At 70.5% G+C, this 56,189-nt stretch carries 56 protein-coding genes and 1 tRNA gene (1 of these 57 running past the window's edge); 27 read left to right on the top strand and 30 right to left on the bottom strand.

Going from position 1 to position 56,189, the window contains the following annotated elements; translation table 11 throughout:
* The 3 genes from ACWF62_RS06405 to ACWF62_RS06395 form a co-directional block, all read right to left on the bottom strand.
* Positions 1-580, bottom strand: partial view of an Ig-like domain-containing protein gene (locus ACWF62_RS06405; protein WP_452629657.1) — the 5' end (the start) only. It extends 830 nt beyond the left edge of the window; the window shows 580 of its 1,410 coding nt (coding positions 1-580); the start codon lies at positions 578-580; its stop codon lies off the left edge, out of view.
* A gap of 211 nt (positions 581-791) precedes the next feature.
* A complete protein-coding gene (locus ACWF62_RS06400) occupies positions 792-1,628 on the bottom strand; it encodes an SDR family oxidoreductase (RefSeq protein ID WP_378505632.1) in 837 nt (278 codons plus the stop codon).
* 105 nt (positions 1,629-1,733) lie between these two features.
* Entirely contained in the window at positions 1,734-1,889 is a 156-nt protein-coding gene (locus ACWF62_RS06395; protein WP_378505631.1) for a hypothetical protein, read from the bottom strand.
* A gap of 146 nt (positions 1,890-2,035) precedes the next feature.
* On the opposite strand from ACWF62_RS06395, the gene ACWF62_RS06390 reads away from it, so the two are divergent.
* Positions 2,036-3,802 carry an AMP-dependent synthetase/ligase gene (locus ACWF62_RS06390; RefSeq protein ID WP_378505630.1) on the top strand — a complete coding sequence of 589 codons (1,767 nt, stop codon included), beginning with the start codon at positions 2,036-2,038 and terminating at the stop codon, positions 3,800-3,802.
* An 88-nt stretch (positions 3,803-3,890) separates the two neighbouring features.
* Here the strand turns inward: ACWF62_RS06390 and ACWF62_RS06385 are convergent, their stop codons facing one another.
* From ACWF62_RS06385 to ACWF62_RS06360, 6 genes are all read right to left on the bottom strand, one after another.
* Positions 3,891-5,324, bottom strand: a complete 1,434-nt coding sequence (locus ACWF62_RS06385) for an Ig-like domain-containing protein (RefSeq protein ID WP_452629656.1) — start codon at positions 5,322-5,324, stop codon at positions 3,891-3,893.
* 236 nt (positions 5,325-5,560) lie between these two features.
* Positions 5,561-5,636 (bottom strand) — tRNA-Ala (locus ACWF62_RS06380).
* Positions 5,637-5,724: 88 nt separating this feature from the next.
* A complete protein-coding gene (gene sepX / locus ACWF62_RS06375; RefSeq protein WP_378505628.1) occupies positions 5,725-6,537 on the bottom strand; it encodes a divisome protein SepX/GlpR in 813 nt (270 codons plus the stop codon).
* A gap of 195 nt (positions 6,538-6,732) precedes the next feature.
* Positions 6,733-7,389 (bottom strand): GNAT family N-acetyltransferase, encoded by a 657-nt coding sequence (locus tag ACWF62_RS06370; protein ID WP_378505627.1) that lies wholly within the window; start codon positions 7,387-7,389, stop codon positions 6,733-6,735.
* Positions 7,390-7,393: 4 nt separating this feature from the next.
* Entirely contained in the window at positions 7,394-8,653 is a 1,260-nt protein-coding gene (gene glp / locus ACWF62_RS06365; RefSeq protein WP_452629654.1) for a molybdotransferase-like divisome protein Glp, read from the bottom strand.
* 23 nt (positions 8,654-8,676) lie between these two features.
* Positions 8,677-9,597: a UTP--glucose-1-phosphate uridylyltransferase gene (locus ACWF62_RS06360; protein WP_378505625.1), complete on the bottom strand. Its 921-nt coding sequence runs from the start codon at positions 9,595-9,597 to the stop codon at positions 8,677-8,679.
* A 52-nt stretch (positions 9,598-9,649) separates the two neighbouring features.
* Between ACWF62_RS06360 and ACWF62_RS06355 the strand changes: the two genes are divergently transcribed.
* The 5 genes from ACWF62_RS06355 to mscL (ACWF62_RS06335) all read left to right on the top strand — a co-directional run bounded on the left by ACWF62_RS06355 (position 9,650) and on the right by mscL (ACWF62_RS06335) (position 12,726).
* On the top strand, positions 9,650-10,279 hold the full coding sequence (locus ACWF62_RS06355; protein ID WP_378505624.1) for a 5-formyltetrahydrofolate cyclo-ligase: 630 nt from the start codon (positions 9,650-9,652) through the stop codon (positions 10,277-10,279).
* A 96-nt stretch (positions 10,280-10,375) separates the two neighbouring features.
* Entirely contained in the window at positions 10,376-10,651 is a 276-nt protein-coding gene (locus ACWF62_RS06350) for an FmdB family zinc ribbon protein (RefSeq protein WP_378505623.1), read from the top strand.
* A gap of 85 nt (positions 10,652-10,736) precedes the next feature.
* Complete coding sequence (locus tag ACWF62_RS06345) at positions 10,737-11,399, top strand: SAF domain-containing protein (protein WP_378505622.1); 663 nt, start codon at positions 10,737-10,739, stop codon at positions 11,397-11,399.
* 169 nt (positions 11,400-11,568) lie between these two features.
* Positions 11,569-11,958, top strand: coding sequence for a large conductance mechanosensitive channel protein MscL (gene mscL, locus ACWF62_RS06340; protein WP_378505621.1), 390 nt, complete (start codon positions 11,569-11,571; stop codon positions 11,956-11,958).
* A 372-nt stretch (positions 11,959-12,330) separates the two neighbouring features.
* Positions 12,331-12,726 carry a large conductance mechanosensitive channel protein MscL gene (gene mscL, locus ACWF62_RS06335; RefSeq protein WP_452629653.1) on the top strand — a complete coding sequence of 132 codons (396 nt, stop codon included), beginning with the start codon at positions 12,331-12,333 and terminating at the stop codon, positions 12,724-12,726.
* Positions 12,727-12,798: 72 nt separating this feature from the next.
* Here mscL (ACWF62_RS06335) and ACWF62_RS06330 read toward each other — a convergent pair whose 3' ends face one another.
* The 7 genes from ACWF62_RS06330 to cycA all read right to left on the bottom strand — a co-directional run bounded on the left by ACWF62_RS06330 (position 12,799) and on the right by cycA (position 19,442).
* A complete protein-coding gene (locus ACWF62_RS06330; RefSeq protein WP_452629652.1) occupies positions 12,799-12,996 on the bottom strand; it encodes a hypothetical protein in 198 nt (65 codons plus the stop codon).
* Positions 12,993-13,490: a MogA/MoaB family molybdenum cofactor biosynthesis protein gene (locus ACWF62_RS06325; RefSeq protein WP_378505618.1), complete on the bottom strand. Its 498-nt coding sequence runs from the start codon at positions 13,488-13,490 to the stop codon at positions 12,993-12,995. Before ACWF62_RS06325 ends, ACWF62_RS06330 begins: the two co-directional genes overlap by 4 nt.
* 71 nt (positions 13,491-13,561) lie before the next feature.
* Entirely contained in the window at positions 13,562-15,022 is a 1,461-nt protein-coding gene (locus ACWF62_RS06320) for a S1C family serine protease (RefSeq protein ID WP_452629651.1), read from the bottom strand.
* Between the two features lie 103 nt (positions 15,023-15,125).
* Positions 15,126-16,598, bottom strand: coding sequence for an ATP-binding protein (locus ACWF62_RS06315; protein WP_452629650.1), 1,473 nt, complete (start codon positions 16,596-16,598; stop codon positions 15,126-15,128).
* Positions 16,598-17,284 (bottom strand): response regulator transcription factor, encoded by a 687-nt coding sequence (locus tag ACWF62_RS06310; protein WP_378505615.1) that lies wholly within the window; start codon positions 17,282-17,284, stop codon positions 16,598-16,600. Before ACWF62_RS06310 ends, ACWF62_RS06315 begins: the two co-directional genes overlap by 1 nt.
* A gap of 73 nt (positions 17,285-17,357) precedes the next feature.
* Entirely contained in the window at positions 17,358-17,969 is a 612-nt protein-coding gene (locus tag ACWF62_RS06305; protein WP_378569643.1) for a trimeric intracellular cation channel family protein, read from the bottom strand.
* Between the two features lie 36 nt (positions 17,970-18,005).
* Positions 18,006-19,442: a D-serine/D-alanine/glycine transporter gene (gene cycA / locus ACWF62_RS06300; protein WP_378505613.1), complete on the bottom strand. Its 1,437-nt coding sequence runs from the start codon at positions 19,440-19,442 to the stop codon at positions 18,006-18,008.
* 455 nt (positions 19,443-19,897) lie between these two features.
* On the opposite strand from cycA, the gene rpsR reads away from it, so the two are divergent.
* Positions 19,898-20,155 (top strand): 30S ribosomal protein S18, encoded by a 258-nt coding sequence (gene rpsR, locus ACWF62_RS06295; protein WP_050062834.1) that lies wholly within the window; start codon positions 19,898-19,900, stop codon positions 20,153-20,155.
* 60 nt (positions 20,156-20,215) lie between these two features.
* Here rpsR and ACWF62_RS06290 read toward each other — a convergent pair whose 3' ends face one another.
* Positions 20,216-21,007 (bottom strand): RsiV family protein, encoded by a 792-nt coding sequence (locus tag ACWF62_RS06290; RefSeq protein WP_378569642.1) that lies wholly within the window; start codon positions 21,005-21,007, stop codon positions 20,216-20,218.
* Between the two features lie 104 nt (positions 21,008-21,111).
* Between ACWF62_RS06290 and ACWF62_RS06285 the strand changes: the two genes are divergently transcribed.
* Positions 21,112-22,038: an AEC family transporter gene (locus ACWF62_RS06285; protein WP_452629649.1), complete on the top strand. Its 927-nt coding sequence runs from the start codon at positions 21,112-21,114 to the stop codon at positions 22,036-22,038.
* A 71-nt stretch (positions 22,039-22,109) separates the two neighbouring features.
* On the opposite strand, the gene ACWF62_RS06280 is transcribed toward ACWF62_RS06285, so the two are convergent.
* Positions 22,110-24,059 carry a VWA domain-containing protein gene (locus tag ACWF62_RS06280; protein ID WP_378505610.1) on the bottom strand — a complete coding sequence of 650 codons (1,950 nt, stop codon included), beginning with the start codon at positions 24,057-24,059 and terminating at the stop codon, positions 22,110-22,112.
* The gene (locus ACWF62_RS06275; RefSeq protein ID WP_452629648.1) at positions 24,059-25,468 is read right to left on the bottom strand and encodes a sigma 54-interacting transcriptional regulator; all 1,410 of its coding nucleotides are present in this window, start codon (positions 25,466-25,468) and stop codon (positions 24,059-24,061) included. Before ACWF62_RS06275 ends, ACWF62_RS06280 begins: the two co-directional genes overlap by 1 nt.
* Positions 25,469-25,570: 102 nt before the next feature.
* On the opposite strand from ACWF62_RS06275, the gene ACWF62_RS06270 reads away from it, so the two are divergent.
* The 3 genes from ACWF62_RS06270 to ACWF62_RS06260 all read left to right on the top strand — a co-directional run bounded on the left by ACWF62_RS06270 (position 25,571) and on the right by ACWF62_RS06260 (position 27,920).
* Positions 25,571-26,143 (top strand): DUF4126 domain-containing protein, encoded by a 573-nt coding sequence (locus ACWF62_RS06270; protein ID WP_378505608.1) that lies wholly within the window; start codon positions 25,571-25,573, stop codon positions 26,141-26,143.
* 47 nt (positions 26,144-26,190) lie between these two features.
* Positions 26,191-27,162, top strand: coding sequence for an alpha/beta hydrolase family protein (locus ACWF62_RS06265; protein ID WP_378569638.1), 972 nt, complete (start codon positions 26,191-26,193; stop codon positions 27,160-27,162).
* Positions 27,163-27,728: 566 nt separating this feature from the next.
* The gene (locus ACWF62_RS06260; protein ID WP_378505606.1) at positions 27,729-27,920 is read left to right on the top strand and encodes a hypothetical protein; all 192 of its coding nucleotides are present in this window, start codon (positions 27,729-27,731) and stop codon (positions 27,918-27,920) included.
* An 82-nt stretch (positions 27,921-28,002) separates the two neighbouring features.
* On the opposite strand, the gene purH is transcribed toward ACWF62_RS06260, so the two are convergent.
* The 6 genes from purH to sucC all read right to left on the bottom strand — a co-directional run bounded on the left by purH (position 28,003) and on the right by sucC (position 35,054).
* On the bottom strand, positions 28,003-29,556 hold the full coding sequence (purH, locus tag ACWF62_RS06255) for a bifunctional phosphoribosylaminoimidazolecarboxamide formyltransferase/IMP cyclohydrolase (RefSeq protein ID WP_378505605.1): 1,554 nt from the start codon (positions 29,554-29,556) through the stop codon (positions 28,003-28,005).
* Positions 29,553-30,194 carry a phosphoribosylglycinamide formyltransferase gene (purN, locus tag ACWF62_RS06250; protein ID WP_378569682.1) on the bottom strand — a complete coding sequence of 214 codons (642 nt, stop codon included), beginning with the start codon at positions 30,192-30,194 and terminating at the stop codon, positions 29,553-29,555. The genes purH and purN overlap by 4 nt, the downstream gene beginning before the upstream one ends.
* A 72-nt stretch (positions 30,195-30,266) precedes the next feature.
* The gene (locus ACWF62_RS06245; protein WP_452629647.1) at positions 30,267-31,877 is read right to left on the bottom strand and encodes a cell division protein PerM; all 1,611 of its coding nucleotides are present in this window, start codon (positions 31,875-31,877) and stop codon (positions 30,267-30,269) included.
* A 12-nt stretch (positions 31,878-31,889) separates the two neighbouring features.
* Positions 31,890-32,762, bottom strand: a complete 873-nt coding sequence (locus ACWF62_RS06240) for a DUF5336 domain-containing protein (protein ID WP_378505603.1) — start codon at positions 32,760-32,762, stop codon at positions 31,890-31,892.
* A 194-nt stretch (positions 32,763-32,956) separates the two neighbouring features.
* Positions 32,957-33,871, bottom strand: a complete 915-nt coding sequence (gene sucD / locus ACWF62_RS06235) for a succinate--CoA ligase subunit alpha (protein ID WP_378505602.1) — start codon at positions 33,869-33,871, stop codon at positions 32,957-32,959.
* Between the two features lie 13 nt (positions 33,872-33,884).
* Positions 33,885-35,054 (bottom strand): ADP-forming succinate--CoA ligase subunit beta, encoded by a 1,170-nt coding sequence (gene sucC / locus ACWF62_RS06230; protein WP_378505601.1) that lies wholly within the window; start codon positions 35,052-35,054, stop codon positions 33,885-33,887.
* A gap of 739 nt (positions 35,055-35,793) precedes the next feature.
* Here sucC and ACWF62_RS06225 point away from each other — a divergent pair.
* Positions 35,794-36,702 carry a M23 family metallopeptidase gene (locus tag ACWF62_RS06225; protein ID WP_378506027.1) on the top strand — a complete coding sequence of 303 codons (909 nt, stop codon included), beginning with the start codon at positions 35,794-35,796 and terminating at the stop codon, positions 36,700-36,702.
* A gap of 49 nt (positions 36,703-36,751) precedes the next feature.
* On the opposite strand, the gene ACWF62_RS06220 is transcribed toward ACWF62_RS06225, so the two are convergent.
* Entirely contained in the window at positions 36,752-39,226 is a 2,475-nt protein-coding gene (locus tag ACWF62_RS06220; protein ID WP_452629646.1) for a UvrD-helicase domain-containing protein, read from the bottom strand.
* Positions 39,227-39,506: 280 nt separating this feature from the next.
* On the opposite strand from ACWF62_RS06220, the gene ACWF62_RS06215 reads away from it, so the two are divergent.
* Complete coding sequence (locus ACWF62_RS06215; protein ID WP_378505599.1) at positions 39,507-39,833, top strand: chorismate mutase; 327 nt, start codon at positions 39,507-39,509, stop codon at positions 39,831-39,833.
* A 46-nt stretch (positions 39,834-39,879) separates the two neighbouring features.
* Positions 39,880-41,529 (top strand): glucose-6-phosphate isomerase, encoded by a 1,650-nt coding sequence (gene pgi / locus ACWF62_RS06210; protein ID WP_452629645.1) that lies wholly within the window; start codon positions 39,880-39,882, stop codon positions 41,527-41,529.
* Between the two features lie 18 nt (positions 41,530-41,547).
* Here pgi and ACWF62_RS06205 read toward each other — a convergent pair whose 3' ends face one another.
* Entirely contained in the window at positions 41,548-42,369 is an 822-nt protein-coding gene (locus tag ACWF62_RS06205) for an FAD:protein FMN transferase (protein WP_378569633.1), read from the bottom strand.
* A gap of 123 nt (positions 42,370-42,492) precedes the next feature.
* On the opposite strand from ACWF62_RS06205, the gene ACWF62_RS06200 reads away from it, so the two are divergent.
* From ACWF62_RS06200 to ACWF62_RS06190, 3 genes are all read left to right on the top strand, one after another.
* Positions 42,493-43,944: a dihydrolipoyl dehydrogenase family protein gene (locus ACWF62_RS06200; protein WP_452629644.1), complete on the top strand. Its 1,452-nt coding sequence runs from the start codon at positions 42,493-42,495 to the stop codon at positions 43,942-43,944.
* Complete coding sequence (locus tag ACWF62_RS06195; protein ID WP_452629643.1) at positions 43,937-45,424, top strand: carboxylesterase/lipase family protein; 1,488 nt, start codon at positions 43,937-43,939, stop codon at positions 45,422-45,424. Before ACWF62_RS06200 ends, ACWF62_RS06195 begins: the two co-directional genes overlap by 8 nt.
* A gap of 191 nt (positions 45,425-45,615) precedes the next feature.
* Complete coding sequence (locus ACWF62_RS06190; protein ID WP_452629642.1) at positions 45,616-45,744, top strand: hypothetical protein; 129 nt, start codon at positions 45,616-45,618, stop codon at positions 45,742-45,744.
* A 118-nt stretch (positions 45,745-45,862) separates the two neighbouring features.
* Here the strand turns inward: ACWF62_RS06190 and ACWF62_RS06185 are convergent, their stop codons facing one another.
* The 3 genes from ACWF62_RS06185 to cobF form a co-directional block, all read right to left on the bottom strand.
* Positions 45,863-46,423 (bottom strand): hypothetical protein, encoded by a 561-nt coding sequence (locus ACWF62_RS06185; protein ID WP_452629641.1) that lies wholly within the window; start codon positions 46,421-46,423, stop codon positions 45,863-45,865.
* Between the two features lie 95 nt (positions 46,424-46,518).
* Complete coding sequence (locus ACWF62_RS06180) at positions 46,519-47,394, bottom strand: Fpg/Nei family DNA glycosylase (RefSeq protein WP_378569629.1); 876 nt, start codon at positions 47,392-47,394, stop codon at positions 46,519-46,521.
* 26 nt (positions 47,395-47,420) lie between these two features.
* On the bottom strand, positions 47,421-48,161 hold the full coding sequence (cobF, locus tag ACWF62_RS06175) for a precorrin-6A synthase (deacetylating) (RefSeq protein ID WP_378505580.1): 741 nt from the start codon (positions 48,159-48,161) through the stop codon (positions 47,421-47,423).
* A gap of 78 nt (positions 48,162-48,239) precedes the next feature.
* On the opposite strand from cobF, the gene ACWF62_RS06170 reads away from it, so the two are divergent.
* The 10 genes from ACWF62_RS06170 (at position 48,240) to ACWF62_RS06125 (ending at position 56,039) form a co-directional block, all read left to right on the top strand.
* Positions 48,240-49,043, top strand: a complete 804-nt coding sequence (locus ACWF62_RS06170) for a thymidylate synthase (protein WP_378505579.1) — start codon at positions 48,240-48,242, stop codon at positions 49,041-49,043.
* A complete protein-coding gene (locus ACWF62_RS06165) occupies positions 49,043-49,531 on the top strand; it encodes a dihydrofolate reductase (RefSeq protein ID WP_378505578.1) in 489 nt (162 codons plus the stop codon). Before ACWF62_RS06170 ends, ACWF62_RS06165 begins: the two co-directional genes overlap by 1 nt.
* Before the next feature lie 94 nt (positions 49,532-49,625).
* On the top strand, positions 49,626-49,952 hold the full coding sequence (locus ACWF62_RS06160; protein WP_378505577.1) for a cupin domain-containing protein: 327 nt from the start codon (positions 49,626-49,628) through the stop codon (positions 49,950-49,952).
* A gap of 28 nt (positions 49,953-49,980) precedes the next feature.
* Positions 49,981-50,619, top strand: a complete 639-nt coding sequence (locus ACWF62_RS06155; RefSeq protein ID WP_452629639.1) for an alpha/beta hydrolase family protein — start codon at positions 49,981-49,983, stop codon at positions 50,617-50,619.
* 46 nt (positions 50,620-50,665) lie between these two features.
* Complete coding sequence (locus ACWF62_RS06150; protein ID WP_378569628.1) at positions 50,666-51,376, top strand: response regulator; 711 nt, start codon at positions 50,666-50,668, stop codon at positions 51,374-51,376.
* Positions 51,363-52,751: an ATP-binding protein gene (locus tag ACWF62_RS06145; RefSeq protein WP_452629638.1), complete on the top strand. Its 1,389-nt coding sequence runs from the start codon at positions 51,363-51,365 to the stop codon at positions 52,749-52,751. Before ACWF62_RS06150 ends, ACWF62_RS06145 begins: the two co-directional genes overlap by 14 nt.
* 215 nt (positions 52,752-52,966) lie before the next feature.
* Positions 52,967-53,494 carry a diaminobutyrate acetyltransferase gene (gene ectA / locus ACWF62_RS06140; RefSeq protein WP_378505573.1) on the top strand — a complete coding sequence of 176 codons (528 nt, stop codon included), beginning with the start codon at positions 52,967-52,969 and terminating at the stop codon, positions 53,492-53,494.
* Complete coding sequence (ectB, locus tag ACWF62_RS06135; protein WP_452629637.1) at positions 53,491-54,759, top strand: diaminobutyrate--2-oxoglutarate transaminase; 1,269 nt, start codon at positions 53,491-53,493, stop codon at positions 54,757-54,759. Before ectA ends, ectB begins: the two co-directional genes overlap by 4 nt.
* Before the next feature lies 1 nt (position 54,760).
* Positions 54,761-55,183, top strand: a complete 423-nt coding sequence (locus tag ACWF62_RS06130) for an ectoine synthase (protein WP_452629636.1) — start codon at positions 54,761-54,763, stop codon at positions 55,181-55,183.
* A complete protein-coding gene (locus tag ACWF62_RS06125; protein WP_378571586.1) occupies positions 55,176-56,039 on the top strand; it encodes a phytanoyl-CoA dioxygenase family protein in 864 nt (287 codons plus the stop codon). Before ACWF62_RS06130 ends, ACWF62_RS06125 begins: the two co-directional genes overlap by 8 nt.
* Positions 56,040-56,189 lie beyond the last annotated feature (150 nt).

Raw genomic sequence — 56,189 nt, 5'->3', positions numbered from 1 at the left:
CGCCGGTGACCTTCGCGGTGAGCGTCGACTGGACACCGCCCTTGAGCGCACCGACCGGCTGCAGCGTGGTGGTGGTGGCGTTCTTGGTGACGGTGATCCCGGGACCCTGGGTGGTGTAGGCACCCGATGCCGCGCTTCCACCGTAGGAGACGCCGCTGTTCTGCGCGGCCTCGCGGGTGCAGTTGGCGGTGACGGTGTACTGGAACTCGAACTTCTGCTCGGTGGTCGCGTCCCAGGACCCCTGGACCTTGACGGTGCCCGCGCCGACGGCGGCGACGGGAACCGGGAGGCCGTTGACCTTGACCGAGTCCTGCTTGTAGTTCATGCAGGTCGGGCGGACATCCTCAAGCCAGTTGATCGTGTTGCCCGCCGCGGTGACGGTGGTGGTGGCCGTGACGACCTCACCCTCGGCGGGCGTCGGGTTGCTCAGCGTGCGGGTGAAGCTCGCACCGCCGTCCGTCCACGACACCGTTGCGGGGTCGGCGTTCGCGACCCCCGTTCCCAATGCGACCGCGAATCCGGCGGCCACGCCCAACGCGCTCGCCGCCGCGATCATGCGGCGTCCAGACATCCCCGACATGCCATTCCTTCCGAACCTGAGGGAGGACCGACCAGCCCCCCGAGAAGTGGTGGGTCCCGGCGCCCACCCCCTCGCTGTGGGGTGTCCAGCGCCGAAATCGGGGAGCAGTAGATCACGATTCGGTCACCCGCATCGCCGGTTTCACCGAACTGACTGGACGGGCGTCCTGATCTGCTCCGCGCTGCCCGGTCGGGGCCCTGCGCTGCCGGCGCTATCGCAGGAACTTGCCGAACTGGTTGTTGGCCTGCTGCATCACGAACTCGTAGGGCGGCGCGAACTTCCGTGCCCACCAGTACCCGAACCGGACGTCGGCGGAGGTGTAGACGAGGAACCGCCCGCGCTTGACGCCCCGCACGATGCACGCCCCGACGTGCTCGGGCGTGACCGCCCGCCGCTCGAAGCGGTGCACCGCCTTGCGGACCCGCGGATCGTCCCGGTCCACGCCCGCGATCTCGACCGTCCCCACCAGCGGCGTCCGAACCGCCCCCGGCACGACGAGCGAGACCCCGATCCCGTGCTGCTTCAGGTCGAACCGCAACACCTCCGAGACGCCTCGCAGCCCGAACTTGCTTGCGCTGTAGGCGGCGTGCCACGGCAGGGCCAGCAGCCCGGCCGCCGACGACACGTTCACCAGGTGACCGCCGCGCCCCGCGCGCACCATCGGCGGCACGAAGTTCTCGATGATGTGGATCGGGCCCATCAGGTTGACGTCGACCATCGACTTCCAATGCCGGTGCTCAAGGTTCTCCACGGTCCCCCATGCCGAGATCCCGGCCACGTTCATCACGATGTCGAGCGCGCCATGCTCGCCACCGACCTGCGTCGCCCACGCGGTGACGGCCTCGTAGTCCGCGACGTCGAGGGCCCGCGACTCCGTCACGACGCCGCCGGCGCCGGTGACGAGAGCGACGGTCTCGGCCAGCCCGACCTCGTTGATGTCGGTGAGCAGCAGGTGCGCACCCTCGGCCGCGCACGCCAGGGCGGTCGCCCGACCGATTCCGCTCCCCGCGCCCGTGATCAGGCACTTCTTACCGCCGAGCTCCTTCATCACTGCCCCCAATGCCGGTCCGCACGATCCGCATCGGAGTGTACGTGCGGGCGACCGGCGCAGGGGTCACCCTCGGCGGTTGCTGCCGCCGGTGCGGGGTCCGATCTACAGTCGGGTCCCCATCTCGTCCTGGTACTCGCGGATCGTGCGTTCGATCTCGTCCGCTGCTGCCGCGTCGTCGTGACCGCGGGCGTAGTCGGCGCGCTCCCGCAACGTCCGGATCGCCCTTCGCAACTCGTCGTCCGACATCCTGTGGTCCATGCCGTCAAGTGTGCGCCGGTTCGGACCGTTCGCCAACCGTCCCGATCACGCCGCACGGAGCGTTATCCTGGAGGTGACGTGGGTCACATGGCAGCCCCGGATGGACGGGCGCCCTCTCGCCTTCACCCACCGAAGGAGGATCCGCCATGAGCCTCGACACCCTGTGCGCGGCGTTCCAGGACACGGCAGCCCGCCACCCGGACAAGGTGGCGCTGCGCACCGCCGACGGGTCGGTGACAATCACCTGGAGTCAGTACGCCGGTCGGGTCCGCGCCATCGCCGCCGGGCTCGCGAAACTCGGTGTCCGACACGGGGACACGGTGGGTTTAATGCTGACCAACCGTCCCGAGTTCCACCTCGTCGACACGGCAGCGGTACACGCAGGCGCCACCCCGTTCTCCGTCTACAACACCCTCGCCGCCGAGCAACTGCACCACGTGCTCACCAACGCGGGCTGCCGGATCATGGTGTGCGAGAGCCAGTTCCTGCCGGTGATCCGGGAGGCAGCGCCCGGCACCCCGGTCGAGCGCATCGTGTGCGTCGACGGCACACCGGAGGGCACGATCGGCCTCGCGGACGTCGAGGCGGAACCCGACCCGGACTTTGACTTCGAGACGAGTTGGCGGGCCGTCCGCCCCGACGACCTGATCACGGTCATCTACACCTCCGGCACCACCGGGCCGCCGAAGGGCGTCGAACTCACCCACACGAACGTGATTGCCTTCCGGGATGCGAGCGTCGAACTCGCGCACCCCACCTCCGACGACCGCGGGGTGTCCTATCTCCCGGACGCCCACATCGCGAACCGCAACGTCGCCCATTACTGCGGGATCTTCTTCGCCACCGAGATCACCACCCTCGCAAACCCGAAGCAGGCGGTGACCGCGCTGCCGGAGGTGCGCCCGACGATCTTTCTCGCCGTCCCGCAGGTCTGGTACAAGGTGAAGGCCGGGGTCGAGGCGGCGCTCGACGCGGAGACCAGCGCACCGAAACGGCGGCTGGCCGGCTGGGCGATCGACGTCGGCATCCGCACCGCGCGGATGCGCTCGGCAGGCGTCCCGATCCCGCACCGCCTGGAACTGCAGCACGCGGCGGCCGAGCGGCTCGTGCTCGCCCCGATCCGCCGCAAGCTCGGACTGGACGAGGTGCGCCTCGCGATCACCGCCGCCGCCCCGATGTCGCCCGACGTGCTGGCCTTCATCCTCGGCCTCGGCATCCCGTGCTGCGAGGCATGGGCGATGTCCGAAACCGCCGCGACCGGCACGGCGAACCGGCCCGGTTCGATCCGCATCGGCACGGTCGGCGAACCGATGGCAGGCGTCAACATGAAGCTCGCCGACGACGGCGAGCTGCTCGTCTCGGGTCCGGGCGTGATGCGGGGCTACCGCGGCGAGCCGGAGAAGACCGCGGACGCCCTGGACGCCGACGGCTGGCTGCACACCGGCGACATCGCGACCATCGACACCGACGGCTACGTGACCATCGTCGACCGGAAAAAGGAACTGATCGTCACCACCGGAGGCAAGAACATCTCCCCCGCCGCCATCGAGGACGCCCTGCACGCCGCGAGCCCACTGATCGCGGGGGCCGTCGCGATCGGCGACAACCGCCCCTACGTGACCGCGCTGCTCACCCTCGACACCGAGGTGGCAGCCGCGTTCGCGGCGCGGACCGGCAGCACCGACGAGACCGCCGAGGAACTCGCGGTGAACCCGGACGTGCGGACGGAAGTCGAGCGGGCCGTCGACGCCGCCAACAGCCACCTGTCGCAGGTCGAACAGGTCAAGCGGTTCACCATCCTCCCCGACGTCTGGGAGCCGGGCGGGGACGAGTTCACCCCGACGATGAAGCTGCGCCGCGCCCCGATCACCGCGAAGTACGCGGACCGGATCGACGACCTCTACGCGGGCTGATCCCACACCATCGCGGCGCGAACGGCCCCGGACGCAGCGGATCCCCGCCACCGTGCGCCGGTGACGGGGATCCGGGTGAGTCAGGGAACTAGCTGGAGCCGAACAGCCCGTCCAGGCTTCCGGTGCCGCCGTCACCACCGGGGGTGCCGCCATCGGCCGCCGCCACCTGCACCGACTCCGCGTCGGCCGAGGCGTTGACGGTGCCCGCACCCGAGTACTCCGCCGTGATCACCCGCTGCCCCGCGGTCGCAGGCGTCCACGACAGTTCCGCCGTTCCGGCCGCGTCGACCTGCACCGTCCCGAGCACGGTGTCGCCGTCCTTGAAGGTGACCGAGCCGCCCGCGTTGCCGGGGGTGACCTGCGCCGAGACCGTGTTCGCGACCCCGACCTTCGGGTTCGCGCCGACCGCGATCGCGGTGCTGGATGCGGTGTTGCCCGCCGGGGCCTCCGCGACCTCGACCGTCGCGTTCGCCGCGGACCCGGTCACGCCTGCCCGGCCGGAGAAGGCCGCGCCGATCGCGTGGCTGCCCGCCGTCGACGGCACCCAGGTGTAGGTGGCCTCACCGTTCGCGGCGACCGGCACCTCGGCGAGGGTGGTGTTGCCGTCCTTGAAGACCACGGTGCCGCCGGCGGCCGCCGGGGTGACCGTCGCCTTCAGCACGGACGGGCGGCCGACCTGAGCGCCGGACACCGCGGCAAGCGCGGTCGACGAGGCGACGTCGGCGTCGGTGACCTGGACGGTCTGCGCCGAGGATTCGGACGCGTCCGCCTTCGCGGTGGCGGGGAACTTGGCGACCAGTGCGTGCGATCCACGGTTGCCGGGGGTCCAGGCGTAGGTCGCGACACCGTTGGTGAGGGTGCCCGCGCCGATCTTGGCTCCGCCGTCGAAGAACTCGACGGTGTCACCGTTCGCGCCGCCGGTGACCGCCGCGGACAGGGTCACCGCCGCGCCGACCTGCGCGCCGGACACCGCGGCGAGCGTCGTGGAGGTGGTGTTCCTCGCGACCGTGAGTGTCGGCCCCTTGCCCTGGTAGACGCCCTCGCCGAGACCGCCCGCGTAGTGCATCGTCGTCATCAGCGGAACGGAGCGATCGCAGTCCGGACCGACCGTGTAGGAGAACTCGAAGGTGTGCGATTTGGGATCGATGTTCGGGTACACCGTCCAGCTGCCGGTGACCTTCGCGAAGTCCGGCCCCTGGCTGTCGAGGGCACGCGGCGTCCCGTCGACCTTCGCCGAGCCCTCGACGTAGGTCAGGCAGGTCGGGTGCACGTCCTTGACCTGGTTGATGATCTCGAGGCTGGTCCACGCCTTGCGTTCGAACCGGGTCGACGTGGTGACCACGTCGCCCTCCTTCGGGGTGCTGTTGCTGATCGTGCGCGTGAAGTGCGAGTTCCCGTCCCACCAGTCCACGCTCACCGGCGCGGCGGCGGCGACGCCCGGCCCTGCGACCACCGCGAAGCCCGCGGCAACCGCGAAGGCTCCGACCGCCCCGACCGCGCGACGAGTGTTGTTGTCAGACATGTGTCTCCTCCACGACGGACCGCGCAGGGCGGGTCGCCGTGCTCCAGGGTTCGGTGCGCCAGTTACCTCGGCATGCGGCCTCGCCGGCACAAAGTCGCGAAGGAGTAGACCACATCGATCGATGGTTCAGCGCCGATTCGGGAGGGAAGGTGGACGATTGACCTACACGCGGCGGAGGGTCCCGAGACGCGGACAAGGCGCCGCCGGCAATGCGGGCGACGCCTTGTCTGTCCTACTGGTGGAGCTGAGGGGAATCGAACCCCTGACCTCTTCGATGCGAACGAAGCGCGCTACCAACTGCGCCACAGCCCCAGTCCTTGCCCTCCGAAGGAGTGCCCGGCAACTCTAACAGGCTCCTCGAGTAACCATGAAATCAGCTGGTCAACACCCGTTTCGGGGACTACTGGCCGACCACGCGACGGACCTCACCCGGATCGTCGTCCTCGTCGAAGTACGGGTCGTGCCGGTCGAGGTGGTCAAAGACCGGATCCTCGTCGTCGACCTCGAGCACGACGGCACCGGGACGCCGCAGGCGCGAGGGCACCAGGCGGAGCTCCTCGTCGTCGTGCGACTCCACCCCGAGCCGGGACCGGCCGAGCCGGGCCATCCGGCGGCGCCGGATCTCCTGCTCGATCTGCACCTGACGACGCAGGTACGCCAGGTATCCGACGGTGCCGAGCAGCGCTGCCGCGCACGCCCACCACAGTGTCGAGGAGACGATCAGGGCCAGCGCACCCGCCATGATCGCGGCGAGCACCAACCCGAGGACCGCCCGCTGCCGGAAGGCGTACCGCGCGGCGCGGGCAATCGCGTCGGCCTCGGGGTCGAAGCCGCCGCGGCCGCGCCGGTAGGGGGTGCCGCCGCGCTCGTCGTAGCGCGGCACGGCACGGTCGATGTCGTCGTCGTACTCGGCATCCAGGTCGGGGTCGTCGTAGTCGAGATCGTGGGGGTCCACGTCCGCTCGAGCGTGCGCTTCCATCCAGTCCTCCGCGTGCAGGGGGCGATTGGGGTCTGGGCGCCAGTTGGGGTCGCTGCGGTGCCCGGTCGCCGGGCCGCGCCGATTCTGGCGGGCGTGCAGGTCGCGGTCGAGCACCCGGGTGGCGAGCGCCGCGTCCGTTGTCTGACGAATTCGCGGCCTGCGCTTGGCCTGCATCGGAAGCAGCACGAACAGCCACATCGCCACCAGCGCAATGACCACGAGCGAGTTCGGCATGTCGGGCGACCTCCCTCCCTGTCGGCTGCCAGCACAGCTGTCACCTGCATATTCGACCCGGTTGGTCCACTCAGGCTAGTTGCGTCGGCGCACTGTTCCCCGCAGACGCGCCGACTCAGCTTTCCCACATGCCACATTAGTCACTACTGCCGCATCCGCGCATCCCGGGTAGCCAATCGGTAGCCAGCACGGTCGTCAGCCCCACGAGGCGCGCCCGGCGCGCACCAGCCGATCCGCTGCCGTCGCCTCCAACTCCTCGATCGTCATCGCCACCAACAGATGGTCCCGCCACTGCCCGTCGACATCCAGGTACCGCTCAAGCAGGCCCTCCTCCCGGAACCCGACGTTGCGCAGCACCGCCCGACTCGGCAGGTTCTCCGGGCGCACCGTCGCCTCGATCCGGTGCAACCCGACCGGACCGAACCCGTGGTCGAGACCCAACGCGAGCGCCGCGGTGGCGACGCCACGGCCGCCATCCTCCTTCGACACCCAATATCCGATCCACGCGGACCGCAACGCTCCGCCGACCACGTTGCCGATCGTCAGTTGCCCGCAGAACCGGCCGTCGAGCTCGATGACCATCGGCAGCATCCGGCCCTTGCGGGCCTCCGAGCGCAGCGACGAACACAGCGCAGGCCAGTTCCCGATGTGGTGCCGCGCATCCCACGGACCCTCACCGGTCGGCTCCCACGGCCGCAGATGGTCCTCGTCCCGGATCCGCAACCGACTCCAGGTCGCCGCGTCGCGCAGCCGGATCGGTCGTAGGGTCACCCGACCCGCGGGCACCACCAGCGGGCCGAGCCGGGCAGGCCAGCCGGGGTGCGGAGAATAGCGGCGCAGGGCCGTCGACACCCGGTCAGCCCCGCTGTGCAAGAAAGGCGACGTCCACCCGGTCACCGGTCCGCAGGTCGGTCACCTCCGCGTCGACCAGCACCAGACAGTTCGCCTCGGCGAGGGTGGCGAGCAGGTGCGAGGACGCCGCGGGCGCGCCACCGAGCGCCTGCACCAGGTACTCGCCGGTCGATTCGTCGCGCATCAACTGTCCCCGCAGATAGCCCTTCCGGTCGGCGACCGAAGTGATCGGCGCGACGGTGCGGGCGGTGACGACCCGCCGCATCGACTGCCTGCGGCCCAACGCGATCCGGATCAGCGGCCGCACCATCACCTCGAACACCACCAGGGCGCTGACCGGATTGGACGGCAACAGGAACGTGGGGACCTCGTCGCGGCCGAGCTGACCGAAGCCCTGCACCGACCCCGGGTGCATCGCGACCCGCTCCACCTCGAGGTCGCCGAGCTCCCGCAACGCGTCCCGCACCTGGTCCGAGGCGCCGCCGCCGACGGCCCCGGCGATCACCACGATCTCCGAGCGGATCAACTGCCCCTCGACGACCTCCCGCAGGCGACGCATGTCGGTGCCCGCGATCCCGACCCGGTTCACGTCCGCGCCCGCATCACGGGCGGCGGCGGCGAGCGCGTACGAGTTCACGTCGTACACCTGCCCCGGACCGGGAGTGCGGTCCACGTCGACGAGTTCGCCGCCGACGCTGATCACCGACAGCCGCGGCCTCGGATGCACGAGCACCTTGTCGCGTCCGACCGCGGCGAGCAGACCGACCTGGGCCGCGCCGATGATGGTGCCCGCCCGAACCGCGACATCGCCGGGCTGAACGTCGTCGCCGACCCGCCGGACGTAGTCGCCGGACCGGACCGGGCGCAGCACCCGGACCCGGTTCTGGCCGCCGTCGGTGCGGTCGAGCGGAAGAACCGCGTCGGCGAGGGTCGGCATCGGGGCGCCGGTGTCGACACGCACCGCCTGCCGCGGCTGCAGCCGGGTGGGCTGGCGGGACCCCGCGGTCACCTCACCGACGACGGGCAGGACGATGTTGACCGGCTCACCGCTCTCGCTGAGTTGACCGGAGTCCGCGGCGGCGACGTCGACGCTGCGCACCGCGTAGCCGTCGATCGCCGCCTGGTCGAATCCCGGCAGCGGACGCTCGGCGACCACTTCCTCGGCGCACAGCAGTCCCTGCGACTCCGAGATCGCGACCCGCACCGGTCGTGGCGCGACGGCGGCGGCGGTGACCCTGGCCTGCTGCTCCTCAACCGAGCGCATGTAGACGCTGCCTCCCGACCCCACTACCGCTCCGTCTGCTGCAGTCTCTCGACGAGCCACTCACGCAGCGACGGACCGTACTCTTCGCTGTCGAGCGCAAAGTCAACCGCAGCGCGGAGGTAGCCTCCGGGATTTCCGAGGTCGTGTCGTCCCCCGCGGTGGACCACCACATGCACCGGGTGCCCCTCCTCGATCAGCAGCGCGATCGCGTCGGTGAGCTGCAGTTCCCCGCCCTGGCCCGGCGTGATGCGGCGCAGGGCGTCGAAGATCGCCCGGTCCAGCAGGTAGCGGCCCGCCGCGGCAAAGGTGGACGGCGCGTCCTCCCGCTTCGGCTTCTCGACCATCCCGACGACCTTCAGTACATCGGGGTTCGTCGCGTCCGGAACCTCCTGGACGTCGAACACCCCGTAGGCGCTGACCTGATCCTTCGGCACGTCGATCGCGCACAGCACGCTGCCGCCGCGCTTGGCCCGGACCCGGGCCATCGTCTCGAGGACGCCGCGCGGCATCACCAGATCGTCGGGCAGCAGCACCGCGATCGCGTCCTCGTCCTCGTCGAGGACGGACTCCGCGCAGGAGACCGCGTGACCGAGTCCGAGCGGCTCGTCCTGCACGACCGACTCGACCTTCAGCAGACCCTGCGCCTTGCGGACCTTCTCGAGCAGGTGCGACTTGCCACTGGCCTCGAGCTTGGTCTCCAGGACGAGATCCTCGACGAAGTGCGCGACGACGCCGTCCTTGCCCTCCGAGGTCACGATGACCAGCCGGTTGGCACCCGAATCGGCGGCCTCGCCCGCGACCAGCTCGATGCCCGGTGTGTCGACGACCGGCAGCAGTTCCTTCGGCACCGTCTTGGTCGCGGGCAGGAACCGGGTGCCCAGCCCCGCCGCCGGGACCACCGCGGTGCGGAAGGCCCTGTTCATGTTGGTGCCGCTGTCTGTCATGGCCACACCCTATCCGTGTCGGCCGCGCGCCCGGGATCCTAGGGTTGCCGGTATGAACGAGTCCGACCTCGGCCCAACCCCGCCGGCGACCAAGGATGCGTGGCGCACCGAGATCCTGACGCGCCGTCGCGACGTGGACGCGGACACCAAGGCCGCCGAGGACGCCGCACTCGCGGCGGCCGCTGCCCGCATCGGCACCGAGCTCGGCCCCGACGCGACGGTGTGCGCCTACGTCCCGGTCGGCAGGGAACCCGGGTCGGTTGCCGTGCTCGACGCCCTCGCCGCCCGCGTCCGCCGGGTCCTGCTGCCGGTGGCGCACGCGCCGGGACCGCTCTGGTGGGCCCCCTATCGCGGCGAGGGCGCACTGGTCCCTGCCCCGTTCGGGCTGCGGGAACCCGCGCCGCCGCACCTGCCGCCGGAGACGGTCGCCGCGGCGGCCCTGCTGCTGATCCCCGCGCTCGCGGTGGACCGTCGGGGTGTCCGCCTCGGCCGCGGCGCCGGCTTCTATGACCGCACCCTCGTGTTCGCCGCCGGGCGCGGCGAGCATGCGGTGCCCCGGTTGATTGCGGTGGTCCGCGACGCCGAGGTGGTCGACGAACTGCCCGAGGACCCCCACGACGTGCGGATGCGAGAGGTCCTGACCCCGGTCGGCGGCCTGCGCGTGCTCGGCGGGGCGGAATAGGCCGACGATTACCGGCGTTGGCACTCGGGACGGTAAAGTGCCAGTGCCCGCGGCATCACCTGCCGGGGCTCGAGTATCCGCGCGGAGGAACCTGCAGTGCCCACTTACTCCTATGCCTGCACCGAATGCGACAACCGCTTCGACATCGTGCAGTCGTTCACCGACGACTCGCTGACCGTCTGCACCGAGTGCAACGGCAAGCTGCGCAAGCTGTTCAACTCCGTCGGCATCGTGTTCAAGGGCAGCGGCTTCTACCGGACCGACAGCCGTGGCGGCGCGAGCACCGCGAGCGAACCGGCGAAGGCGAGCACCCCGTCGTCGGATTCGTCGTCGACCTCCGGTTCGGCCACCCCCGCGCCCGCCACCAGCTGATCCCCTTTCTCCACAGGCCCCGAATCCATCCACAGGGTGGATCCGGAGGCGGGGTGTGCCCGCCCGGTCGCCCTAGCGTTGGGGCATGGTCCGCGATGCCCGGCGCCGCCCCGGCGCCCTGTCCCCCACCCCGGTCGACCGGCTGCTGCGGCTGACCCGCCCCGATTGGACGCGGACCGCCCTGCCCCGCCGGATCGCGGCGGGGATCCTCGCCGCCCTCGCCCTCGTCCTGGCGATCCGGGGCGAGCAGACCGACCGGGTGTCGATCGTCGCCACGGCACGGGACCTGGGGCCCGGCACCGTCCTCACCGCCGCCGATCTCCGGTTGCTCGACGTCCCCGACCCCGTTCCCGATGGTTCTCTGCGCAGCCTCGACGCCGCCGTCGGTCACACCCTTGCCGGCCCGGCCCGGGCCGGGGAACCGCTCACCGACGTCCGAATCCTCGGCTCCCGACTCGCCGAGGCCGCAGCGGGACCGGACGCGCGGATCGTCCCGGTCCGGATCGAGGACGCGGAGGTGGCCGGGCTGGTGCGGGTCGGTGACCGCGTCGACATCCTTGCCGTCGACGCGGAGGGGGCTGCCGCGCCGCGGGTCCTCGCATCGGCCGCGACCGTGGTCCTCGTCGGGGAGAAGGACGACGGACGCGCCGCGCGGGCACCGGTGGTGCTTGCCGCACTGCCCGAGGCCACCGCAACCACCGTCGCCGCCGCGTCACTCACCGGCGCGCTGACCGTCACGTTCCACTGACCGGCCCGTCACGTTCCACTGACCGGCCCGTCACGTTCCACTGACCGGCCCGTCCACCGACTGGCGGGTCCACTGCCCCGCGCGCGGAGGTTGCCCCACCCGCGGCACTGCCCCTAGCATTTTCACCACCCGGTCCGTTGTCGAATCCGTCGTGAAACGAGGACAGGTCATGCTCAAGGGCTTCAAGGATTTCCTGCTCAAAGGCAACGTGCTCGATCTCGCGGTCGCGGTGGTCATCGGCGCCGCCTTCACCGCCATCGTCACCGCGTTCACCACGTACGTCATCAATCCGATCATCGCCACCCTCGGCGGCAGCAACGAGCTGGGCTTCGGCTTCCAGCTCACCGACAGCCCCGAGACGTTCGTCAACATCGGCGCGGTCATCACCGCCGCGATCAACTTCGTGATCATCGCCGCGGTCGTCTACTTCGTCCTCATCGTTCCGTACAACCACGCCAAGGAACGGTTCATGACCGAGGACGAAAAGCAGGCCACGGACATCGAACTGCTCACCGAGATCCGCGACCTGCTCGCCGATCGCTCCACCGAACGCACCTGAGGCCGGCGCGTCAGGAGGGGGCGATCGGGCCGACAGCGGCCGTGCGGGCGAGGCGCCGACCACGTCGAGGTCCGGTATGACTCGTCCGACACTCCGCGCGGATCCGTGCCGTCCGGCGGCCGTCGGTGGTGCGGGGCCCGGTGGGTGCGACCCGTCGGATCACGCGCCGAGCGGGGACGCGAAAAACACTGGTGAACGCGTGCGCCTCACCGTTGCACACGATCAACCGGCGGCACCAGTGCGCGCCGCGGACCGCGTGCGACCGGCGTTGTTCGAGCCGAGACACGCCGCCGCCCCGTTTGCGGAGGGGTAGCGATCTCCTTAGCATTCGGAAGGTCCGGGCCCCCGTACCAAGCGAAACGAGGACAAGGCATGCTCAAAGGCTTCAAGGACTTCCTGCTCAAAGGCAACGTGCTCGACCTCGCGGTCGCGGTCGTGGTCGGCGCGGCATTCACCGCCATCGTCACCGCCTTCACCGACAACATCGTCAATCCGCTCGTCGCGTCCGTCGGCACCGCCGAGCTGGGATTCGGTTTCCAGATCACCAGCAACCCGGAAACCTTCGTCAACATCGGGGCGGTGATCAGCGCCGCGATCAACTTCGTGATCATCGCCGCGGTGGTCTACTTCATCCTGATCGTGCCGTACACCCACGCCAAGTCGCGGTTCGTCACCGCGGAGGAGGCGCTGGAGGCCACCGAGGTGGACCTGCTCACCGAGATCCGGGACCTGCTCGCCGAGCGTCCCGTGGAACGCTCGATCGACTGACCCGCAGCGCGCACCAGTGTGGCCCGCACCGTTTTCGGTGCGGGCCACACTGTTCGGTACCGACGTCCAGGCTCAGCCGTGGTGCGGGGGCACCTGCCTGCGGAGCCACTCGTCGGATGAGCCCTCGCTCGCACCGGCCGTTCCGTCGGACTCGCCGCGTTCGTCGCGAGTGGTGTCGGGAAGCACGTCGCCGAAGATGCGCGCCAGCCGGGCCCGCACGTTCGGGTCTCGGCCGGGATTCGCGCCGGGCGCGGAGTCGGTGATCGTCACTCCTCGATGCGGGAGAGCTCGCCGATGACGGCGCTGGCGAGCGGGGTCAGGGTGGCCATCCCGTCGCGCACCGCGGCGCGGGACGAGGCCAGGTTCGCCACCAGGGTACTGCCCGACACCCCGACGACGCCGCGGGAGAGGCCCGCGTCCAACGCGCCGGCAGCCAGGCCGGAGGAGCGCAGCGCCTCGCTGATGCCGGGGATCTCCCGGTCCAGGACGGCGGTCGTTGCGTCCGGCGTCACGTCCCGCGGCGACACCCCGGTGCCGCCGACGGAGATCACCAGGTCGACCCCGCCGATCACGGCCGTGTTGAGGGCGTTGCGGATCTCGACCTCGTCCGCGGCGACCGCGACGACGGCGTCGACGAAGAACCCGGCCTCGGAGAGCAACTCGGTGACCAGCGGTCCCGTGGAGTCCACTCCGTCACCGTGAGCGGTTCGGTCGTCGACGATCACCACGAGTGCGCGGCCAGCCAGCGGAGCTTCGATGTCCATGACTCCTACGGTAGTGGTAGCGCCGCGGACCGGCGCCGGGGAGCCGCCGATCCACTGCCATCCGGTCGCCATCAGCGGCCGCCCTGGGTCGGCGCGACACCCAGCGTGACGTCGATGGTCTTCGGATTCGCACCATTCGGGTCGGTGTAGGTGATCTTCACCTCGTCGCCGGGGGCATGCGAGCGGATCGCGGCGATCAGGGCGTCACCGCTGTCGATCACCCGGTCGTCGACGCGGGTGATCACCACGCCGCGGGGCATGCCGGCCTTGTCGGCGGGCCCACCGGGGGTGACGTCCTGGACCGCGGCACCGTTGGTGACATCCCGCGAGGACACCGACACCCCGATGATCGCCTGGGTTGCCTTACCGGTGTTCACCAGCTCGTCGGCGACCCGCCGGGCCTGGTCGACGGGGATCGCGAAGCCGAGGCCGATCGAGCCGCCCTGCTGACCGGCCCCCGCCTCGCCGCCGAGGGTCGCGATCGCGGTGTTGATGCCGATCAGCTTGCCCTCCATGTTCACCAGCGCGCCGCCGGAGTTTCCGGGGTTGATCGCGGCGTCGGTCTGGATGGCGTCGATCACGGTGTTCTGGTTGCCCGCCTCACCGCTCGTGGAGACCGGGCGGTTGAGGGCCGACACGATGCCGCTGGTGACGGTGCCTGCCAGTCCGAGGGGCGAGCCGATCGCGACGACCGACTGCCCGACCTGAAGGTCCGCGGACGTGCCCAGCTCGATCGGGGTGAGATCGGTGCGGTCCTCGACCTTGATCACCGCCAGGTCCGACATCGGGTCGGCCCCGATCAGCTTCGCGGACGCCGTCGACCCGTCCGAGAACGCGACCGTGAGCTTGCCGTTCGCTCCGGCACCGGTGGCGACGTGATTGTTGGTGAGGATCAGTCCGTCGGAGGACAGGACGATGCCCGAACCCTCCCCCTCCGCCTGCGCACCCTCGACCTGGATTTGCACGACCGACGGCAGCACCTTCTGCGCCACCGCCTGGACGGATCCGGCTGGCGCGTTCGCGGTCTGGGTGGCGTTCGTGCGGGGCGCGTCGAGCGCGCTGGTCACCGGGCCGGAGCCGCCGCCCTGCGACCACGCCCCGACGGCACCGCCGACGCCGCCGCTGACGAGGGCCAACGCGACCGCCCCCGCAACGAGTGCGGTGCGGCCCTTCTTGAGCTTCGACTCGGCCTGCCGGGAATCCCACCCCGCCGGGGATGCACCCGCGCCCGGCGGGGGTCCCGGCTGATAGGAACCGTAGGCCGACTGCCCGTACCCGGGCTGCTGGTAATGCTGGGCCGCCGACGGGTACTGCGCGGTCGGGTGGGTACCCGCCTGACCCGCGGACGGGTACTGCGCTGTCGGCGTCTGCGCGGTCGGATACTGCGCGGTCGGGTGGTCACCGGTGGGGTATCCGGGGGACGCGTCGCCTGCAGCCGGGTCGTTGGTGGACCCGTGCTGCGCCCAGGGCGAGCCCTGCTGCCCGGAGTCGTGCCGGTCGCTGCGGTCCCTGCCCGTGTGATCCTCGGTCATCTCGTCTGATCCTTCTCCCCGCGCACCGGTCGGTGCGACTGCGATTCGATCTCGTTGACCCCAGCCTGTCCTGTCGGTCTTAGAGGGACCTGAGACCGCGCTTTCAGTTTGCCGAGATCTTGCTCCCCGGGTGGCGGCCGCCTGCGCCCGCGGGCGCCTCGCCGGGCAGCACGATCGTGAGCAGCGCGCCGCCCCGGTCGGACCGGCCCGCCTCGGCGGTACCGCCGTGCTTGACGACCACCTGACGGACGATCGCCAGCCCCAGCCCCGAGCCGGGCATGGACCGTGCCTCGGTGGACCGGTAGAACCGCTCGAACACCAGTTGCCGGTCCTCGTCCGGGATTCCGGGGCCCGCATCATCGACCGTCAACGCGAGGTGCCCGCCGTCGAGTTGCCGCATCCGCACCCGGACCTCGGCCGCGGTCGGGCTCCACTTGGCGGCGTTGTCGAGCACGTTCAGGACCGCGCGGGACAGCCCGGCACCGTCGCCGTACACGAACCAGGGCACCGTCTCCGCGTGGAAATCGACCTCGTTCCGCCTGCGACGAACCCGCTCGAGAGCCCGTTCCACCGTGTCCGCCAGGTCGATTCGCTCGTGCACCGTCTCCGGCGCGTCCTCCCGCGCCAGGTCGACGAGATCGCCGACCAGGGTGGACAGTTCCTCGATCTGGGCCATCACATCGGCGCGCAGCTCCGCCATGTCCTGGTCCGGGATCCGCGGCGCCCCGGGCCTTCCCGCCGCGATCAACAGCTCCATGTTGGTCCGGAGGGAGGTCAGCGGGGTCCGCAGTTCGTGGCCCGCGTCGGCGACGAGCCTGCTCTGCCGGTCACGGGACTCGGCGAGGGCCCGGAGCATGGTGTTGAACGAGATCGTCAGCCGGGCCAGTTCGTCGTTCCCGGTGACCGGAATCGGTGTCAGCTCGTCGGTGCGGGCGATCTGCTCGGTGGCAGCGGTCAGCCGCGCCACCGGACGTAACCCGGTGCGCCCCACCGCCATGCCCGCGAGCGCCGCGAGTCCGACACCGCATCCACCGACGATGAACAGCACCCAGGCGAGCCGTTCGAGCACCTCCCCGGTCGGGGCGAGCCGCTGCGCGATCACCAGGGTTGACCCGAGGTTCGTGCGCTGCGCGTACACCCGCTGACCGGCGAAGGTCCGCAGCGTCGAGTCGTGTTCGCCTCGCGCAACGGACATCTCGGCCTCGCCGATCGGCGTGTTCGACCCCGGCGGCATGTACACCTTGAGGTCCGGGAAGACCAACGCGACGCTGATGTCGTTGGAGTACACCGTCGCGAGCGAGATCATCCGGACGTCGAGCGCGTCGAAGTTGTTCGCGATCAACGTCGCCGACCTGCTGCGCAACTGGGAGTCGACGTCGTTGTAGAGGGCACGGGACACGACGGCATAGGCGGCGATCGCCATCACCGCAACCGCGATCGCGACCACCGACGCCGCCAGCAGCGCAACCCGCCACCGCAGCGACACCGACCTGGTCAGCGGCATGGGCGGACGCATCTCGGGAATGTCGTGCGGGGAAGACGGATTGGCGGCCGATCGGCCAAACGGGGCAACCATCACGGCGGAGTCTCCCGCAGCACGTATCCGACTCCGCGCACCGTGTGAATCAACCGCGGTTCACCGTCCGCCTCCGTCTTGCGACGCAGGTAGCCGACGTAGACCTCCAACGCGTTCCCCGACGTCGGGAAGTCGTACCCCCATACCTCCTCCAGGATCCGGCTCCGGGAGAGCACCCGACGCGGATTCGCCATCAGCATCTCCAGCAGCGAAAACTCGGTGCGGGTCAGGCTGATCGACCGGCCGCCGCGGGTGACCTCCCTGGTGACCGGGTCCAGGGTGAGATCCTCGAACGTCAGCGCCTCCGAGTCCTCCCCCACATCCGGCACGGCCCGGCGCAGCAGCGCCCGCAGGCGCGCGAGCAGTTCCTCGAGCGCGAAGGGTTTCGGCAGGTAGTCGTCGGCGCCCGCGTCCAGGCCTGCGACCCGCTCGGACACCGAATCCCGCGCGGTGAGCACCAGGATCGGCAGGTCGTCCCCGGCGCTGCGCAGCCGCCGGCACACCTCCAGCCCGTCCAGCCGCGGCATCATCACGTCGAGGACCACCGCGTCGGGCCGCTCGGCGGTGACCTGCTCCAACGCGTTGAGACCGTCGACCGCGAGGTCGACGGTGTATCCGTTGAACGTCAGGGATCGGCGGAGGGAGTCCCGCACGGCTCGGTCGTCGTCGACCACCAGGATGCGCATGATCATAGTTTCTACCCGGCAACTGAGATCGCGCTGAGAGGCGGCTGAGCCGTGTCGCTCAACCCGGCCGGAGTCAGCCGTCCACGTGTCGCGGGCCGGGGAGGTTCCACCCCCGCCACAGCGCCACCAGGCGCAGCAGCGACGCGGACACGGTGCCAACCACCAGGCCGGTGGCTGGCGCCGAGCCCAGTGCCGCGCACCCGACGACGACCGTCGAGCCGACCAGCGCGGGGATCGCGTAGAGGTCGCGGTGCAGCAGCAGCGGCATCTCGTTGACGAGGATGTCCCGCAGGACGCCGCCGCCGATCGCGGTGGTGGCACCGATCAGCATCGCGGCCTGACTGCTGGCCCCCGCGTCGAGTGCGATTGCCGCGCCGCTGCTGGCGAACAGGCCCATCCCAACCGCGTCCAGGACCAGGATCTCGCGGCGCAACCGCTGCGCCGCCGCATGCGCGAAGAACACCAGCACCGACGTGAGCAGCGCGGTCACGAAGTACTTCCAGGTGTTCAGCGAGGCAGGCGGCGTGATCCCGAGCAGCACGTCCCGCAGCACACCGCCGCCGATCGCGGTGAACACCCCGATCAGGCACACCCCGAAGAAGTCGAGGCGCTTGGCGACCCCGACCAGGGCACCGGATGCCGCGAAGGCGACCACACCGACCAGTTCGACCACCGTCAGCAGCACGGATCGATCCTGCCCGGCGACGATGCCGATTCGAGGTCAGTCGCGACGCGTGTCGGCGGCGAAGGCGGCCGCCCGCGCCATCTGCACCGGCCGCTTGCGCAGGAACACCCACACGACGCCGAGCACCAGGAACCAGACCGGGGTGACCAGCAGCGCCTGCAGGGTGTCCGACTTTTGGGTGAACGCCCACACCAGGAACGCGAAGAAGGCGAGCACCACGTAGCACATCGGAACGCCGCCGGGCATCTTGAACGCGGACTGCTCGTGCAGGTCGGGTCGGCGTCGCCGGTAGACGATGTAGCTGATCAGGATCATCGACCACACGAACATGAAGCACAGCGACGAGATGGTGGTGACGATGGTGAAGGCCTCGATGATCGAGTCACCGACCGCGACCATCACCACACCGGACAGCAGGAAGACACCGGATAGGTACAGGGCGTTGGCGGGCACCCGCCGCCGGGTGAGCCGCGCGAAGGCGGACGGGGCGTCGCCGTCCCTGGCGAGGCCGTAGACCATCCGGGATGTGGAGTAGATGCCGGAGTTCGCCGACGATGCCGCCGAGGTGAGCACCACGAAGTTGACGACGGACGCGGCGATGCCGAGCCCGGCGAGCGCGAACATCGCGACGAACGGGCTGCGGTCGGCGCTGATCTCCCGCCACGGGGTGACCGAGATGATCACCGCGAGCGCGACGACGTAGAACAGCATCACCCGCACCGGGATCGCGTTGATCGCCCGCGGCAGGTTCTTCTCGGGGTCCTTCGTCTCCGCGGCGGCGGTGCCGACCAGCTCGATGCCGACGAACGCGAAGGTCGCGATCTGGAAGCCCGCAACGAAGCCCATCGGCCCGGTCGGGAAGAAGCCGCCGTCGTTCCACAGGTTCGCGAAGGACGATTCGGCACCGTTCGGCGCGACGAAGTGGGTGAACACCATCGCCAGCCCGACAACGATCAACGCGACGATCGCGACGATCTTGATGAGCGCGAACCAGAATTCGGTCTCACCGAACGCCTTGACGGTCGGCAGGTTGAGGCCGATCAGCAGCGCGACGGAGGCGAGTGCGGGGATCCACAGCGGAAGCGAGCCCCACCAGTAGGAGACGTAGCCCGCGATCGCGATCACGTCGGCGATGCCGGTGACGATCCAGCAGAACCAGTAGGTCCACCCGGTGAAGAAGCCCGCCCACGGCCCGAGGAGGTCACCCGCGAAGTCGGCGAACGAGCGATAGCCGGTGTTCGACAGCAGCAGCTCGCCCATCGCCCGCATCACGAAGAACAGCATCGTGCCGATGATCATGTAGACGAACAGCACGGACGGCCCGGCCAGGGAAATGGTCTTGCCGGACCCCATGAACAGGCCGGTGCCGATCGCGCCGCCGATCGCCATGAGCTGGATGTGCCGGTTCGACAGCTGCCGGGACAGACCGGGTTCGCGGTCCGCTCCCGCATCGATCTGGATGTCTTCGGACACGGGTACTCCTCGCCCACGACGGGGCCGTGCATGACCGCCTCGACAAGCCGTCGAGACGCACCACGGCACGCCGTGAATGGAACTCCGCACGGCAATGCCGTGACTGGACTGTGACGCCGGGCGGCGTCGACCCGACCGCGTCGAGCGACGTCAGGCGCTGAATATCGTAGCGAACGCGCCGCGGACGCTGCGGGACCCACACCGGTCGTCCGGCCCTGCGCGGCCGCGGGGTCTCGCGGGCGGCGCTCATCGACGGGGCGCGGCGTCGAGCTCGCCGCGGAATCTGTTCCCCGATGCCGGTCCGGTACGATTGCGTCATCGTGACGCTGCGGACTTCTCGTCCGCGCGGTCATCTGCGGAAGTTCGAGCCAGCGCGCGTGCTGCGCGAACCGGCTCATCGCGGGGAAACTGCCAGGCGTGCGCAGGTCCAGCTGGTAACACTCGAGAGGGAAGCAATGGCAGTCAAGAGGGGCCCGTCCAAGAAGTCCCGCGGCGCGGACACCGGCCGCAAGCCCAAGAAGAACCCGCTGTTCGCGGCCAAGATCGAGCACGTCGACTACAAGGATGTGAACCTGCTCCGCACGTTCATCTCCGACCGCGGCAAGATCCGCAGCCGCCGCGTCACCGGCCTCACCCCGCAGCAGCAGCGTCAGGTTGCCGTCGCGGTGAAGAACGCCCGCGAGATGGCACTGCTGCCGTTCACCAGCCGGTAGTCCAGCATCCGACAAGGCCGCGTCGTCCACCCGGACGACGCGGCCTTGTCATGTCCGGCGTCAGCTGGCGACGACGCCGACCATCGCGGGCGCCATCACATCCCGCAACCGCTCCCACGGCACCGTCACCTGGACGAGCCCGATCGCGTGCGGACCGACCTGGTAGTCGGTGAAGTGGATCTCCATTCCCGCCGGGGTTGCGAGCCAGTTCGCGAAGTTCTGCCGGGTCGGCTCGATGCCGCTGCGCTCGAAGTCGGCGCCCGCCGCCGTCGCGGGGAGCAGACGCGCCGACTCCTCCGACAGCCGATTCAGGCCGGCCTGCAGATCCGGGAACAGGGTGGTGAGGGTGATCGGCTGCGCATTGTCCGCGTCGATCACCACGGTCGCGACCACCGGCGTCGGGTGCGCGCCCGGCGGGTCGGCGTTCCACGACGTCACCAGCAGGCCGCTGAGAACCCGGGAACCGATGTGCGCGACGCCCGACTCGGGGCGGGACTCCAGCGTGAACCGCTCGCCAGCCGACCCGTCGATCTGGTCCTGCAGTGCCGCGCGGATCGACTCGTTGAATTCCGCGGCGACCGCGGGGTCGCCCCCCTCGACCTGCGGCACGGTGACGTCGTAGCGGACGCGGCCGGTGTCGCCGGTGACCTGCGCGGTGGTGGCGAGGTACTCCGGCGGCTGCTCCACCGGTGTCGCGGGCGGGGGTCCCGCCGGTGCGGCAGGCGCCGCCTCCGCCGAGGACCCGCTGGCGGCGGCGGTGGTCGCCGTCCCGTCCGTGCTGTCGCCGCACGCCGCGAGGGTGAGCACCGCGGCCACGGTCACCGGCATCACGAGGACCCGAGAGATCGACATTCGTCCATCTTCACCACCGGCCCGCTCCCGGACAAGCGTGACGCGCGGCATCGTTAGATCGGCTACCGACTAGACTTCCCGGGGTTCGTTGACGAGGAGGTCGGGTGTCCGGAGTGTTCGCGGGCTTCACCGTCATCTTCGTCGTCATAGCGATCGGCTACCTCCTCGGCCGCTTCCGGGTGCTCGGCGAGCATGGCGAGTTCGTCCTCAGCAGGCTGGTGTTCTTCGTCGCCACCCCGGCGCTGCTGTTCGACTCGCTCGCGCAGGCCGACCTGTCGGTGATCTTCTCGCCGACCCTGGCGGTCGCCGCCGCCACCGCGTTCGCCCTCGGCATCGCCTACTTCGTCCTCACCCGGACGGTGATGCGCCGCCCGATCCCGGAGGCGACGATCGGGGCCCTCGCCTCGTCGTACGTGAACTCGGCGAATCTCGGCATCCCGATCGCGGTGTTCGTGCTCGGTGACGCCTCGTTCGTCGCCCCGCTGCTGCTGTTCCAGATCGTGGTCTACTCCCCGATCGCGCTGACCATGCTGGACCTGACGACCGAGCGCAGGAGCAGTTCCTGGGTGCAGACCGTGACCACCCCGTTCAAGAACCCGATCGTGCTGGCCGGGGTCGCCGGGCTCGCGGTCTCGGTCGCCGGATGGACGCCGCCCGCCGCGATCACCGAACCGTTCCGCATCGTCGGCGGTGCGTCGGTGCCGGGCGCGCTGCTCGCGTTCGGCATCTCGCTGTACGGGGTTCGGGTGCTGCAGCGCGGGGTGGCGCCGCGGCGCGAGATCGCGGTGGCATCGGTGCTCAAGATCGTGGTCCAACCGGTCCTCGCGTACCTGATGGGCCGTTTCGCCCTCGGTCTCGACGGGCACGAACTGTTCGCGGTCGTCGTGGTCGCCGCCCTTCCGACGGCACAGAACGTCTTCGTCTACGCCAGCCGTTACCAGCGGGGAATCGTCCTGGCCCGCGACACCGCCCTGGTCACCACGCTCGCCTCGATCCCGACGATCGGCCTCGTCGCCGCCCTCCTGGCCTAGCGCGCTCCGCGCCCGTGCGTGATGCACACCCTCATTGGGGTAAAAATCACGCACAGTCGGCGGAGCCGACGTCAGCGCGGTCGCCGCAGCCGAATGAAGTCGCTGACCACCGCCGCGCCGAGCCCGTCGAGGTCGGGCGCGACGACGCGGCCGCCAACCCGCTGCGCCATCCGGTCCACCACCCGCGCGAGACCGGGGTCGTCCCCGAGCCGGAAGATCGTCACCTGGGCTCCGAGCCTCGCGAGGTTGTCGAGTTCCCGGACCGTCAACCCGAGCGTCCGCGGATGCGGCGGATAGTCGAAAAAGGCGCGACCATCGGGTTCCAGATGCGCGGTCGGCTCGCCGTCGGTGACGATCAGCACCACCGGCTGCGCATTCGGATTGCGCCGCAGGTGCCGCCCGGCCAGCAGCAGCGCATGGTGCAGGTTGGTGCCCTGATCCCAGGCGCCGTCGAGGCCCGCCAGCTCCTCCGGGGTGACGGTGCGGGCCTGCCTGCCGAACGCGATCAGCCGCAGGTCGTCCCCACGGAACCTGGTGCGCACCAGATGATTCAACGCCAGCGCCGTGCGCTTCATCGGCACCCAGCGGCCGTCCATCACCATCGAGAACGAGGTGTCCACCAACAGCGCCACCGCGGCCTGGGTTCGCTGCTCCGTCTCGGCGATCTCGACGTCGGTCACGCGCATCCGCACCGGGACCGGCGGCCCGCAGGCACCGGCCTGCCGCAGAACCGCATTGGTGACGGTGCGGGTCACGTCCCACGGTTCGGTGTCGCCGAACTCCCACGACCGGCTCGACCCCGTCGGCTCCCCCATCGCGCCTGCCCGGCGGGTGTCCCTGGCACCGCTGCGGCCGGACAGCCGCTGCGCGGCGTCCCGCAACGCCGCCTCGCCGAGTTTCCGCATCGCCCTCGGCGAGAGCCGCCACTGACCGTCCGCCCCGCGGTCGAGGTACCCCTGCTGCTGCAGCGCCCGTTCAAGGTCGGCGAGGGTTCGCGCATCGGCGGCGGACTCCGGCCCGAGTTGCCGCAGCAGTGCCTCCGGGTCGATGTCGTCGAGCTGCGCACCGGCGTACTCCTGCGACAATTGCTCCGCGAGCTGTTCGAGGTCGGCGATGTCCGCGAGGGCGGCGGTGCCCGCCCCGAGGCCCATCCCGTCGTCGCCGCGGAAACGCTGGCTCCCATCCCAGTCCTCCCCCGGCCGGGCCGCGCGCAGGTTCGCATCAAGCCGGTCCAGCTGCTGCACCAGGCCGGGACTGCCGAATGCCTGCTGCGCCAGGGCGTCCAGCTCGGCACGCTGTTCGGGGGACAGCGAGTTCCGCAGCCGCTGCGCGGCCGCCGACCGGCGGGCTACCGTGTCGAGCAGCTCCTCCACGTCCCGCGGGTTCTCCGGAAAGAACGCGCCGTACTCGGCCATGAACCGTTCGAAGTCCTCCGGTGCGTCCACGCCGCGGGAGTGCTTGTCCAACAACGCGTTCAGGTCGGTGAGCATCTCGTCGACCCGCCGACGATCGTCGTCGGTTGCGTTCTCCAGCGCCCGCTTCATTCCGGCGAACCGCTGGTCCAGCAGTTCCCGACCGAGCAGGTCGCGGATCTGCTCGTAGTCCGCGCGGGCCTGCGGATCCCGCCACCGGTAGCCGGACAGGTCCCGGACCGCCTGCGCGGTGGACGGGGGCAGATCCGCGAGTTGCAGCTCGGCGAACCGGGCGTCGTCGTCCAGGGACCGGGCCAGTTCCTTGCGTTCCGCGAGGACGGCCCGGTCCAGTAGCTCGCGCACCTCGTCGAGCGTGCCCCCGAGGTTGTGCGCGTCCAGCAGCTCCCTTCGCCTCCGGTTCGCCTGCGCGGCAAGCTGATCCAGCCCAGCCATCGTCGACGTGCCGCGTCGCAGCAACTCGCGCAGCGCCCGCCGCGGCGACGACCCGGCGAGGACGTCGGCCCCGATCGCGTCGAGCGCCTCCCGCAGGTCCAGCGGGGGCGCCAGCGGATCAGGTCCACCGTGATACCGCCCGTAGCGCTGGTACATCAGCCGTACACCAGCTGCCCGTCGTCGTCGGTGTCCTTGGCGATCCGACGCGCCAGATACAGGCCCTCGAGTGCAAGCTCGACCGCGGCGGCGCGGGCACCGACCGTTCGCGCCCCGAGCCGCTCGGCCAACTCGTCCACGACGTCAAGATCGGGCAATTCTCCGAGCAGATCCTTCGCGGTGACCCGGTCGCCCGTGACCACCGGCGACCCGGACTCGACGGCGCCGACCAGATCGGCGAAATCGATGCCGCCGAGCCGATCCCGGACCGTGTCGGCGGTGGCCCTGCGCAGCAGATGGTCGAGGATCTCACTCTCCCGCCCCTCCTCGCCGGACTCGAACTCGATCTTGCCCCGGAGCACGTCGACGACGGTTCCGAGGTCCACCGGCCGAGCCGTCGGGTCGGATTCGCCGAGGATGGCACCGCGATGGACGGCGGCCGCCCCGGCCGTCTCCGCCGCGGCGACCGCGAAGCGCGCCGACACACCGGACCGTTGGTCGATCGACGGGGACTCGCGCAGCAGCCGGGTGAACCGGGCGAGGATCTCCAGCAGCGGGGACGGGACCTCGGCCCGCAGCTGCGCCTCCTGCACGACGACCGCGATCTCGTCGTCGATGTCCAGCGGGTAGTGGGTGCGGATCTCGGCACCGAACCGATCCTTGAGCGGGGTGATGATGCGGCCACGGTTCGTGTAGTCCTCCGGGTTTGCGCTGGCCACCACCAGCACGTCCAGCGGCAGCCGCAGCGTGTAGCCGCGCACCTGGATGTCGCGTTCCTCCATCACGTTCAACAGCGACACCTGGATCCGCTCGGCCAGGTCGGGCAGCTCGTTGACCGCGACGATGCCGCGGTGCGCGCGCGGAACCAGACCGAAATGGATCGTCTCCGGGTCACCGAGGCTGCGTCCCTCCGCAACCTTGACCGGGTCGACGTCACCGACCAGGTCGGCGACCGACGTGTCCGGGGTCGCGAGCTTCTCCGAGTACCGTTCGTCGCGGCCCCGCCACTCGATCGGCAGGTCGTCACCGAGTTCGGCGGCACGCCGGATCGACGCCGGCGTGATCGGGTCGTAGGGGTGCTCGCCGAGCTCCGATCCTGCGATCACCGGGCTCCACTCGTCGAGCAGCAGCGGCAGTGTCCGCAGCAATCGGGTCTTTCCCTGGCCACGCTCACCGAGCAGCACGATGTCGTGGCCTGCGATCAGCGCCCGTTCCAGCTGCGGCAGGACGCTGTCCGCGAAGCCGACGATCCCGGGCCACGGGTCGCGGCCGTCGCGCAGCGCGGCGAGCAGGTTGTCGCGGATCTCGTCCCGGACCGGGCGCTGGACGTGCCCGGAGGCCCGCAACGCTCCCACCGTCCTCGTGGTGGGGCGCGGCGACCGGGACTCGGCGGTGGACGCAGTCACCACCTCACGCTACGAGGCTTCGGCGGATTCGGCATCCCGTCCCGGCGCGAACGCCGATCGCGCGGTCGACGCGCTGATCCTGGCCGCGCTTCGTACACTGCGCGGATGGACACCTGGGTGCTGCCCGCCCTGCTCGGCCTCGGACTGGCCGCCGCGACCGGACTGCGAACCTTCCTTCCGCTGCTGATGCTCAGCGCCGCCGCGCATTTCGGGTGGTTCGGCATCTCCCTCGGCGAGTCGTTTGCCTGGGTCGGTTCGGGCGCAGCTCTGGTCGCGCTGGCGATCGCCACCGCAGCGGAACTGACCGCGGACCTGATCCCGTTCGTGGACAACGCCCTCGGGGTGTTCGGCACGGTCAGCAGGCCGATCGCCGCCGCGATCGCGGCAGGCGCGGTGTTCACCGACCTCGACCCGTCGACTGCGGTGATCGCCGGGATCATCGTCGGAGCACCCACCGCGCTCGCATTCAGCACCGCGCAGACCGGCACCCGGGCGGTGAGCACCGCGTCCACCGCGGGGGTGGCCAACCCGGTGCTGTCGGTCGCCGAGGACGGCGTCGCGTTCACGCTCGTCCTGGTGGCGTTCCTGCTGCCGCTGCTGATCCCGGTCGCGATCGCGGGCCTGGCGTGGTTCGCATGGAAGGGCGTGCGCCTGCTCCGCCGCCCGGCCGCCGGGTGACGCGGGCACGCCGGGACTCGCACCGCGAACCTGACAGACTGGTCGGCATGGTCGACACCGAAATCACCTTCACCAGCGGCGACGTCACCGTCCACGGCAGCCTCCTCGTCCCCGACCGGCTCGCCGGACCCGCCCCGGCCGCGCTGCTCCTCGCCGGCAGCGGGCCAACCGACCGCAACGGCGACAGCGGCGTGATGCCGGGACCGATCGGCACCCTCCGGTTCCTCGCCGAGACCCTCGCCGAGTCCGGCATCGCGAGCCTGCGGTACGACAAGCTCGGCAGCGGCGAGACCGGTCTGGGCCCCTACACCGTCGACGACGTGGCCGGACTCGGCTTCTCGGTGTTCGTCGACACCGCCGCCGACGCGCTCCGCAATCTCGCCGCCCAGCCCGACGTCGACGCGGACCGGCTTCTGGTGATCGGCCACAGCGAGGGCGCCCTGGTCGCGATGGCCCTCGCGGTGCGTGAGGACACCCCGCCCCTGAGCGGACTCGGCCTCGTCGAGCCGCTCGCGGTTCGTCTGCTGGACCTGCTGACCCGGCAGATCACCGGGCAGGTGGACGCCGCCGTCGCTGCCGGTCAGCTCCCCGTCGAGCTCGCCGACCAGCTGCGCACCGGTCTCACCGCGGCCGTCGAATCGCTGCGCGCCGACGGCACCGTTCCCGACGACCTGCCGGAACCGCTGCGGCTGGCTGGCCTGGTGTCCGTCAACGCCAAGGCCCTCGCCGAGGAGGATGCCCTCGACCCGCGCGATCTGGCGACCCGGCTGCCCGCCGGGCTGCCCGTGCTGACGAGTTGCGCGGACCGCGACATCCAGGTGGCCCGCGCCGACGTGGACGCCCTCGACGCGGCGCTGACCGGCGCCGTGGTCACCCCGGTCCGGATGACCACCGTGAACCACGTCCTCAAGGAGATCGGCGATCGGCCCTCGACGGGCGCCGACTACATCGAGGACCTGCCGTTCTCGAGCGAGTTCCGAACCGCCTTCGAGAACTGGCTCGCCGCCCTCCCCTCCTGACCGGGCGGGCAGCACCGGCGTACGCGCTCCCCTACCCGGGCGGGCGCGTACGCCGTCCCGCCCCCCGCGCCACCCCCGCCCGCGCACATCCCCTGTGCACACGCCCCCTCGCGCACCCACACCCCCACTGCACGCCGAAAACCCCCGTGCGCCCGCGAAACCCACTGTGCACACACCTTTTCCGGAAGCGCGGCGATGTCGCCCGCGGGCCAACGCCCGGCGCCGCGACACGCCGACCACGTTATCGAGATGCGCGCACACGTCGCCGTGCGGTAACGTGCTCCGCTAACAACCGACCACGAAGAGAAGGGAACCCGGCCATGTCGACGTTGACGCACGTATCGGCGGCACACGTGGCCATGTGGCGTTCCTGCATTTTCGCCAAGCGTGTACGCCGAGGACCATCCTGACGACAAACGGATCAGAGTTCTCGGCACCCAGGGCACACCGCCCGGGTGCCTTTTCTTTTACCCGAGCAATTTCCCGAACCGTCGCCCGACCGAAACGTCCCGAACACACAGCGCCGACACACTCGAAGGCGCACCACCGAGCCGAGGAGCTCCGACATGAAACTGCGCTTCAACCAACTGAGTCCGACCCGCCCGCTGGCGGACCTGCCCGACGACCTGACCGGGCACGCCGTCACCCTCGACCTGTCGCACACCGACGCCTGCCAGCGCGCCGCCGCCACCGACCTGGCCCGGGAACTGCTCGACCGCGGCGCCGCCCGCATCGTCATCTCCGGCAACGCCGCCTGAACGCACGAAAGGTGCACACCCACTTGGGTGCACACCTTTCGGCGGACAGCGTCCGTGTCAGTGCACGAAATACCGCTTCGCGTCAGTGCGCAAAGTGCCGCGCCCCGGTCAGGTACATGGTGATGCCCGCCGCACGCGCCGCGTCGATCACCTCGTTGTCGCGGACCGACCCACCCGGCTGGACGACGGCCTTGACGCCACCGTCGATGAGCACCTGAAGTCCGTCCGGGAACGGGAAGAACGCGTCGGACGCCGCGACCGCGCCCGCCACCCGGTCACCGGCACGGTTCACCGCGAGGTGCGCGGAGTCGACCCGGTTGACCTGCCCCATGCCGACCCCGACGGACGCCCCGTCGGATGCCAGCAGGATCGCGTTGGACTTCACCGAACGGCAAGCACGCCAAGCGAACTCGAGATCCTTCAGGGTCTGCTCGTCGGCGGGCTCACCGACCGCGAGGGTCCAGTTCGCCGGGTTGTCCCCCTCGGCGTCGAGGACGTCGCGCTGCTGCAACAGCGCACCACCGGAGATCGGGCGCAGTTCGATGCCGGACTCGGTCGGCGCGACGGCCTCGAGCACGCGGACGTTCTTCTTACGGGCCAGCACCTCGACGGCACCGGGCGCGTAGGACGGGGCGATGATCACCTCGGTGAAGATCTCCGCGACCTGCTCGGCCATCTCGACGGTGATCTCGCGGTTGGCGGCGATGACGCCGCCGAACGCGCTGACCGGGTCGCAGGCATGCGCCTTCCGGTGCGCCTCGGCAATGTCCGCACCGATCGCCACACCGCACGGGTTGGCGTGCTTGATGATCGCGACCGCAGGAGCCTCGAAGTCGAAGGCGGCACGCCACGCGGCGTCACCGTCGGTGTAGTTGTTGTACGACATCTCCTTGCCGTGCAACTGCGTCGCCTGCGCCAGACCCGCCGGGGCGGCCGGGTTCACGTACAGGGCGGCGGCCTGATGCGGGTTCTCGCCGTACCGCAGCACCGCGCTGCGGTCCCAGCTCGCACCGGCCCACTCCGGGAACTGCGCATCCGAGTCGACGAGGGTCGAGGTCATCCACGACGCAACCGCGACGTCGTAGGACGCGGTGTGCTGGAACGCCTGCGCGGCGAGGGCGGTGCGCTCGGCGAGGGTGAAGCCGCCGGCCGCGACCGCGGTCAGCACCTCCGAGTAGCGAGCCGGGTCAACCACGACCGCGACCGACGGGTGGTTCTTCGCCGCGGCACGCACCATCGACGGGCCGCCGATGTCGATCTGCTCGACGCACTCGTCGGGGGTGGCACCCGAGGCGACGGTCTGCGTGAAGGGGTACAGGTTCACGATCACCAGCTGGAACGCCTCGATGCCGAGCTCCTCGAGCTGGGCGAGGTGGTCGGGCTTGCGGGTGTCGGCGAGCACGCCGGCGTGCACGCGCGGGTGCAGCGTCTTCACCCGACCCTCAAGGCATTCCGGGAAGCCGGTCAGCGACTCGACCGGGGTGACCGGGATCCCGGCCGCGGCGATCGTCGCGGCGGTCGATCCGGTGGAGACCAGCTCGACGCCCGCCTCGTGCAGGCCGGTGGCGAGTTCCACCAGGCCGGTCTTGTCGTACACGCTCACCAGTGCGCGGCGCAGGGCCTTACGTTCGGTCACTTCGGGATCACGGCCTTTCGTCCATCGGAAACAACTCCTCGCGTCGCGACGGCGGCGAGAACCTCCACCAGCAGTCGCCGTTCCACGGTCTTGATGCGCTCGTGCAGGCTCGCCTCGTCGTCGTCGTCCCACACCGCGACCGGCTCCTGGGCCAGCACCGGCCCGGTGTCCACACCCGAATCCACCAGGTGCACGGTCGATCCGGTCACCTTGACGCCGTAGGCGAGAGCATCCCGGACGGCGTGCGCGCCGGGGAACGACGGCAGCAACGCGGGATGGGTGTTGACGATCCGACCCCCGAACCGGCCCATGAACTCGGGGCCGAGGATCTTCATGAAGCCTGCGGAGACGATCAGGTCCGGGGTGTGTGCGGCGACGGCGTCGGTCAGCGCGCGATCCCACGCGGCGCGGTCCGGGTGTGCGCCGAGGGCGACCGTGAAGAACGGGATGCCCGCGGCCTCCGCGTGCCCGGCGGCCGCGCAGTCGCGGTCGACGCCGACCGCGACGATCCGCGCCGGAAAGTCGTCGACGGCGGCCGCGATCAGCGACTGCAGCAGGCTTCCGGTACCGGAAGCGAGTACCACGACCCGGACCGGCGTACCGGTGGCGTCGGGCCGGAACACGTGCGGGGCAGTCAGGGCTCTACTCCTCGGGGCGTCGGCCGGAGAGCCGGCCGTGGATCGCGTCGGCAGCGCCGACGCCCGATAAGACTAGTCGCTGCTGGTCCGGGTCCCGTCGGGCAGGTCCTCGTCCGACCGCAGGTCAGTGACCTGCGCCACGCCGTCGCCCGCAGCCACGTCCGACGCGGGCGGGAACTCCGACTCGTCGTCGACCACCTCCGCGTCCACGACCGCTCCCGGCTCGACGTCCAGCACCGGCGGTGCGGTGGCCGCGTCGTCGATCAGTTCGGCCTCCACCACCGCGGGCCCGGGTCGCGGCGCGGGGTCGGTGGCGCCCTCGTCCCCCGCTGCACCGGACTCGGCTGCACCGGACTCGGCTGCACCGGACTCTTCAGGGGCCTCCGTCACCGCGGCGGACGCGGCGGCTCCGGGCAGGGCCAGGGTCGCGGCGGGGGGACGGGGACGCGCCGGTTCGCGGGCGGGCGTCGACTCCGGGTGCGTGCGCCACCGCGTCAGGGCACCGGCCGCCGAACCACACACCGCGAGCCAGCCCAGGGTGGCACCCGCGAACGTGACGAGGGTGACGCCGACCGAGCCGAACGACCCGAGCGCACCGCCGGAGGTGAACCCGAGGACGGCGAACACCACCGCGACCGCGACCGCACCGACCAGCGCCGTCTGCGCGGCCAGCAGCGGGGACGCGGCGCGGCGGCCGCACTCCCGCCCGAACAGCACCCCGATCGCCGCCGGGATCACCAGCGTGGCGAGCCAGCCGTCGCCGCCCGCCTGCTCCGGCAGTGCCCCGAGCACCGGCAGCGCAGGCACCGGACCCCCGACAACATCGAACAGGCTCACCGACGCGGAACCCACGTGCACGGAGGAGCCGACCAGCACCGCGGTGGCACCGACCACCACATTCGGCAGGTACAGGATCGACAGCAGCGTCAACCCGAGGCCGCCGGCGAACCCCTCCCCGGACCCGATGAGCATCCCGACCGTCGACCAGGACGCGAGCAGCGACACGACGGTGATCGCGGCCCCGGTGGCGAGCAACGCCATCGCCGCGCGCATCGCCGGGCGGGCGGCGGCGAGCACCCAGTCGGGCACGCCGAGAAAGGTGACGGCCGGGCGCCACAGGCGCATCCCGATCCCGATGCCCGCCCCGATCACGTGCACGGCGATCACCCAGGCGAACGCCACCACCGGATTCGGCATCGACAGGGCGATCACCGACGACGCGTCCGCGGCGACGGCAAGCGCGATCGCGGTGACCACCACCGGCCCACCGACGGCCGCGCCGAGCACCCACCAGCATTCGTGCCGCGGCGTTGACGAGTGCACCACCCTGGCGCAGCCCCTGGCCACCACCGCGACCATCACCAGCGTCGGCAGCAGCGGCAGGGCGCCCAGCGCGGCGCCGCCGATCGACAGCGGAACCTGGTGCACGGCGAGCCACCCCGCAGCGACCGCTCCGCTCGTCCCGGTGAGGTCGCTGTTCGCGGCGACCAGGGTGACGAGCATGCCGGTGCCGATCAGGGCGACCGTGAGCAGCGATGGGCGCAGCGCCAGCCCGAGCAGGGCCCGCGCCTGTTCGGGCGTCGGACTGGGGCGAGTCGCTTTCGGCGGGCGCGGCGTCGGCGGGCGCGGGGAACGCCGCTGACCGTCAGAGCGGCTGGGAATGCGGCTGAGCGCGGAGTCCATCGTCCGGCGACGTCAGCTGTCGGTCCGGCCGGGCTGGTCCACCCCGAAGGCGCGGGTCGGCGCGGCGGGGTTGTCGCCTCCCGCGTCCGGGTCCGAGCCTGTGGCAGGCGTCGACGGCGGCGGTGTGGACGGCGGCGGTGTTGGCGCCTGCGGCTGCCCGTAGGGCTGGCCGGGCGCCTGCTGCGGCGTCGGCGCCCCCGGCGGGGGCGCGTACGGGTTGGGCTGCGGTGCGTAGCCGGGCTGCGGCGGGCCGTATCCGGTGGGCGGACCGTACCCGGCGGGCTGCCCGGGCGACTGCTGCGGTCCCTGGCCGTATCCCGGCGGGAACCCGGGCGGCGGGCCGTACCCGGGTGCGGGCGCACCGTACGGCTGCTGGGCGTAGCCGGACGGACGCGGGGCGGGCGTTCGGACCAGGCCGAGGCTGAACAACAGCACCGCGATCGCGGCGGCCGCCTGCACGAACGCCAGAATCAGGTTGAGGATGCCGCCCCACGCGAGGCTCACCCCGTCGGACAGGGTGAACAGGAAGAACAGCGCAACGAGGAAGCCGACCAGGGAGGTCACCGCCGCCGTCGCCTGATGCTGTTGCCCCGGCAGCAGCGTCAGCCCGGCAAGCAGGCCACCGGTCAGCAGCAGCGCGAGCGCGAGCACCGGATAGCCGCCCTCGAAGGAGCTCTGCGAGAGCGGGGTGTCGTTGAAGGTGGTGACCTTCGCGTACGGCGCGAACCCGGCGACGAAGTTCACCACCCCGAGCGCGGCCACCGCGATGAGCAGCAGCTGCGGAAGTGGCCGGCCAGCGAGCCCGCCTGCCGGCGGGGACGGCGGCTGGCCCGGACCCGCGGGGCCCGCGGACGGATAGCCGGGTCCTGTTGGCGGATACGTCATCGTCGGCTCCTCGACATGGGGCGGTGGATTTCCCGGAAAGGGTGGTGGACCAACGCTAGCGCACCGAGCGGTGACGGCACGGTGCCGCGCGGCGCCGCGCCGCGGACCTCCCGATTCGCCGGGCGCGCTCCCCCGAAAACGCCGACGGGCACCTGCATGTGCAGGTGCCCGTCGGCGTGAACCAGGGGGGGTGCTTACGCGCCCACGGTCAGGGTCTCGAGGATCTCGCGCGCGAGTGCGGCGGTCTCGGACGGCGTCTTGCCGACCTTGACGCCTGCCGCCTCGAGGGCGTCCTTCTTGGCCTGAGCGGTGCCCGAGGAGCCGGAGACGATGGCGCCAGCGTGGCCCATGGTCTTGCCCTCGGGAGCGGTGAAGCCCGCGACGTAGCCGACGACCGGCTTGGTGACGTTGGCCTTGATGTAGTCGGCCGCACGCTCCTCGGCGTCGCCGCCGATCTCGCCGATCATCACGATGAGCTTGGTCTCGGGGTCCTTCTCGAACGCCTCGATGGCGTCGATGTGGGTGGTGCCGATGACCGGGTCGCCGCCGATGCCGATGGCGGTCGAGAAGCCGTACTCACGCAGCTCGAACATCATCTGGTAGGTCAGGGTGCCGGACTTGGAGACCAGGCCGACCGGGCCCTTGCCCGCGATGTTGGCCGGGGTGATGCCGACCAGCGCCTCGCCCGGGGTGATGATGCCGGGGCAGTTCGGGCCGATGATCCGGGTCTTGTTGCCCTTCTCGACGTTGTAGGCCCACGCGTAGGCGGAGTCCTGCACCGGGATGCCCTCGGTGATGACCACCAGGAGCGGGATCTCGGCGTCGATGGCCTCGACGATGGCGTCCTTCGAGAACGCCGGGGGGACGAACGCGATCGAGACGTCCGCGCCGGTCTTCTCCATCGCCTCGGCGACCGAAGCGAAGACGGGCAGCTCGACGGGGTTGCCGTCCTTGTCCGTGTGCGACACGGTGGTGCCGGCCTTGCGGGCGTTGACGCCGCCGACGACCTGAGTGCCCGCCTTGAGCATCAGCGCGGTGTGCTTGGTGCCCTCGCCGCCGGTGATGCCCTGGACGATGACCTTGGAGTCCTTGGTCAGGAAGATAGCCATTGTTCTGTGTCCCTTACTTCGCGGCGAACGCGAGTTCGGCGGCCTTGTCGGCGGCCTCGTCCATGGTGGCGACGACCGTGACCAGCGGGTGGTTGGCCTCGGCGAGGATGCGGCGACCCTCCTCGACGTTGTTGCCGTCGAGACGGACGACGAGCGGCTTGTTGGCCTCGTCACCCAGGGTCTCCAGGGCGCCGACGATGCCGTTGGCGACCGCGTCACAGGCGGTGATGCCGCCGAAGACGTTGACGAACACGCTCTTGACCTGGACGTCGTTCAGGATGACGTCGAGGCCAGCCGCCATGACCGCTGCGGAGGCGCCGCCACCAATGTCGAGGAAGTTGGCCGGCTTGACGTTGCCGTGCTTCTCACCGGCGTAGGCGACGACGTCCAGGGTCGACATGACCAGGCCCGCGCCGTTGCCGATGATGCCGACCTCGCCGTCGAGCTTGACGTAGTTGAGGTCGTTCTCCTTGGCCTTGAGCTCGAGGGGATCGGTGGCGTCCTTGTCCTCGAACTCGGCGTGGCCGGGCTGACGGAAGTCGGCGTTCGCGTCCAGGGTGACCTTGCCGTCGAGGGCGAGGATCTGGTCGTCGGGCGTGCGGACGAGGGGGTTGACCTCGACGAGGAGAGCGTCTTCCTTGATGAAGACCTCCCACAGCTTCTGGATCGTGTTGGCCGCGGCGTCGAGCACCTCTGCGGGCAGCTTGCCTGCCTCGGCGATGCTGCGCGCGAACGCCAGGTCGACACCCTTGACGGCGTCAACGGGGATCTTCGCGAGGGCGTCGGGGTTCTCCTCGGCGGTGACCTCGATCTCGACGCCACCCTCGACGGAGCACATCGCCAGGTAGGTGCGGTTGGTGCGGTCGAGCAGGAAGGAGATGTAGTACTCCTCGGCGATGTCACTCGCCTCGGCGACCAGCAGCTTCTTGACGACGTGGCCCTTGATGTCCAGGCCGAGGATCGCCTCGGCGTTCGCCTGCGCGGCGTCCGCGTCGGGCGAGTACTTGACGCCACCGGCCTTGCCGCGGCCGCCGACCTTGACCTGCGCCTTGACCATCACGGGCTTGCCGATTTCCTCGGCGATCGCGCGGGCACCGGCGACGGTGTCGGTAACACGGCCGGCCGACGTGGGCACGTCGTGCTTGGCGAAGAGTTCCTTCGCCTGGTATTCGAAGAGATCCATCTGCTCACCGTCTCGTCTGCGTTGACTGCGTTGACGCCCGCTCGAGGGGTAGGAGCGGGTCCGTCCGGGACAATATCTAGTTGATTCCGTGACACGGCCCTCGCCTTGGTGCTATGTGGCCTATGTCACGACATCGGATGCATACGCCGCAGGCCACGGGCCGCTGGGCCGAAAACCGCTCCAGCGACGCCTGCGCGAAGCACCGTGCCGACGATCCCGGCCAGCATCCCTGGCGCGACCATCGACGCGACAACCCGACCGGTGGTCAAGGGTCACCCGATCAGGTATACGCCCTCGGGCGCCCCCACGCCCACCCGCCCCACCCTGCGGCTGCGCCGACGAACACCCGGTGGACCTTATGTCGGAATCGCCCGTTATTGATTTGTGATGCATATCACAACTCCACGGCGGGTCTTCCGCCAGAGGTTGCGGCTCCTGCGACCGTTTCGTTACCGTCGCTGAGTCCAAGTCACAGGCAGGTCACGAGCGAGAGGACGGCAGGTTCTTGTCAAGACACCGCGCACCGTCCACGACCAGCGACTTCGGCACCACCCCCGCACCGGACCTCGAACCGAGGCGGGACTTCGCAGCCCAGACCGTCACCTCCCGACCGGGACCGGCGCAGCAGACCAGCAGGCGCAGCGACCGGTTCGTCGTCGACGACGCGGGCAAACAGTCACATCCGCAGTACTCGGCACAGCGTTACACCGGGTCATCACGTCTCGAGACCCACGGCTCCATGAATCACCGCAACACCCCGTTCCACCCCGACCCGTTCGACGACAGCCCGACCACGGTCACCGCGGCACTGCCCGGTGACACACCGGCGCCAACGGACCGCCCCGATGCCGACCTCACACGGGTGTCCGACCTCGCGAATGTTGCAGCTCCCGCCCGGCGCGGTGGAGCGCACCGCATCCCAACCCCACCCACCGCCCTCAAGGGCCGCGCCGCCGTCGTCGCGGTGGCAGCAGGCGCCGTGGTCGCCGCGGGCCAGGCCGCGAACAGCGGGCCGGAGCAGGCACCCGAGATCGCCCTCGCCGCCGACGACGCGTCCGCGATCGCCTCCACCGCCGCGCCGCAGGCCGCACAGTTCGCCGCAACCACCGAAGGCGCAGCACCGTCGCAGGCCCCGCAGGTGCTCAACGTCGCCGATCCCGCGGACCTGACCCAGTTCTCGAACCTGCTCGCGAAGGGCCAGCGGTTCGGTGAGGAGCGCGCCGCCCGCGAGGCCGCGGCCCGCAGGCCGCTGTTCGCCCTCCCCGCGGTGGGCACCTTCACCTCCCATTTCGGTTCGCGGTGGGGAACGATTCACGCCGGCGTGGACATCGCCAATGCGATCGGCACCCCGATCTACGCGGTCGCCGACGGCGTCGTCATCGACTCCGGTCCCGCCTCCGGCTTCGGCATGTGGGTGCGGCTGCAGCACGCCGACGGCACCATCACCGTCTACGGGCACATCGACTCGTCGCTGGTGTCGGTCGGCCAGCAGGTGATGGCGGGCGACCAGATCGCCCGCATGGGCAACCGCGGCTTCTCCACCGGTCCGCACCTGCATTTCGAGGTGCACCTGGCGGGCAACGACAAGATCGACCCGATCCCGTGGCTCGCCACCCGCGGCATCAGCCTCGGCGTCGAACGCGACTGATCGGCTCCCGCACCACGCGGGCCGGGCCATGGCCCGGCCCGGGCCCGGTCTACAGCTTGACCATCGGCACACCGCCGATGAGCATCAACCGCACCTTGCCGGAGGAGCCGAAGTCGACGGTGACCGTCGCGGTCGTGCCTGCACCCTTCGTCTCGAGGACGGTCCCGAGGCCGTACTTGTCATGGCTGACGCGGTCCCCGACCGCGAGCACGAGGTGGTTGTTGCGGGGTCGGGCCGCGCCGAAGCTCGGCGTCGACTCCGCCCGCTCGCGGCCACCGACACCCCCTCCGGTGCCGTAGCCGCCGCCGTACCCCTGGCCGCCGCGGAACCGGCCCCCGCCGATCGCGCCCCCAACACCCGGTCCCGGATCTTCCCGGCGCCAGTCGAGCAGGTGCTGCGGAATCTCCTGCAGGAACCGCGATTCCGGGTTCGTGATCGGCTGCCCCCACGCCGACCGCAGCACCGCGCGCGTCACGTACAGTCGCTGGCGGGCACGCGTGATGCCGACGTAGGCCAGGCGCCGCTCCTCCGACAACTCCGCCGGGTCGCCGAGGGCACGCATGTGCGGGAACTGGCCGTCCTCCCAGCCCGTCACGAACACGACCGGGAACTCGAGCCCCTTCGCGGTGTGCAGCGTCATCAGCGTCACCACGCCGTCACCGTTGTCCGGCAGCTGATCCGAGTCCGCAACCAGCGACACCCGCTCCAGGAACGCGGCAAGCGATCCCGGATCGGGTTCGCCCTCGGCGAGGGCCGGATCGTCCTCGTCGGCCGCCGCGAGCGCGCCCTCGAGCGACTCGTCGGTCTCCGTGTCCAGGCCCACCGCATTGCGCGCATCTGAGCTGAACTCCCTTGCCACACTGACGAGTTCGTTCAGATTGTCGAGTCGCGCCCCATCCTGCGGATCGCTGCTCGCCTCGAGTTCCGCGCGGTAGCGGGTCCGGTCGAGGACCGACTCCACCACGTCGCCGATGTCGATCAGCCCGGTGTCGTCGGGCTGCATCCCGTCCCGGATCTCGTCCATCATGTCGACGAACGCGGCGATCGCCTTGTGTGAGCGGGTGTTCAGCAGCGGGACGGTGCCCGCCGCTGCGTCCCGCAGCGCGGCAGCGAACCCGATGCCGCGTTGCTCGGCGTGCACCGCGACGCAGGCCTCCGCGCGGTCCCCGATGCCCCGGCGCGGGGTATTGAGGATCCGTCGCAGGCTCACCGTGTCGTCCGGGTTCTCCAGCACCCGCAGGTAGGCGACGACGTCACGCACCTCCTTGCGCTCGTAGAACCGGACCCCACCGACCACCTTGTAGGGCAGGCCGAGCCGGATGAACACCTCCTCCAACGCGCGCGAGGAGTTGTTGGTGCGGTAGAACACCGCGACCTCACCGAACTTCGCGTCACCAGCGTCGACGAGGCGGTCGATCTCGGACGCGACGAAGGATGCCTCGTCGTGCTCGTTGTCGGCGACGTACCCGGTGATCAGGTCGCCCTCACCGGAGTCGGTCCACAGCTTCTTGTCGCGGCGGCCGGTGTTCCGGGAGATCACCGCGTTGGCGGCGGTGAGAATATTCTGGGTGGAACGGTAGTTCTGTTCCAGCAGGATCGTGCGGGCCTGCGGATAGTCCCGCTCGAACTCCTCGATGTTGCGGATGGTGGCGCCGCGGAACGCGTAAATGGACTGGTCCGCGTCACCGACCACGCACAGCTCCGACGGCGGCACGGCGGCCGCGTCCGGCGTGCTCGCCTCCCCGACCAGCGTGCGCACCAGGACGTACTGGGCGTGGTTGGTGTCCTGGTATTCGTCGACGAGGACGTGCCGGAACCGGCGCCGGTAGTACTCGGCAACCTGCGGGTGCTGCTGCAGCAGCGCGACCGTCTCGCCGATCAGGTCATCGAAGTCGAACGCGTTCGCCGCGCGCAGCCGGGCCTGGTAGTGCCCGTACACCCGGGCCACCAGCCGCACCACCTCGTTGGGGTCCTGCGCGGCGTCGGTCTCGGCCTGCTCCGGGCCGATCAGCTCGTTCTTCAGGTTGGAGATGTGCGTGGCCAGCAGCCGCGCCGAGTACTTCTTCTGGTCGATCTCGAGGTCCTTCGAGATCATCGTCAGCAGCCGCCGCGAATCGTCCGCGTCGTAGATCGTGAAGTTCGAGTTCACCCCGGGCAGCAGCGCGGCCTGCATCCGCAGGATCCGAACGCAGGTCGAGTGGAAGGTCGCCACCCACATGCTGGTCGCGCGCGGGCCGACGAGCTGCGCGACCCGTTCCCGCATCTCCGCTGCTGCCTTGTTGGTGAACGTGATGGCCAGGATCTGGCCGGGGGTGACGCCGCGTTCCGCCAGCAGGTAGGCGATGCGGCGGGTCAGGACCGCAGTCTTGCCCGATCCTGCACCGGCAACGATCAGCAGTGGCGACCCCGTGTGCACGACCGCGTCCCGCTGCGGCGGGTTCAACCCATCGAGGAGATCCGCGGTCGAGGTACGGAGGCCGGCCTGGGCTGCGCCGGAGAATGATGCGGCGGAGAATGTGTTCATCGCCTGTCCACGCTACCGCCGCACACCGACAGCAGGCCCCGGCACCACCCACGCGGCGGCGGGTGCCGCCGGGCATGGCAAAATGAGGGCATGCTCAGCGCCGACAATCGCCTGCAGTGGCGATTTTTCTACGGGTACCGGACTCCGGTGCCCGTGGCCTGACCAATCCACGAGCCCCGCGGTCCGCAACCGGATCCGGGGCCCTTTTCGTGAGACGGCCTGGATCGGGTAACGACCCGCGGGACCGACAACGATCCAGTGTGTGACACGAGGAGTAGACATGGGCGCCCCCATCTCATCGCACGACGACGCCGCCAAGAACGACCCGGCGACCGGCACCGACGACATCGCGATCCCGACCAGTGAGGCCGAGATCGACGAGCTGCGCAAGGAGATCGACCGGCTCGACGCGGAGATCCTCGCCGCGATCAAGCGGCGGACCGAGGTCTCCCGCATCATCGGCCGCACCCGGATGGCCTCCGGCGGTCCCCGCCTCGTGCACAGCCGCGAGATGAAGGTGCTCGAGCGGTTCGGCGAGCTCGGCCAGGAGGGTCACACCCTGGCCATGCTGCTGTTGCGCCTCGGCCGTGGGCGTCTCGGGCGCTGACAGCGCACACCAGCGTTCGCCGACCGCGGCCGATAGGGTCGAAATCATGAGCCTCGACATCACCACCACCCCCGCCTGGCAGACGCTGCGCACGCACCACGAGTCGGTCGCCGACCGACAGCTGCGTGAGCTGTTCGCCGAGGATCCGGGCCGGGGCACCGAGCTCACCGTCACCGCCGGTGACCTGTACATCGACTACAGCAAGCATCGGGTGGAGCGGGAGACGCTGCGCCTGCTGGTTGAGGTGGCGCGCGCGGCAGGCGTCGAGGAGCGGCGCGACGCGATGCTGCGCGGCGAGCACGTCAACACCTCCGAGGACCGCGCCGTCCTGCATACCGCGTTGCGACTGCCGCGCGACGCGCGGCTGATCGTGGACGGCCAGGACGTGGTGGCGGACGTGCACGAGGTCCTCGACCGGATGGGCGGGTTCACCGACCGGCTCCGCTCCGGCGAGTGGCGCGGCGCCACCGGCGAGCGGATCACCACGGTCGTCAACCTCGGCATCGGCGGCTCCGACCTGGGTCCGGTGATGGCGTTCCGGGCGCTGCGCCACTACGTCGACTCCGGCGTCACCGCACGGTTCGTCTCCAACATCGACCCCGCCGACCTGGTCGGCAAGCTGGCAGGCCTGGACCCGGCGACGACGCTGTTCATCGTGGCCTCGAAGACGTTCTCCACACTGGAAACGCTCACCAACGCGACGGCCGCCCGCCGCTGGCTGGTGGCGGCGCTCGGCGAGGAGGCGGTGCCGAAGCATTTCGTCGCGGTCTCGACGAACGCCGATCGGGTCGCCGAGTTCGGCATCGACCCGGCCAACATGTTCGGGTTCTGGGACTGGGTGGGGGGCCGCTACTCGGTGGACTCGGCGGTCGGGTTGTCGCTGATGTGCGTGATCGGCCGGGACGCCTTCGGCGAGTTTCTGTCCGGATTCCACCTGATCGACCGGCACTTTGCCGAGCAGCCACTCGAGTCGAACGCCCCGGTCCTGCTCGGCATGATCGGCGTCTGGTACTCGAGCTTCTTCGGCGCGGATTCGCGTGCGGTGCTGCCGTATTCGAACGACCTCGGCCGCTTCGCTGCCTACCTCCAGCAGCTGACGATGGAGTCGAACGGCAAGTCGGTGCGGGCCGACGGGTCCCCGGTGTCGACGCCGACCGGGGAGATCTTCTGGGGCGAACCGGGCACCAACGGCCAGCACGCCTTCTACCAACTGCTGCACCAGGGCACCCGGCTTGCGCCCGCCGACTTCATCGGATTCGCCGAACCCACCGACGATCTCGCCACCATCGACGGCGTCGGGTCGATGCACGACGTGCTGATGAGCAACCTGTTCGCCCAGACGAAGGTCCTCGCGTTCGGCCGGACCGCCGAGGAGATCGCTGCGGAGGGAACCGACCCGGAACTGGTGTCGCACAAGGTGATGCCGGGCAACCGGCCGTCGACGACGATCCTCGCGCCGAGGATCACGCCGTCCGTGCTCGGCCAGCTGATCGCGCTGTACGAGCATCAGGTGTTCGTGGAGGGTGTGGTGTTCGGGATCGATTCGTTCGACCAGTGGGGCGTCGAACTCGGCAAGGTACAGGCACTCGAACTTGAGCCGGTCCTCACCGCAGCGGACGCCCCGCAGCCGCAGTCCGACTCGTCGACCGACACGCTGGTGCGCTGGTACCGCGGCAGGCGCGGGCGCGCGGTCTGAGCGCCGTCGGGTCGCCCGTCACGCGACGTGCCCATGCGGCGGCAGGTGCAGCCAGGCGTCGGTGGTCCGCACGCTGCCGTGCCGGTAGGCGACCCGCGCGGCCAGATCGTTCTCGCTGAGCCAGCGCAGCGCCGCGACACCCCGACCGACCGCCGCCATCGCCGCCGCGTAGGCCCACAGTCCGTCATCCGCGATCACGGTGACGCAGTCGACTCCCGGGTCCGGCCCGTCGGACGAGACGGCGGGCGCCCTGGCCGACGCCATCGCGGAGCCCGCCCGCACCTCGACACGGTCCGCACCCCCGGCCCGCCGGGCGACGCCGGTCTCGACCTGCCACCCGCCGATCGGGCAGTGCCCCCAGGTCGCGACGACATCGTCGACCCGCACCAGCACCCCGCACTCGAGATCGTCGGCGGCGCGGCGGGCCACCCGATGCGCGGTCCCGGCCTTCGCGGTCGCGGTGAGGTCGAGGAACGTGCCGAACGGCGCGAAGACGGTGTCGCCGTCGACCCGCACGTCGTGGAAGCACGGGGCGATCGGGACCGTGCCGATCGGATCTCGGGTCTCGATCGACACCGGTGTCACCGCACCGCCCGTCATCCGGGCCGCCCACAACGCAGCACGAATCAGACCGCCGAGTTCGGTGCTGACCCGGACGGGGGTGCCCTGCGCCTGGTTGAGGCGGTGGATCTCCGCATCTCCGCTTCCGAGGTCGCAGACGGCCTTCACCTGCGCCATCGCGGCCTCCGTCAGCGCAGCCGCATCGGCGAGGGCCGCCCACTCGGTGACCCGCACCTCGACTTCGCTCCCCCACATCTTCCACACCGAACTCGGGGCCATCACACTGCACTCCACGACGATTCGACAACGCCACCCGCGGCCGGACGGGTGTTGAACCTCCAGTATGCGCCCCGTTCCTGTGGATGAACTGAAGGAATTCCGTGGGCCCTCTACGGTGGTCCCATGCCGCAAGCAGCAGCGAACGAGTACGACGTCGTCGTCATCGGCGGCGGCCCGGCCGGCGAGATCGCCGCACAGTATGCCGTCGCGGGTTCCGACCGGACCGCCGTGATCGTCGAGCACGAACTGCTCGGCGGCGAGTGCTCGTACTGGGCTTGCATGCCCAGCAAGGCGTTGCTCCGCCCCGGGTCCGTCCGCGGTTCCGCGCGAGCGATGCCCGGGGTGCGGGAACCGCTGGGAGACAGCGCACTCGACGTCCCGGCGGTGTTGGCGCGACGGGACACCTTCACCTCCCAGCACGATGACGCCGGGCAGGTCTGCTGGGCGGCCGGGGTCGGCGTCGACGTGATCCGCGGGGCGGGCCGGGTAACCGGGGAACGCACCGTCGAGGTCACCGGGGCGGACGGGGCCCGGACCGTGCTGGCCCGCTGCGCCGTCGTCCTCGCCACCGGATCGACCGCGACCATCCCCGCCACCCCGGGACTGCGGGAGGCGCTGCCGTGGACGTCCCGCGACGCAACCAACCTGGTCGACGTCCCGGAGCGGATCGCGATCGTCGGCGGCGGCGTCGTCGCCTGCGAGGCCGCGACCTGGCTGCTCGACCTCGGCGCCAGCGAGGTGACGCTCCTGGTCCGCGGGCCCGGCCTGCTGACGACGGCGGAACCGTTCGCCCGGGACGCCGTTGCTGCCGCACTCCGGTCCCGCGGGGTGACGGTCCGGACGGGCACCGAGGTGGCATCGGTGCACCGGAACGCACCACGCGCCACCGGCATCGGCCGGATCCACGGCGGACCGGTGACCCTCACCCTCCGCGACGGCACCGACCTGCAGGTGGACGAGGTGCTCGTCGCGGCCGGACGCAGGCCTGCCACCGGTGACCTCGGCCTGTCCACGCTCGGGATCGACACCCTCCGCACCGACGACCACCTCACCGTCGTCGGGGTACCCGGTGAGTGGCTGTACGCGGTCGGCGACGCCGCCGGGCGCACACCCCTGACCCACATGGGCAAGTACCACGGCCGGGTCTGCGGCGACGTGATCGCCGCCCGCGCCGAGTCCCGGCCGATCGACGGGTCCCGGCACGCGGCGACCTCCGACCGGGCCGCCGTCCCGCAGGTGGTGTTCACCACCCCGGAGGTCGCCTCGGTCGGCCGGACCGAGCAGGACGCCCGCACAGCGGGCTTCGATGTGGAGACGGTCGACCTCGACATCGCCGTCGCCGGATCGTCCCTGGCCAGAGACGACTTCGCCGGGCACGCGAAGCTCGTCATCGACCGCGCATCCGACACCCTGCTCGGGGCGACGTTCGTGGGCACCGACGTCGCCGAACTGCTGCACGCCGCCACCGTCGCGGTCGTCGGATCGGTGCCCCTGGACACCCTGTGGCACGCGGTTCCCGCCTACCCAACGGTCGCCGAGGTGTGGCTGCGACTGCTGGAGGCACGCCGTGGCTGATCCCCTGGTCGTCACCACCGCCGACGGGCCGGTGCAGGGCCGTGAACAGCACGGGTTGCGGTCGTGGCGCGGGATCCCCTACGCGACCCCACCGGTCGGCGACCTGCGCCTGCGGTCTCCCCAGCCGCTCACCCCATGGACGGCGGTGCGGGACGCCACCGAATTCGGTTGCGCGCCCCCGCAGTCGGGGCGGATGGCCGGGCCGGGTCGGACCGGCGAGGACTGCCTGACCCTGAACGTTCTCACCCCAGCGACCCCGAGCATCGAACCCCGGCCGGTGCTGGTGTTCATCCACGGCGGCGCATACAGCGGCGGAGCGGCGTCCACCCCGCTGTACCGCGGTGACGCACTCGTCCGCCGCGGCGACATCGTGTACGTCTCGATCGGCTACCGCCTCGGCGCACTCGGCTATCTCGACTTCACCGCCCTCTCCTCACCCCGGCGGCGATTCGACTCCAATCTCGGCCTGCGTGATCAGATCGCGGCGCTGCAGTGGGTGCAACGCAACATCGCCGCGTTCGGTGGCGACCCCGAGAACGTCACGGTGTTCGGGGAGTCGTCCGGAGCCAACGCCGTCACCACCCTGATGTGCACGCCGGCCGCGGCCGGCCTGTTCCGGCAGGCGATCGCCGAAAGCCCGCCCGCCGCATCCGCGTACGGCCGTGACCGCGCCACAGCGTGGTCGGCGGAGTTTCTCGAGCTGCTCGGCGCGGACGGCGACCCGGTCCGGGCCCTCACCTCGGCCACTCCCGAGGCGATGGTCCGTGCAGGCGACGCCCTCGTCGCGCGCGGCGCCGACGAGGCGCCGGGGACCCGCGCGTTCGCGCCGGTCGTGGACGGGGACCTGCTGCCCCGGCATCCGCTCGACGCGTTCGCCGCCGGTCATGCGCATCCGGTGCCGCTGATCGTCGGCACGAACGCCAACGAGGGCACAATGTTCCCGCGCTTCCTCGACATCATCCCCACCGACCCGGTGCGGATCGAGAAAATGTTCGCCGAGACGCAGCCGCGGGTGAGGGCACGCATCCTCACCGCCTACCCCCGCTACCCCGGCCGGCGCGCCGCGGTGCAACTCGGCGGCGACGTCACCTTCTGGGAGCCGTCGATCCTCGTCGCGCAGGGACACACCGCAGCGGCACCGACCTACTCCTACCGATATGACTTCGCACCGAACCTGCTGCGCTGGACCGGGTTCGGCGCAACGCACGCCACCGAACTGCTCGCCGTGTTCGGAGCGGTCGACCACCCGCTCGGGAAGGCCGCGTCCGCGCTCGGCGGGAGGGACGGCCTGCGCATGGTCACCAACATCGTGCAAACGCACTGGCTGCACTTCGCCAGGTACGGCAGGCCACGGGACACCTGGCCGCGGTACAGCATCGAGAACCGGGAAACACTGATCGTCGATGCCCCCGCCCGCATCGAGCACGACCCGGACGGGGACAAGCGCCGGGCATGGTTGGACTACCGGCACCGCCGGTGAGGTTGGACTACCGGCACCGCCGGTGAGGTTGGACTACCGGCACCGCCGGTGAGGTTGCGCGTCAAGATCCGCGGCGGCCACCGTCAAGGTCGCGTCAACGGCATTGCGATACGCCGCTGCCGCGCCGGATGCTCATTCCCGGGACGTCCCCGTCCCGTCCATGTTCGATGCACTGACACAGGAGAGCACTGATGGGTTCCGCCGAGATCATTCCGTTCCTCGACTTCGCCGCCGACTTCACCGGCGCGGCGAGCGACCTGCTTGGCGCGGTGAGCTTCTTCACCGGGTCCGCCGGGGCGGCCGAGGACCTCGCCGGGTAGCGGACCCGACACCGCCGCACCAATGATTCGAGTGGGGCCCCGACCGGGACCCCACTCGAATCATGTGCGCCGGAGACCGTGGAATCGCCACGATCTCGGGTGGGTTGGTTCGCGAGTGCTATTCCCCCGCACCGTTGTTCGGGTTGGTGCAGATGGTGCCCTCGCACGGCACCGCCTCCCCGTCGCCATTCGGGTTCTCCATCACCGCGCCGCCGTTCTCCTGCGGGTCCGTGCCTGCGCCGTGGTCCGGGTTGGTGCAGATGGTCCCCTCACATGGCACGTAGTTGCCGCTGCCATCCGGGTTCGGGATCGCATTCGGCCCGATGAAACTCCCGGCCGGGCAGCCCGGATCCTCGTTCTGCGCACAGTATTCCGCGGTCAGGTTGTTGCCGGTCGAGCCGTCCGCTCCGACCGGGCCCGCCGCCGGGGTGGTGACCGGGGCTGGTGGAACCGCCCCGTGGTGCGGCACCTCGGATGCCGGGCCCGGCACCCCGGCAGGGGCCTGCGCAGGCGCGGACGCCGGTGTCGTCGTGGTGGTCGTCGCTGCGGCCGTCGTGGTGGTGGTTGTTGTTGGTGTCGGCGTGGTGGTGGTTGTCGGCGTCGAGTCGTCGCTGCCGCAGCCCGCGGTGAACAGTGCCGCGCTCACGGCGATGATGCCGATCATGGTCCGTCCGAACAAGAGTGCACCTCCCGAGTTGCCACCCTGCCCGGTGCAGGGCCGACCCGAACGGTAGCCCGGCCTCCCCCGAAATCGGGGGAACCGGACCGTTCGGGTCACTTCAGCAGTTTCGACATCCGCCGGTCCGCGAGGACCTTACCGCCGGTCTGGCAGGTCGGGCAGTACTGGAAGGACCGGTCCGCGAACGAGACCTCGCGCACCGTGTCCCCGCAGACTGGGCAGGGCAGCCCGGTGCGGGCGTGCACCCGCATCCCGGAACGCTTCTCCCCCTTGAGCCGAGCCGCGTCCTGGCCGACCGACCGGGTGACGGCGTCGCCGAGCACCGAGCGCATCACCGCGTGCAGCGTGGAAACCTGCTCCGGCGACAACTTGTTCGCCGTCGCAAACGGCGAGAGCCGCGCCTCGTGCAAGATTTCGTCGGAGTAGGCGTTGCCGATCCCGGCAAGCAACGACTGGTCGGTGAGCGTGTTCTTGATCCGCGCCGCCGACCTCGACAACAGGTCCGCGAGCGCGGAATCGGTGACGTCGAGCGCGTCCGGGCCGAGCCTCGCGACGCCGGGCACCTCGGCGGGGGTGCGCACCAACCAGACCGCAAGCCGCTTCTGGGTTCCGGCCTCGGTGAGGTCGATCGCGGGGGTGGTGCCGTCCGGTGCGAACAGGTGCAGTCGCAACGCCAGCGGACCCTTCCCCGGTTTCGGCGGCGTCTGGCCGGGGTTGTCCTGCCAGCGCAGCCAGCCTGCCCGGGAGAGATGCGTGATCAGCCACAGCCCGTCCTCCGCGCCGCAGCGCAGGCCGAGGTGCTTGCCGAACCTGGCGGCGCCGCTGATGTCGCGGCCCTGCAGGTCGCCGATCGGCGGGTCGAATGTCTTCAGCACACTCAGCGCGGCCACGTCGACCCGTCCGATCACCGCGCCGACCGCGTGGTCGCGCAGGAACTGGGCCAGGGCTTCCACCTCGGGCAGTTCGGGCATGCCCCCAGCCTAGGGGCGTCCCGGTGTCAGCGCCTGCGGACCAGGTAGGTGTCCATGATCCAGCCCTTGCGCTCCCGCAGCTCGGCCCGCACCCGGACGATCTCCTGCGACACCTCGCGCAGGTCCCCGGCGATCAGCGTCTCGTCGGGGGTGCCGAGGTAGGCGCCCCACCAGATGTCCCAGTCCCCGCCGAGGGTGGTGAAGCTGTTCTCCGCGTCGAGCATCACCACCGCGTCCCGGACGCCGTCGGGCAAACCCTCCCGCAGCCGCCGTCCGGTGGTGGTCAGCACCGGTTCCCCGATCCGGTTGAGCACGATGCGGTGCTGCGCGGCCAGCGACGACACGCTCGTCACGCCGGGGATCACCGTGTAGGCGAAGTCGACGACGCCGCGGCCGAGCACCCGCTCGACGATCCGCAGCGTGCTGTCGTACAGCGACGGGTCCCCCCACACCAGGATCGCGCCGACCCCGTCCACCGCCGCGAAGGCCTCCTCGAAGATCGCGGCGCGGCGGTCGTGCCAGTCGTCGACGACGCCCTCGTAGTTGCTCGGGGTCCGATCGCGGGGCGGGTCGACGATGTCGACGATCCGGTAGTCGCCACGCATGTGCTCGTCGAGCAGGCCGGTGCGCAGGTCGACGAGGTCCTGCTTCTCCTCGCCCTTGCCGATGACGAAGAACACCTCGGCCCGGTTCATGGCCTTGACTGCCTGGATCGTCACCTGGTCGGGGTCACCGGCGCCGACGCCGATCACGAGGAGTTCACGCATAGGCGCAGGCTAGCGCCCGTGAGTCCTTCCGGTCCTTCACGGGGCCGGAAGGACTCACGGGCGGCGGAGCCGCCTAGAATGGCCGCCGTGCACACCCCGTACGAAGACCTGCTCCGCCTCGTCATGGACACCGGGACCCCGAAGGCGGACCGGACGGGCACCGGGACCCGCAGCGTGTTCGGTCACCAGATGCGCTTCGACCTGCGCGAGGGCTTCCCGCTGGTCACCACCAAGAAGGTGCACCTCAAGTCGATCGTGTACGAGCTGCTGTGGTTCCTGCGCGGCGACTCCAACGTCGGCTGGCTGCGCGAGCACGGCGTCACGATCTGGGACGAGTGGGCGGACGCCGACGGTGAGCTCGGCCCGGTGTACGGCGTGCAGTGGCGGTCCTGGCCGACCCCGGACGGCGAGCACATCGACCAGATCACCAAGGTCATCGAGACCCTGCGAACGAACCCGGATTCGCGGCGGATGATCGTCTCGGCGTGGAACGTCGCCGACCTGGACGCGATGGCGCTGCAGCCGTGCCACGCGTTCTTCCAGTTCTACGTCGCGGAGGGGAAGCTCAGCTGCCAGCTGTACCAGCGCAGCGCGGACCTGTTCCTCGGGGTGCCGTTCAACATCGCCAGCTACGCGCTGCTCACCCACATGGTCGCGCAGCAGACCGGTCTTGAGGTCGGCGAGTTCATCTGGACCGGCGGCGACTGCCACATCTACGACAACCATCTCGACCAGGTCACCGAGCAGTTGTCGCGCGACCCGTACCCGTACCCGACGCTGGCGCTGCACAAGCGGGACTCGATCTTCGACTACACCTTCGACGACGTGCAGATCACCGGCTACCGGCACCATCCCGCCATCAAGGCACCGGTGGCGGTGTGATGCTCGGCGCGATCTGGGCGCAGGCCCGCGGCGGCGTGATCGGCAGGGGCAACACCATCCCGTGGCGGATCCCCGAGGACATGGCCGCCTTCAAGGCGGTCACCAGCGGACACCCGGTGATCATGGGCAGGCGGACCTGGGACTCGCTGCCGCCGCGGTTCCGGCCGCTGGTCGATCGCCGGAACATCGTCGTCACCCGGGACCGGGACTGGTCCGCGGACGGCGCCGAGGTCGTGCACTCCGTCGACGACGCGATCACCCTGGCCGCCGACAACCACGAGGCGTGGGTCATCGGCGGCGGCGAGATCTACGCCGCCGCGCTCGGCCGGGCCGATCGGCTGGTCGTCACCGAGGTCGACCTCGACGTGGACGGCGACGCGTACGCCCCCGCGCTCGGCCCCGAGTGGGTCGCGTTGAGCACCGGCGACTGGCAGGAGTCGAGCCGCGACGGCACCCGATTCCGCTTCGTCACCTACGCCCGAGCCTGAGCGTCCCGGCGAGTTCTCCGCCGCCCGGCGCAGGGTGGGCCATACTGCAGGGGCAGGACCTCCCAGTCGGTCTTTCCCAGCGAGAGGCAGCCCCATGGACAAGAAGTCGCTGACCGCCGTTGCGCGGCAACAACTCAAGCTCGCCAACGCCGCGTCCAGCGGACGGAGTTCGCAGACGATCTACGGCGGCCATCAGCGCAGCCTGCGGCAGACCGTCGTCGCGTTGACCGCCGGGCAGGAGCTCGCCGAGCACGACTCCCCCGGCGAGGCAACGCTCCTGGTGCTCAGCGGCACCCTCACCCTGATCGCGGGCGACGACTCCTGGAAGGGATCGACCGGCGACCTGCTGGTGATCCCCGCCGTCCGGCACCGCGTCGAGGCGGTCGAGGACGTTGCCTTCCTGCTGACCGTCGCGAAGTAGCCACCCGCAACGGCCGGAGGTTGTCCGGATGAGCGAGTTGTTCGAACGCGACGGGGTCGTCGGCGACCTGCACCGACCCGCGGGCGATCCGGTGGCGGCGCTGCTGCTGACGCACGGAGCGGGGGGCGACCGCACCGCGCGACTGCTGCAGGGTGCGGCCGCCGACTTCGCCGCAGCGGGCGTGCTGGTGTTGCGCTACGACCTGCCGTTTCGGCAGCGGCGACCGAAGGGACCCCCGAGCCCGTCCACCGCGGGCCAGGACCGGGACGGCATCGCGGCCGCGGCGGACGCGATCCGCGAGTCGGTCACCGCGCCGGTCGTGCTCGGCGGCCATTCGTACGGCGGACGGCAGGCGTCGATGATCGCCGCCGAGCGGCCGGGGATCTGCGACGGACTGCTGCTGTTCTCGTACCCCCTGCACCCGCCGGGCAAACCGGAGAAGGCCCGCACCGCGCACCTGCCGGATCTGCGCTGCCCCGCCGTCTTCGTGCACGGCACCCGCGACCCGTTCGGCACTCCGGACGAGATGCGCGCGGCGATGGACCTGATCGCCGCGCCGCACACCCTGGTCCTCGTCGACGGGAGGGGGCACGATCTCGCGCCAGACCGGAGCCCGGCGGTACCGCTCGCGGTGGAGGCCGCGACCAGCGCATTCGGGTGGGGGTGAGCCCTCCGCGCCGGGGCGGCGTCACCGCGTTTGCCAGTATGGAGTGATGGGTGCCAATCTGCTGATCGTCGAGGACGACGACCGTGTCCGGGCCGCGCTGCGGCTGGCGCTCGAGGACGAGGGGTACGACGTCGACGAGGCGCCGGACGCGGAAACCGCGCTGGACCACCTCCGACGCAGCGGTCCCCCGGACGTGATGATCGTCGACCTGATGCTCGGCGAGATGGACGGCTTCACATGCATCCGCCTGGTCCGGCAGGGCCACGACGTGCCGATCATCGTCGTCAGCGCGCGGGATGACACCCACGACGTGGTCGCCGCGCTGGAGGCGGGCGCCGACGACTACGTGACGAAGCCGTTCGAGATCAAGGAGATCACCGCCCGGATGCGGGCCCTGCGCCGTCGCGCCGGTGCGACCGGCGAACCGAGCACGCCCGCCGACATCATCCTCGACCCGGACCCGCGGGCCCCGCTGGTGCTCTCCCCCGGCGGCGGCGTCGTCCGGCGCGGCGACGAGCAGGTGCACCTCACCCTGACCGAGTTCCGGCTGCTGTGCGAGCTGGCCCAGTCGCCGGGGCTGGTCCTGAGCCGCGCCATCCTCCTCGAGCGGGTGTGGGATCGCGGCTTCTTCGGCGACGAACGGATCGTCGACGTGCACGTGCGCCGGCTGCGGACCAAGATCGAGCACGACTCGTCGGCGCCGCGCATCGTCGTCACCGTCCGCGGACTCGGCTACCGGTTCGATGCCCCGCGGTAGGTTCCGCCTGCGTGGGCTGGGTCTGCGCAACCGGGTCATTCTGTCGTTCGCGGTCGGGGCGGCGCTGGTGTCGTTGGTGCTGTCGTTGGCCGTGTTCACCACCAGCCGCGAGTACATGGTGGGACAGCGGGAGCGGTCGGCGCAGCGCCAGACCGCCACCCACGCCGACTTCGTCCGCAGCGTGCTGTACGCGTCGGATGCCCCCGCCGAGGATGTGTTGCGCGCGGTCGATCTGCCCGCGGGCACCGTGCTGTTGCTGGACCGGCAGGCGCGGTGGTCCACCTCCGACCCGGGCATCGCACCGACCCTGCTGCCCGACGAGCTGCGGGCGTCGTCGGCGGACGAGGGCAGCGCGACCATGCACGCCACCATTGCGGGCAGGCCCTACATCGGCGTGCGGTTGGTCCTCAACGATGCGGGCGACATCCTGTACGAGTTGGCGCCGCTCGACGAACTGCACTCGACGCTGCGGATTCTGCGCATCGTCCTGATCTCCTGCGCGATGCTGACCACCGCCGCCGGCGCCGCGGTCGGGTTCTGGGCGAGTCGGCGGGTCCTGAAGCCGCTGCACGAACTCGCGGGGACGGCCGCCCAGATCTCGGGCGGCGATCTCACCACCCGGCTGACCCTCACCCGGGATCGGGACCTGGACACGATCACGACCTCCTTCAACACGATGGTGGACTCGCTGCACCAGCGGATCGAGCGCGAGCGCCGGTTCTTCGGCGACGTCAGTCACGAACTGCGCACGCCGTTGACCACGCTGATCACCAGCGTCGCCGTGCTCGATCGGCAGCGAAGGGAGATGCCGGAGCGGTCCGGTCGGGCGCTGGACCTGATCACCGCCGAACTCGACCACCTGCGACGGCTGCTCGACGACCTGCTGGCGTTGGCGCGGTCCGAGGCGGGGTTGCACCAGGACGAGCTGGAGCCGATGTCGGTGGCGGACCTGCTCACCCACACCATGGTCCGCTCGCGTCGGTCCCCGCAGCTGGTGACGATCGAGTCGGACGGCCGGGTCGAGGGGCGCAAGCTGGCGCTGGAGCGGGCGCTGGCGAATCTGATGGACAACGCCGACCGGCACGGCGGCGGCCTGGTCGGCATCACGATCCGGGTGCACGGGCCGGTGGTCCTGATCGACGTGGACGACCGCGGCCCCGGCGTCCGGGCCGCCGATCGGAATCGGATCTTTGAACGCTTCGCGACCGCCCATCCGGGGCGGCGCTCGGCGACCGGGTCGGGAACGGGGCTGGGTCTGGCGCTGGTCGCCGAGACCGTTGCCGCGCACGGAGGGACGGTGACCTGCGGGGATCGCCCCGGCGGCGGGGCCAGATTCACCATCACGCTTCCGTGTCTCCCCGAATCGGATCCGTAACACGATCGCAAAACAGGCGACCGGATCACCTCAACATCGTTCGCGCACGCTGGAGTGCGAAGCCGTCACCTGACAGCGCGGCCGAGCCGCGCCCGACACTGCGGCCGGGCTGCGCTCCTGTCATCAGCGGCCTAGCCGCTCGTGTCATCAGCGGCGAAGACGCTCCCCGTCCCCCGTGTGTCAGCGCGGCGACGGGCCAAGCCGAACGGAGGCCCATGCCCGACCTTCTCGACCCTCCCGCGCACGAAGGAACGACGGTGCTGCGCAGGCCGCGCCTGTCCGACTCCATCCGGATGCAGCAGATCGCGAAGGATTCGCGGGTGCTCGACGTGAACTCGGCGTACGCCTACCTGTTGTGGTGCCGCGACTTCCCGAACACGTCCGCCGTCGCCGAGATCGACGGGCGGGTGGCGGGGTACGTCACCGGCTATGTGCGTCCCGAATCCCCGGACACCCTGTTCATCTGGCAGGTCGCGGTCGACGAGGCCGCCCGCGGGCGGGGTGTCGGTGTCGCGATGCTGGACCGAATCCTCGACTGGACAAGAGGATTCGGTGTCCGGTTCCTCGAAACCACCATCACGGCGGACAATCCCTCGTCGATTGCGATGTTCACCGCACTCGCCAGGCGGCGCGACACCGGCATCTATGCCCGCCCCCTGTTCGCGGCCGACCACTTCCCCGAGGGGCACGCCGCAGAAGACCTGTACACCATAGGACCGATCCACGGAGGCGGACGCCGATGACCACAGTTCTCTCGCCCGACACGACGATCTTCGACCAACGCGAATCCGAGGTTCGCAGCTATAGCCGGTCCTGGCCGACCGTGTTCACCCGGGCCAGGGGCACCTGGATCCAGGACGAGACCGGCCGCGACTACGTCGACTTTTTCGCAGGCGCAGGCGCACTCAACTACGGACACAACAACCCCGTCCTCAAACGCGCCCTCATCGACTACCTCGAATCCGACGGCATCACCCACGGACTCGACATGCACACCACCGCAAAGCGACGCTTCCTCGAAACCTTCGACGACCTCATCCTCACCCCCCGCCGACTCGACTACAAAGTCCAATTCCCCGGACCCACCGGCACCAACGCCGTCGAAGCCGCCCTCAAACTCGCCCGCAAGGTCACCGGCCGAGAATCGATCGTCAACTTCACCAACGCCTTCCACGGCATGACCCTCGGATCACTCTCCGTCACCGGCAACTCCATGAAACGCGCAGGCGCCGGCATCCCCCTCGTCCACTCCACCCCCATGCCCTTCGACAACTACTTCGACGGCGAAACCCCCGACTTCCACTGGTTCGAACGCGTCCTCGACGACAGCGGCAGCGGACTCAACCGCCCCGCCGCCGTCATCGTCGAAACCGTCCAGGGCGAAGGCGGCGTCAACATCGCCCGCCCCGAATGGCTCCGCGCCCTCGCCGACCTCTGCTCCACCCGCGGCATCCTCCTCATCGTCGACGATGTCCAAATGGGCTGCGGCCGCACCGGACCCTTCTTCTCCTTCGAGGTCGCAGGCATCACCCCCGACATCGTCACCCTCTCCAAGTCCATCGGCGGCTACGGCCTCCCGATGGCCCTCACCCTCTTCAAACCCGAACTCGACGTCTGGTCCCCCGGCGAACACAACGGCACCTTCCGCGGCAACAACCCCGCCTTCGTCACCGCCACCGCCGCCCTCGAGCAGTACTGGGCCGACGACCTGCTCAGCCTGTCGACCGCGTCGAAGGGCAAGCGGATCGGTGAGATCTTCGCCAACCTCGCGGATTCGTTCGACGGGGTCAGCACCCGCGGGCGCGGCATGGTGCAGGGCCTGGTATTCGACGATCCCGGCAAGGCGGTCAAGGTCTGTGGTCTCGCCTACGACGAGGGACTACTCGCCGAGACGTCCGGCCCCTCCGACGAGGTCGTGAAACTCCTTCCGCCGCTGACGATCACGAGCGAGGAACTCAATCACGGCCTGAGCATTCTCGCCGAGGCGACCGCGAAGGTGTGTGCCTGACATGATCGTGCGTACCACCGACGAGATCACCGACACCGACCGCGACATCACCAGCGAGGACGGCAACTGGCGCTCGAAGCGGATCGTCCTGGCCGGCGACGGCGTCGGATTCTCCTTCCACGAAACCACCATCGCCGCCGGATCGGTCAACGAGTTCCACTACGCCAACCACATCGAGGCGGTCTGGCTGATCGAGGGCGACGGCATCCTCACCGACCTCGACACGGGCGAGGTGCACCGGTTGCGTCCGGGCACCATGTACCTGCTCGACGGCAACGAGCGGCACCGGGTCGAACCGGTCACCCGGATGCGGATGCTGTGCGTGTTCAATCCCCCGGTCACCGGGCGGGAGGTGCACGACGAGAACGGCGTCTACCCGCTGCTCACCGTCGCCGAGCGCGAGCCCGTCGATGCCGATGCGTGAGGGCGTCGACCGCTATCCCAGTCGGGTGGCCGACCTGCCCGAGGTGCTGGACCGCCTCGACCCGGTCCTGTGGGGCACCGACCGGCATCCCGAACTGGCGCACTTCGAGGAGAACGGCTACCTGCAGCGGATGCGGGCGATCTCGGACGAGACCGCGGCGGCGTGCCGGGCGGAGATCGAGCGGATCCGGTCGGATCCGGCGCTGGCCGGGGACGAGCGGATCGTGCGGGAGGAGTCGAACGCCGACGTTCGATCGATCTTCGACGTCGTCGCGCTCAGCGCGGTGGTGCGGGAGGCGATCGCCGAGTCGGGCGCCGCGGACCTGGCCCGACGGATCCTCGGCAGCGAGGTGTACATCCACCAGAGCCGGCTCAACCACAAGCCGGGCTTCGTTGGCGGCGCGTTCTACTGGCACTCCGACTTCGAGACCTGGCACGCCGAGGACGGAATGCCGGCGCCGCGGGCAGTGAGCGCGTCGATCGCGTTGACCCCCAATGAGCCCCACAATGGTCCGTTGATGATCCTGCCGGGCACCCAGTGGGTGTTCGTGCAGTGCCGCGGCGAAACCCCACCGGACCACCACCGCGAATCACTGGTGACGACGACACCCCGGATCGGGGTTCCGTCGGAGACGGCGGTCACCGAACTGGCCGCCGTGCACGGCATCGACGTGCTCACCGGGCCCGTCGGGTCGATGACCGTGTTCGACAGCAACGTGCTGCACGCGTCGGGCGGCAACATCACCCCGGTGCCGCGCTCGAACATCTTCGTCGTCTTCAACAGCGTCTCCAACCGGCTCCAGCACCCGTACGCGGCGAGCACCCCCCGCCCGCTCCACCTGGCCGCGCGGGGCTGACCCGCGAGCCCGGCACCGGACCCCGGGGGGAAGGGCCCCAGGCGGAGCGGGGGGGGGGGGGAAGGGCCACCCGAAGGACGGAGCAAGACGTCGGGGCAAGGTCACAAATAACCTCTACGGAGGGGGGAGTGCTCCCCACACCCCTTCGGT

The organism is Rhodococcus sp. NPDC054953 (assembly GCF_053609225.1).
This window is presented reverse-complemented; position numbering and strand designations above follow the sequence as displayed.

Bases quoted from the DNA above. Each gene is read 5' to 3' on its own strand.
- ACWF62_RS06395 (WP_378505631.1), bottom strand. From the start codon at position 1,889: ATGGACCACAGGATGTCGGACGACGAGTTGCGAAGGGCGATCCGGACG.
- ACWF62_RS06245 (WP_452629647.1), bottom strand. From the start codon at position 31,877: ATGGACTCCGCGCTCAGCCGCATTCCCAGCCGCTCTGACGGTCAGCGG.
- sucD (WP_378505602.1), bottom strand. From the start codon at position 33,871: ATGGCTATCTTCCTGACCAAGGACTCCAAGGTCATCGTCCAGGGCATC.
- ACWF62_RS06290 (WP_378569642.1), bottom strand. From the start codon at position 21,007: ATGTCGATCTCTCGGGTCCTCGTGATGCCGGTGACCGTGGCCGCGGTG.
- ACWF62_RS06200 (WP_452629644.1), top strand. From the start codon at position 42,493: ATGCCGCAAGCAGCAGCGAACGAGTACGACGTCGTCGTCATCGGCGGC.
- ACWF62_RS06165 (WP_378505578.1), top strand. From the start codon at position 49,043: ATGCTCGGCGCGATCTGGGCGCAGGCCCGCGGCGGCGTGATCGGCAGG.
- ACWF62_RS06270 (WP_378505608.1), top strand. From the start codon at position 25,571: ATGGACACCTGGGTGCTGCCCGCCCTGCTCGGCCTCGGACTGGCCGCC.
- ACWF62_RS06325 (WP_378505618.1), bottom strand. From the start codon at position 13,490: ATGGACATCGAAGCTCCGCTGGCTGGCCGCGCACTCGTGGTGATCGTC.
- rpsR (WP_050062834.1), top strand. From the start codon at position 19,898: ATGGCAGTCAAGAGGGGCCCGTCCAAGAAGTCCCGCGGCGCGGACACC.
- sucC (WP_378505601.1), bottom strand. From the start codon at position 35,054: ATGGATCTCTTCGAATACCAGGCGAAGGAACTCTTCGCCAAGCACGAC.
- ACWF62_RS06390 (WP_378505630.1), top strand. From the start codon at position 2,036: ATGAGCCTCGACACCCTGTGCGCGGCGTTCCAGGACACGGCAGCCCGC.
- pgi (WP_452629645.1), top strand. From the start codon at position 39,880: ATGAGCCTCGACATCACCACCACCCCCGCCTGGCAGACGCTGCGCACG.
- ACWF62_RS06160 (WP_378505577.1), top strand. From the start codon at position 49,626: ATGGACAAGAAGTCGCTGACCGCCGTTGCGCGGCAACAACTCAAGCTC.
- mscL (WP_452629653.1), top strand. From the start codon at position 12,331: ATGCTCAAAGGCTTCAAGGACTTCCTGCTCAAAGGCAACGTGCTCGAC.
- ACWF62_RS06320 (WP_452629651.1), bottom strand. From the start codon at position 15,022: ATGACCGAGGATCACACGGGCAGGGACCGCAGCGACCGGCACGACTCC.
- ACWF62_RS06225 (WP_378506027.1), top strand. From the start codon at position 35,794: ATGAATCACCGCAACACCCCGTTCCACCCCGACCCGTTCGACGACAGC.
- ACWF62_RS06215 (WP_378505599.1), top strand. From the start codon at position 39,507: ATGGGCGCCCCCATCTCATCGCACGACGACGCCGCCAAGAACGACCCG.
- ACWF62_RS06155 (WP_452629639.1), top strand. From the start codon at position 49,981: ATGAGCGAGTTGTTCGAACGCGACGGGGTCGTCGGCGACCTGCACCGA.
- glp (WP_452629654.1), bottom strand. From the start codon at position 8,653: ATGCGCTCGGTTGAGGAGCAGCAGGCCAGGGTCACCGCCGCCGCCGTC.
- ACWF62_RS06280 (WP_378505610.1), bottom strand. From the start codon at position 24,059: ATGTACCAGCGCTACGGGCGGTATCACGGTGGACCTGATCCGCTGGCG.
- ACWF62_RS06260 (WP_378505606.1), top strand. From the start codon at position 27,729: ATGAAACTGCGCTTCAACCAACTGAGTCCGACCCGCCCGCTGGCGGAC.
- ACWF62_RS06150 (WP_378569628.1), top strand. From the start codon at position 50,666: ATGGGTGCCAATCTGCTGATCGTCGAGGACGACGACCGTGTCCGGGCC.
- ACWF62_RS06180 (WP_378569629.1), bottom strand. From the start codon at position 47,394: ATGCCCGAACTGCCCGAGGTGGAAGCCCTGGCCCAGTTCCTGCGCGAC.
- ACWF62_RS06240 (WP_378505603.1), bottom strand. From the start codon at position 32,762: ATGACGTATCCGCCAACAGGACCCGGCTATCCGTCCGCGGGCCCCGCG.
- ACWF62_RS06130 (WP_452629636.1), top strand. From the start codon at position 54,761: ATGATCGTGCGTACCACCGACGAGATCACCGACACCGACCGCGACATC.
- ACWF62_RS06125 (WP_378571586.1), top strand. From the start codon at position 55,176: ATGCGTGAGGGCGTCGACCGCTATCCCAGTCGGGTGGCCGACCTGCCC.
- ACWF62_RS06220 (WP_452629646.1), bottom strand. From the start codon at position 39,226: ATGAACACATTCTCCGCCGCATCATTCTCCGGCGCAGCCCAGGCCGGC.
- sepX (WP_378505628.1), bottom strand. From the start codon at position 6,537: ATGCCGAACTCGCTCGTGGTCATTGCGCTGGTGGCGATGTGGCTGTTC.
- ACWF62_RS06170 (WP_378505579.1), top strand. From the start codon at position 48,240: ATGGCCGCCGTGCACACCCCGTACGAAGACCTGCTCCGCCTCGTCATG.
- ectB (WP_452629637.1), top strand. From the start codon at position 53,491: ATGACCACAGTTCTCTCGCCCGACACGACGATCTTCGACCAACGCGAA.
- ACWF62_RS06205 (WP_378569633.1), bottom strand. From the start codon at position 42,369: ATGGCCCCGAGTTCGGTGTGGAAGATGTGGGGGAGCGAAGTCGAGGTG.
- ACWF62_RS06265 (WP_378569638.1), top strand. From the start codon at position 26,191: ATGGTCGACACCGAAATCACCTTCACCAGCGGCGACGTCACCGTCCAC.
- ACWF62_RS06190 (WP_452629642.1), top strand. From the start codon at position 45,616: ATGGGTTCCGCCGAGATCATTCCGTTCCTCGACTTCGCCGCCGACTTC.
- ACWF62_RS06400 (WP_378505632.1), bottom strand. From the start codon at position 1,628: ATGAAGGAGCTCGGCGGTAAGAAGTGCCTGATCACGGGCGCGGGGAGC.
- ACWF62_RS06315 (WP_452629650.1), bottom strand. From the start codon at position 16,598: ATGGTTGCCCCGTTTGGCCGATCGGCCGCCAATCCGTCTTCCCCGCAC.
- mscL (WP_378505621.1), top strand. From the start codon at position 11,569: ATGCTCAAGGGCTTCAAGGATTTCCTGCTCAAAGGCAACGTGCTCGAT.
- cobF (WP_378505580.1), bottom strand. From the start codon at position 48,161: ATGCGTGAACTCCTCGTGATCGGCGTCGGCGCCGGTGACCCCGACCAG.
- ACWF62_RS06310 (WP_378505615.1), bottom strand. From the start codon at position 17,284: ATGCGCATCCTGGTGGTCGACGACGACCGAGCCGTGCGGGACTCCCTC.
- ectA (WP_378505573.1), top strand. From the start codon at position 52,967: ATGCCCGACCTTCTCGACCCTCCCGCGCACGAAGGAACGACGGTGCTG.
- ACWF62_RS06360 (WP_378505625.1), bottom strand. From the start codon at position 9,597: ATGACAGACAGCGGCACCAACATGAACAGGGCCTTCCGCACCGCGGTG.
- ACWF62_RS06355 (WP_378505624.1), top strand. From the start codon at position 9,650: ATGAACGAGTCCGACCTCGGCCCAACCCCGCCGGCGACCAAGGATGCG.
- ACWF62_RS06145 (WP_452629638.1), top strand. From the start codon at position 51,363: ATGCCCCGCGGTAGGTTCCGCCTGCGTGGGCTGGGTCTGCGCAACCGG.
- ACWF62_RS06345 (WP_378505622.1), top strand. From the start codon at position 10,737: ATGGTCCGCGATGCCCGGCGCCGCCCCGGCGCCCTGTCCCCCACCCCG.
- ACWF62_RS06385 (WP_452629656.1), bottom strand. From the start codon at position 5,324: ATGTCTGACAACAACACTCGTCGCGCGGTCGGGGCGGTCGGAGCCTTC.